Here is a 46,250-nt window from a genome sequence, read left to right as displayed (position 1 = left end):
GGAGCAATCCGGTTCACCGGCCTGGGACGGTATTCAGGAGCTGGACAGTGAAGAGCGCAGTAACTACCCCTTGTCGCTGGATGTCGATGATTTTGATGATGGATTTGCGCTGACTACCCAATGCAGCCAGCAAATTAATCCGGTGCGCATTAATGCCTATATGAAGACAGCGTTAAACGGGATTGTGGCCGCACTGCAATATGCGCCGGAGCAACCTATCCACGCTATCGATATCCTGCCACTGGCCGAACGTACTCAACTACTGGAAACATTTAACGATACCGTAGTCACCTATCCGCAAGACGCCTTAATTCACCAACTGTTTGAACAACAGGCAGCGCGCACACCGGATGCGCTTGCGTTGGTCTTTGGCGAGAGTGAACTGAGTTATGCAGAGCTAAACCGCCATGCTAACCAACTGGCTCACCAGCTGATCGCTTCTGGCGTGCGCCCTGATGATCGCATCGCTATTTGTGTTGATCGTAGTCTGGATTTGATTATCGGCCTGTACGCTATCCTTAAAGCGGGGGCCGGCTATGTGCCGCTCGACCCGGAATACCCCGCCGAACGCCTGGCGTATCAGCTGTCGGATAGCCAGCCGGTGTTATTGCTGACCCAACAACATTTGCAGGGACTGTTGCCAGTATCAGACATCCCCGTCTGCCTGCTGGATGATGAAAGCCATCGAAATCACGTGGCAAACCAGCCGGTTCATAATCCTGATATTCAGCTTCAACCGCACCATCTGGCCTACATCATCTATACTTCCGGCTCCACCGGACAGCCCAAAGGCGTGATGCTGGAGCACCGCAATGTGGTGAACTTTATCCATGCCCAGCACCAGACCAGCGAGCCACAATTAGGGGATCGTATCCTGCAATTTGCGACCATTGCTTTTGATACTTCGGTATCCGATATTTTCCCCACTCTCGCATCCGGTGCCACTCTGGTTCTGCGTCCTGCCCATATCCGTGTACCGGATACAGAATTTGTCGATCTGCTAAATGAGCAGAAAATCACTATCATGGATATGCCCACCGCCTTCTGGCATCACTGGGTACAGGAAATGATGGCGGGGCGCAGTGGTTTCGGCCAATACCTGCACACCGTTATCGTCGGTGGTGAAAAAGCGGAACTGCGCCATTTATTGAGTTGGCAGTCTATACCAGAAACGCAATCCTGCCGCTGGATTAACTCTTATGGCCCTACCGAAACGACGGTGATTGCCACCACCTTAACCCTCACTGATAACGGTCAAGATTCGCCTGAAATGACGGACGTTATCCCGATTGGTTATCCGCTGTCTAATAGCCGTATTTATATTCTTGATCCGCACGGCCGACCGGTGCCTATTGGCGTCAGTGGTGAGATCCATATCGGTGGCGCAGGGGTGGCGCGGGGTTATCTCAATCGCCCGGATTTAACCGCAGAGAAATTTGTGGCAGATCCGTTTAGTGAACAGCCCGATGCCCGTATGTATAAAACCGGCGATCTGGGCCGCTGGCTGCCCGATGGCGCGATTGAATATCTGGGACGCAATGATTTTCAGGTCAAGATCCGGGGCTTCCGCATTGAACCGGGGGAAATTGAAACTCGGCTGGCTCAATGTCAGGGAGTGCAGGAAGCCATTGTTTTGGTTAGGGAAATAAGCCATGATGATAAACGTCTTATCGCCTATGTTCAGCCTGAATCCGGTGCAAACTTGGTTCCCGGTGAACTGCGTCAGCAGCTTGCTCAACAACTTGCCGAGTTTATGCTACCCAGTGCATTTGTCATTCTTGACGCTTTCCCGCTTACCGCTAACGGCAAAATCGACCGTCAGGCATTCCCTGCTCCCGATCAATCTGCCATCATAGCGCGTAATTATGAGGCCCCTCAAGGTGAGGTTGAAATAACTCTGGCTCAGATTTGGCAGGATCTGCTTGGTTTAGAGCGTGTCAGCCGTCATGACCATTTCTTTGAGTTAGGAGGCCATTCACTGCTTATTTTGAAAGCCAGCGCCTTAGCAATAGAAAAACTAGGGCTTCAGCAGAATATGATGGCGAGCCTGATGTCGTTTACCACTATCAAAGAACAAGCCCGGGCCATTGAAGATCACGATAATATCCATGTTGGCTCTATGGTCAGCCTGTCACGGAACATCAAAGCAACACCGCTGTTCTTTGCGCCCGGTGCCGGAGGACATGTGCTCTATTTGCGGGAATTGGCAACAGCATTGGAAGGGACTTATTCCGTTTGGGGTATGCAATCACCTGAGTTAGATGGACGCAGCGATCCTCCATCATACCTTGAGGTGAACGGCCTTGAGGCAATGGCCAGCGTTATGATCGACTTTCTTAAGAAAGTTCAACCCAATGGCCCTTATTACTTAGCTGGGCACTCTTTCGGAGGCTGGCTCGCATTCGAAATGGCCCGCCAACTCGTCCAACAGGGTGAAAGCATTGGCTTACTGGCTTTAGTCGATAGTGAATCCCCGCCAGAGAGTTTAACCCAAAGGCGCGAATCAGAATGGTCCAATAGCCGCTGGCTGGCCGAGTTTGGCAATGTGCTTGCTGCATTGGCGGGGGCTGAGGAAAACTTTACCGAAGAACAATTCCAATTCATGACAGAAGAAGAGCAATTCGATAACTTGCGACTTCGTCTAATTGAAGAGGAACTCTTACCTCCTCAACTTGAATCTAAGGAAATCGCGGCCTATTTACATGTCTTCAAGACCCAATCTTTGGCGACTTATCAACCGCAGGAACGCTATTCAGGGAGACTCCACCTGTTTCTGGCTAGCGATAACCAAGAGTATGAAGAACAACATATCTCTGCCGAAAGCATTATTGATGGATGGAAAACGCTGGTAACCGGGGAAGTTATCTCCGAGACGTTATCTGGTGATCACATCACCATTATGCGTCAGCCTTTCGTTCAAGGGTTAGCATCGGCCATAACTGAATTACAAATTTAAATAGCATCATTTATCAATAGAAAAGAATATAAATTAAACAAATCCTTTTTTAAAGATAAGGTTCAATCATTAAATTTTATAAAACAAGGAGTATGTATTATAAATATACATACTCCTATTTTAAATTAGGATTTAATATCAACGAAATACCCTCATTTCCGTAACAAATAATTCTCAATGATAGTGAAAACTATTCTACTTGATGGTTACGCTTTAACCATAAGGAGAGCGCTTTCAAGGAATCCTGCGTGAATTCATCACAACGGGCCGTGATCTCTTCCGGCGTCAGCCAGTAAACAGCGGCAACTTCTGCTTCCTGCAATGCAAATGGCCCATGACTAACACAACTGAACAAACCACCCCATATACGACAAATGTCCTCTTCATAATAAAAAACACCATGTTCGGCAAAAGGAACACCGGCAATCCCCAGCTCTTCCTCTGCCTCCCGGCGGGCAGCCTCAAGCAACGTTTCTCCCGCCATAACAACCCCTCCCGCCGTGGCATCTAATTTTCCCGGATAAAAGTCTTTCGTTTCTGTACGATGCTGAATCAGAATTTTGCCCATACCATCATGCACGACAATATAAGTCGCACGATGCCTCAAGTTCTGCGCTCTCATCTGTTGGCGAGACGATTGTGCAATGACTTCATTGCCTTCATTAACGATGTCAATCCATTCAATATTTGCTGATTTTTCTTGCATCATTCTAAAAACCCTTTATCAATCAGTTGCCTGTTACTTTTTGCAGTAAGTTTATAACATTTATAAACAAACGATGGTAAGGTAACATCGTTACATTTTTCAGAAAGTTATTATCGCTGGAGGTTATATGATAGATCTATACTATGCTCCAACCCCAAATGGCTACAAAATCACCCTTTTTCTTGAAGAAGCCGGCATTCCTTACACTATCTACCCCATCAATATCAGCACTGGCGAACAGTTCAAACCTGAATTTCTCACCATTTCACCCAATAATAAGATCCCGGCTATTGTCGATCATCAACCCGCCGATGGGGGAGAGCCTGTCGCTATCTTTGAATCAGGGGCCATTTTACTTTATCTGGCAAATAAAACAGGCCGGCTATTAAGCAAAGAGTTGCGTGAACGTACCGAACAATTGCAATGGCTGTTTTGGCAAGTTGCCGGCTTTGGCCCAATGCTCGGTCAAAATCACCATTTCAACCGCTACGCGCCAGAAGTTGTCCCCTATGCCATTAATCGCTATGTGGAAGAATCAAAACGTTTATACAAGGTGTTAAACACCCAACTGGAAAAAACGGCTTATCTCGGCGGAGACGAATATAGTATCGCAGATATTGCCACTTATCCGTGGGCGAAATGTCATGAATACCAAAAAATCGACCTACAGGATTATCCGGCGGTTGCTCAATGGCTGGATAAGATAAGCCGGCGTCCTGCGACACAAGCAGCCTATAAGGAAGCTTAACTCCAGATATGTAATAAATTCATCTGATGGCGAGATTTTGCACCATAAAACTTGATAGTGGTAACAGATAGCAGCATATTTCGCTGCCGATTAAGTCATCCCTTGTTATAGTCCAATGTACAATGATCTTTTGTTACAGGGGGTGGCTATGCGTATCTTAATTACGGGGGGCACAGGGTTAATTGGTCATCGCTTGACCTGCCAGTTGATGTCGCTCTCCCATTCCATCACCATTTTGAGTCGTTCACCACAAAAGGTGTACTCTCTGTTTTCTGATCGCGTTGAATGTTGGACAACGTTAAATGACCAACACCATCTCAATGGCTTTGATGCTGTTATCAATCTTGCTGGCGAGTCTATTATCAATAAACGATGGACACCAAAACAAAAAGAGAAACTGTGTCAAAGCCGCTGGCAGATCACGGAACAATTGAGCAAGCTAATCAAGACCAGCGAATCTCCGCCATCTGTCTTTATTTCCGGTTCAGCCGTTGGCTATTATGGCGATCAGGGACAATCAGTCGTTACCGAAAACGATCCTCCTCACAATGAATTTGCCCATCAACTTTGTGAACGGTGGGAGCAGCTTGCCCTACAGGCTCAAAGTGATAAAACCCGTGTCTGTTTGCTGCGTACAGGCATTGTCTTGGCTCCCAAAGGGGGCGCTCTGCAAAAAATGTTGCCACTGTTCCGGTTAGGTTTAGGGGGAGCAATCGGCACTGGCAAGCAGTATATGCCGTGGATACACATTGACGACATGGTCAATGGTCTTTATTACCTGCTGGTATCACCTGATCTCTATGGTCCCTTTAATATGACATCTCCTTACCCTGTTCATAATGAGCTGTTTAGTGCCACACTCGCAACGGTATTACATCGTCCTGCTTTTATGCGCATTCCTGCCTTTGTGTTAAAAGTCATGATGGGAGAAGCCGCTGAGTTAGTCTTAGGGGGTCAACAAGCCATTCCCAAAAGACTGGAAGAAGCCGGATTTGGTTTCCGTTATTTTCAACTGGAAGAAGCCTTACAAGATGTAATAGAGGAAAAGGACAACGCTGGTGTAGCCTGAACAAAATATCAGGCAAGAAACGATATGCTGTTGTGGTCTCTTCACAACAGCATATTGACTCAACTTACATGCCATATCCAATGGGCTTAACGCCCTGCCAACGGCTAAACAGATCTTCTGGCAAGTCAATATCAAATTGATCAAGCACACGGTTAACCGTCTGGTCGATGATACCCTGAATATGTTCAGGACGATGATAAAATGCCGGAACAGGCGGCATGATCACCGCCCCGATTTCCGCTGCCTGCGTCATTAATCTCAGGTGCCCCAAGTGCAAGGGCGTTTCCCTCACCCCCAGCACTAGCTTGCGCTTCTCTTTCAAAACAACATCTGCGGCACGGGTAATTAAGCCGTCAGTGTAACTATGCACAATTCCTGATAGGGTTTTTATGGAGCAAGGCAAAATCACCATCCCCAATGTCTTAAAAGAGCCAGAGGAAATGGAGGCGGCAATATCACGATTGTCATGTACAACGTCGGCCAAAGTCTGTACATCCCGCAACGTATAGTCCGTCTCCAATGCCAGAGTCTGCCGGGCTGATGGACTGATCACTAAATGCGTTTCAATGCCTTCTATTGGCCGCAAAACTTGCAGCAACCTGACACCATAAATCGCACCACTCGCGCCGGTCAGCCCGACAATCAATTTTTTCATGTTTTCCTCTGAGATTCTGGCTATAACTGCATGATAATAACAATATTATCCTTCATTATATATTTCCAGATCCTCTATTTCGCTCTGGCCACGCACTTTCATGGCATCATCTTTGCGCAGGTTTTCCAGATAGTCGAGGTAACACTGGTCAATGTCTTTCGTGACATAGATACCATCGAATACGGAGCATTCGAATTTTTCAATATCCGGGTTTTCTTCCCGGACAGCCTGGACAAGATCGTGGAGGTTTTGGTATATCAGGGCATCGGCCCCAATGATCTGACGAATTTCATCCACTTCCCGGCCGTGAGCAATCAGTTCATTGGCATTCGGCATATCAATACCATAAACATTCGGGAAGCGGACTTCCGGGGCTGCCGAAGCAAAATAGACTTTCTTAGCGCCCGCTTCACGCGCCAGTTCAACAATCTGTTCAGACGTGGTTCCACGGACGATGGAATCATCCACCAGCAAAACATTTTTACCCCGGAATTCAGCGCGATTAGCATTCAGTTTACGACGGACGGATTTACGGCGCTCTTGCTGACCAGGCATGATAAAGGTACGCCCTACATAACGGTTTTTGACAAATCCCTGACGATAGGGTTTATCCAGAATATGGGCGATTTCCAGGGCGATATCACAAGAGGTTTCCGGTACGGGAATAACGACATCAATATGTAAATCTTCCCATTCACGGGCAATTTTTTCCCCTAATGTCCGTCCCATCCGCAACCGGGCGTTATAGACCGAAACCTTGTCAATAAAGGAATCCGGGCGAGCGAAATAGACAAATTCGAACAAACAAGGTGTTAATGACGGATTTTCTGCGCACTGGCGAGTAAACAGTTGCCCGTTTTCAGTGATATAAATCGCTTCCCCAGAAGCCACATCACGCAGGAACTCAAAACCCAATGTATCCAGCGCCACACTTTCCGATGCCACCATGTATTCATGGCGACCCTCTTCCAATGTTTTCTTTCCCAGCACCAGAGGACGAATGCCATGTGGATCACGAAAAGCCACCACCCCATGCCCGATAATCATGGCAACACAAGCATAAGCGCCACGGATTTTTTTGTGCATTTTTGCGACTGCCGAGAAAATATCATCAGGCGCTAAGGGGAAATCGGGAAATTGGGCTAATTCATTGGCAAAAATATTCAATAGAATTTCAGAATCTGAGGTGGTGTTGACATGACGGCGGGCATTTTCAAACAGCATTTTTTTCAATTCATGTGCGTTTGTCAGATTGCCGTTATGTGCCAACGTGATACCAAAAGGAGAATTCACATAAAAGGGCTGCGCTTCAGATGCACTGGAACTGCCCGCCGTAGGATAACGGACATGTCCAATGCCGACGGTTCCCTGTAAACGTAACATGTGCCGTGTTTCAAACACATCTTTGACCAAACCATTAGCCTTACGTAAACGAAACTCATTGTTACCATCAATAGTTGCAATACCTGCTGCATCTTGTCCACGGTGCTGAAGCACCGTCAATGCATCATAAATCGACTGGTTAACCGGTGTAAAACCGACGATACCGACAATACCGCACATGTAGCCTTTCCTCATCAGCCAAGCGGAGAGCGTTATCTCTCCGGCAGGAAACTCGACGCACTTTGTAGGTAGTCAAAAAACCACCTGATAATTTGACTAAACTGTGGGATCAGTTGTGATTGTTGCCAATCCTGGCTTTTGGGCAGTGGCGTGAAAGAGTCTGCAATAAACAGAATGGCAGACACCACCAAGACACCACGCAAGGCGCCAAAGCAGATCCCCAGGACCCGATCAGTGCCTGACAGGCCCGTTCGCTGAACAAGTGAACCAATGACATAGTTTACTACCGCGCCAACAATCAGTGTTGCAATAAATAAGATAGCAATCGCTATCCCATTGCGCACCAGTTCATCCTCAAGGCGGGTAAAATAAGCCGCCAAATAAGTATAGAAGTGGCTTGCAACAAAGAAAGCACAGCCCCACGTTATCAGGGAGAGCGCTTCGCGAACAAAACCCCGAATCAAGCTAACCAGTGCCGAGAAACCAATGATGGCAATGATCGTATAATCAATCCAGACCATATTTTAATCCAAAAACAGGCCCCCGACATTCAGGTCGGGCGCATTCTAACAGAAAACGAAAACGTTTGCGTAGTAGATTCATCACGCTACTGAAAATAATTTCCGGCAGGTAAACAAACCGCATTTGCTGTGCCAATCAGATTATGGCTTATAATTTTTGATCTGCCCTTGTAATCCCGTAAGTTCTCTTAATTCGGACAAAATAGATTCCAGTGCCTGCCTTGATGCATTCGGCCCTACATAGATCCGGGTTAACTGTCCCTGTGCCGGAGAAGAAGGCACTGTATATACCTGATGCCCGGAAAGACGCAGCCTTGCCACTATTTCGTCAACCTTACCCGCATTTTTTAACGCGCCAAGCTGAACAACATATGCCGTTGCCTGAGGGGCTTGCTCGGTTGGCTTCGGTTTAGGTTTAGTTTCTGGCTGGCTTTCAATACGAGGTTCTGGTTTAACCTGTGGTTTAGTTGCCGCTTTCGGTTGAGAAGATAACTCAGGTTGCCCCCCTGTTTTAGGATCTTGCGTGACAGGAGGTGCTGTTATTGGCTCTGAAGGCGATGGACGGGACAACATATCTATATCTGGCTCTTGCTCCTGTGATTGCATTGCTTCCGCAGCACCCTCAGGCGGTGTAGACGGCATGTTTTGTGTCAAGGGTGGGATCGCGTCAATATCCTCTTCATCACCCGGTTTTGGCACCAAAGGAATTGAAGCAAATTGATCTTCGTTATATTTCTTATCGCCATCAAAAATCATAGGCAGGACAATGACACCCAATGCAACGAGAACAATGGTGCCAACCAAGCGATTTTGGAATTTACTGGCCACTTTCCTTGCCCTCCTCCAGTGCTTCCATGACATGTGCAACAGTGTGGAAAGAGCCACAAACCACGATAATATCTTGCACTGATGCATCGTTCATTGCCTGCTGCCAGGCTGTTTTTACTTCGGGGAATGTCCGCGCCTGCACAAGATGTCCAGCCAGTACATCGGCTTCTGCTCCCCTCAGTTCATGCAATGATGCGCAATACCATTCATCAATTTGTTGAGAAAGACAGGCAAGTGTCCCTGCTATGTCTTTATCTCCCAACATGCCAACCACACCCCGGATCTTACTGTCTGGAGAACGAGTCCATTCTGCCAGTTTTTGCACCAGATAGCCCGCAGCATGTGGATTATGAGCCACATCCAAAATGACCAGCGGATTTTCCCTGACAATTTGGAAACGCCCCGGTAATTGCGCATTTCTTAGCCCTGCATGGATTGCTTGTTCATCAATGGCCCGGCTGACTTTGTCATCCTGCTGCAACAAGCAATCGATCACCCCCATTGCAGTTACAGCATTTGCTAACGGCAAATTCGGTAAAGGTAACTCATTGAATTGTTGCTTATCGCTTCGCCAGTTCCAGCTATTTTCATGCTGTGAGAAATGCCAGTCAACGCCACGGCGAAAGAGTTTAGCCCCCAATTCATCCGCAACTTCAGCAATTGAGTGAGGCATCTCAGGTTCACCCACCACCGCAAAATGTCCACGGCGGAAAATGCCCGCTTTTTCACGGCCAATGTGTTCACGATCGGCTCCCAACCAATCTGTATGATCCAGTGCAATACTGGTGATTGCGGCAATATCGGCATCAACAATATTGGTGGCATCCAAACGACCACCCAGCCCGACTTCCAAAATCACAACATCAAGAGCAGCTTCTTCAAAAAGCTGTAAGGCTGCCAATGTGCCATATTCAAAATAGGTTAATGAGATGTCGCCACGCTGCGCTTCAATCGCGGCAAATACACGGCAGAAATCTTGTTCTGCGGGTTCTTTCCCCTGAATACGTACCCTTTCGGTGTAGCGTACTAAATGCGGGGAACTGTACACGCCGACGTTAAGCCCGGCGGCCAGAAAAACAGATTCCAGGGCATGGCAGGTGGTTCCCTTGCCATTGGTGCCTGATACCGTGATAACTTTTGGAGCTGGTTTCAATAAACCTAACTGGCGGCCCAGTTTACCCACACGTTCAAGCCCCATATCAATGGCTTTGGTATGCAGGTTTTCCAGATAGGAAAGCCACGTCATGAGTGACGACGTGGCTTGAGGAATTTGTGAAATATCAGACATCTTCTTTATTAGGAGTGATGTTTATATCAGCTTCGACATCAGCAGAATCAACAACGATTGCTTCTACTGGCTCTGCTTTTGTGCCCGGATGAGGTTTGTGGGTCAACATGGCAAGCAGGCTGGCAACTTTATCGCGCATCTCTGGACGACGTACGATCATATCAATCGCACCTTTCTCCAGCAGGAATTCACTGCGCTGGAAACCTTCCGGCAATTTTTCACGCACTGTCTGCTCGATGACACGAGGACCAGCAAAGCCAACCAATGCCTTAGGTTCAGCGATATTGATATCACCCAGCATCCCCATACTTGCCGTTACCCCCCCCATTGTCGGGTGGGTCAACACACAGATATAAGGCAAACCACGATGTTGCATTTTTGCCAGCGCCGCACTGGTTTTTGCCATCTGCATCAGTGACATCAATGCTTCCTGCATACGAGCGCCACCACTGGTGGTAAAACAGACAAATGGACAGTTGTCTTCCAGCGCCTGTTCAACGGCACGCACAAAACGAGCACCAACCACAGAACCCATTGAACCGGCCATAAAATTGAACTCAAACGCACCAGCCACAACGGGCATATCATGCAGCTTACCTTTCATGACGATAATTGCATCTTTTTCTTGCGTCTGCTTCTGGGCAGCGACTAAGCGATCTTTGTATTTTTTGGTATCGCGGAATTTCAGGATATCTTTCGGTTCCAGTTCACTGCCTAATTCTGTGCCAGTGCCTTCATCCAAAAATGAATGCAATCGCTTACGGGCTGAAATGCGCATGTGGTGGCCACATTTTGGACACACTTCAAGGTTACGCTCTAATTCAGCACGATAAAGTACTTGACTGCAACTGTCGCATTTTGTCCAAACTCCTTCAGGGATACTTGCCTTACGAGTTTGTATGATTTTGCTTTTGTTTAGAATCTTTTCAATCCAGCTCATTAATGAACCTTTCCGTCTGAATCTGGCTGCTGCCAGCTTTTGTTTTACGTGCCATTAAACCACAATGCTATGGCAGTGTGGATAAAAAACTGCTCAAACCTGTTTACGGTTGTCGATTTATCTATCGTCTATTTATCTACTGCACTGCCTGTTGCTTTTTTCGATGCAGCGCGACGATGACGCCAAATTTCGATGATGCCTGGCAGAATAGAAATAAAAATAATGGCAACAATCAATAATTTCAGATTCTGCTGTATAACAGGCATATCACCAAAGAAATAACCGGCATAAGTGAATAATAGCACCCAGATAAATGCACCGATGACATTATAAGCAGCAAAGTGGCGGTAAGACATTTTCCCCATTCCTGCAACAAACGGGGCAAACGTTCTAATAATTGGCACAAACCGAGCCAAAATTATGGCTTTTCCGCCATGTTTTTCATAAAATTCATGGGTTTTATCTAAATAACTACGGCGAAAAATCTTTGAATTTGGGTTGGTAAATAATTTCTCACCAAAAACTCTGCCAATGGTATAGTTTATAGCGTCACCAATAATCGCGGCCGTCAGCATCAAAGCCACCATGATGTGTACATTCAGATCATTGGAATCTAATGCCGAGAGTGCGCCAGCCACGAACAGCAAGGAATCCCCGGGCAAAAATGGCGTGACCACTAAACCTGTTTCACAAAATATAATCAGAAATAGGATGCCATAAACCCAATCACCATAAAGGGCCACCAATTCAGCTAAATGGGCATCAATGTGTAAAATAAAATCGACAATGAATTTCGCAAAATCAACAAAATGAGTCAAAAACTCCATAATATTCCTCGTGATGACCGAACATCCCTGCCTCTATTCAAAAACGTCAAATTAAATGATTTGCCAGAAACAGGGGTCCCATGATGGGTTCAGGTAAACCAAAACGCTCAGGATAATCCACAGCGACTAAATATAAGCCTTCAGCCTTGGCAGTGGCGGCCGCTTTTGTCCTGTCTTTCAGTGCCAATAATTCAGCCATCCAGCCAATATCCTGATGACCACAACCAATCTCCAGCAAGCTGCCAACGATATTGCGTACCATGTGATGCACGAAAGCATTCGCCTTAATGTCCACGACAATATAGTGCCCGTGCCGACTCACGTTAATATGCATCATATTGCGCCACGGTGAATTGGATTGGCACTGCACTGCCCGGAAAGAGGTAAAATCATTTTCGCCCAACAAGCTTTGTGCCGCTTCATGCATTTTTTTCTCATCCAATGGATAATGAAAATGCGTGACGCCGTGCGCCAATACCGCCGGACGATAACGATGGTTGAAAATCACATAGCGATAACGACGAGCGGTAGCACTGAAACGGGCATGGAACTCATCATCCACCGTTTTAACCCAACGTACTGCAATATCCGGTGGCAAATGGGTATTGACCCCCATTGTCCAGGCTGCATCTTTACGTTGGGCTGAGGTTTCAAAATGCACAACCTGCCCAGTTGCGTGTACTCCCGCATCCGTTCTGCCCGCACAAAAAACTGAAATCGGCTCATTCGAGACTTTCGACAGGGCTTTTTCCAGGCACTCCTGCACACTTTTCACTTCTTGCTGACGCTGCCAACCATAATATCGACTGCCGTCATATTCAATCCCCAGTGCAATTTTTACTTTTTTTGCCTCTGGCACAGACTGACTCAGCTCTGTATCAGACATCAGTAAAATTGCTCCTGCATCAGTTTCTCGGCGATTTCAACCGCCATCAAGGCACCGCCGAAACGGATATTATCGGCAACTGACCAGAATTGCAGCATCTCTGGCAGACCATAATCATTGCGCAGACAACCTATGCTCAAACTATCGCTGCCCGAAGCATCCGTTACCGGCGTCGGGTAATCCCCCTCTTCTGAAACCCGAATTTCTTCAAAGCGTTCAAACTCACCACGAGCTTCTTCGATACCAATCGGACGCAGTGTTTCCACACTCACCATTTGCGCAATGCCATAAAAAACGGAGGATTGGACGCAACTGACAGAAACCGGCAATCCTTCATCCTGCAATACCTTGCGAACCTGATCGACAATACGGCACTCTTCACGCACCACACCTTCTGCATCTGGCAGCAAAGGCAGTAAATTGAAAGCCAGTTGTTTGCTGAAATAGCCTTCATCTGGTGGAATGCCATTCAATAAGCGGGCACTCTGACCTGCCAGTTCATCAATAGCGGCTTTACCATGAACAGAAACCGGCAATATGTTGGTCAAATGTAAACAGGCAATGCCTGCCGCATCGATTAATGGTTTGATGGCTGTCAGAACCTGACTCGTTGAGCTATCTGCCACCGCAATGATATTACGGTTACGATATTCAGCCAATGCGTACGGGTTAACGCCAGGAACAACCAGAGGCACATCGGGTTCTGCTGTAAATAAGCCGCTACTATCAATCACCAGACAGCCAGATTCTGTTGCTTTTTCAATATGTTGTGCCGTTATTTCCATCGTAGCGGCAAAAAAGGCGAGTTGTACCTGTGACCAGTCAAATTCTGCCACATCACGAACTGTGATGTTTTTTCCGTTAAAACGCTGGATCTTTCCAGCACTTTGCTCACTGGCAAGAAGATGCAGTTCACCAACCGGAAATTGACGTTCCTGTAATAACGCCAATATCGCTTCACCTACTGCGCCCGTTGCACCCAAAAGCGCAATACTCCAACCTTCTGACATGTTGGTTCTCTCCACTTCTCTTATTTTGCTAACAGACAGGAGCCCCTGCCTGTATTAAATGACTTTTGCATTAAATCCAATTTTGGACAGTAATTGAGCACTCTCTTCTGAGTCACAATGCACGGTCAGAGAAGACCATTCCCGCCGTTCTGGATAGTATTTGCGTAATCGATCAAAAGCACCTTGTTGATCCGCAACCTGACGTAAAGGTGCATCATCACGGCGCACATCATACACTAAATGCATCAAACGCTTGAGGAGACTTTGTGTCACATCCCCCCGTACTGTGACCTGACTGAAATCAGGTGCCGGCAACAGATCAGCCAACGCTGTCTTGCGAGGTTGCCCCAGAAACTCACAATAGGCCTCAAAAACCTGAGTTGTACCCCGTGCTTTGCCTTCCAGGGTATAACCAGCAATATGTGGAGTCGCAATATCCACTAAAGCTAACAGGGGTAGAGAAAGGTTAGGCTCTGGCTCCCAAACATCAAGCACTGTGCGTAACTTTTTGCCATTTTGCAGCGCGGAAAGTAACGCTTGATTATCAACCACCTCGCCACGGCTGGCATTAATTAAAATACGGTTATCCGGTAATGCAGAAAGTAATTCTGCATCAGCCAAATGATACGTCTGGTATGGGCCAGAGTGATTAAGTGGTGTATGGAAAGTCAGAATATCCGCTTCTTGCACCAATTTTTCTAACGGCCAAAACGCCCCTTCATCACCACGATCTGCCCGAGGAGGATCGCACAGTAACGTCTTCACGCCCAAAGCCGCCAGTCGATCAGCTAAACGCCCCCCGACATTACCAACACCGACAATACCTACAGTCTTGTCTTTCAGCTGAAATTGATCTCGTTCAGCCAATAGCATCAATGCCGAGAAGACATACTCAACCACGGCAATGGCGTTACATCCAGGGGCGGCGGAAAAACCAATCCCTGCCTGAGATAACCATTGCTGATCAACATGATCCATTCCCGCAGTGGCAGTTCCGACAAATTTCACCGAACTGCCTTGCAACAACGATTTATTGACTTTGGTGACAGATCGAACCATAAAGGCATCGGCATGTTCCAAAATTCCTTCAGGCACCGGGCGTCCTGGAATTGCCTGCACTTCACCTAATTGCTGGAAGAGCTGTTCAGCATAAGGCATATTTTCATCAACTAAGATTTTCACTTTTCTCATCCAATGGCTTAAATGGGCGTGATCCACTATTCTGCCATTTTATCTGCATAAAACCTATATTCACAGAAAACCTATATGCCCTTATACTCGATGAACTTCAGGTTGCAATCCGCAAGACGACGCGAGGCCTTACGAGGCCTTATATTTCCCCGCGCAGCGGGAAAATATAACACGCATCTTGAAGTTGGATTGGTATAGACTCACTAAACGATTTACTTACATGAATAATTTCACTCAATGAAGAACTTATTATTCCCCCTCGTCGCGGTGTTGATCTGGTCAGTCAATGCCGTTGTCAGCAAAGCGGCTGCCACCCTGATTGAACCTGCTGCAATTTCTTTCTACCGCTGGTTTATTGCCTTTCTGGCCCTGACGCCTTTTCTCTTATTGCCAGCCCTAAAGCAGCGGAAAATCGTTGTCCAATATTGGTGGAAGCTACTGATTTTGGGTTCTCTGGGTATGGTACTTAACCAAAGCCTGGCCTATTATACCGCTCACACCGTCAGCGCGACAATCATCGGCATTTTCACTTCCTTGATACCCTTATTAACCGTCATTATCAGTATCTTTGCCTTACGGGTTACCCCCACTGTTGGTATCACTCTCGGCACCGTGTTATCTCTGTTTGGCCTTGTGTGGCTGGTCAGCAAAGGGGAACCCGCTTCCTTATTGCAACATGGCCTGGGGATTGGGGAAGTGATGATGTTTATTGCCGCCGCTTCTTATGCCTTATATGGGGTTTTAACCAAACGCTGGGCAATTCCATTACCCAACTGGCAATCACTCTATGTACAAATTGGGTTTGGCGTTTTATTGCTTCTGCCTAATTTTATGATAACGGACAATGTTCAGTTAACAGCCGATAATCTTTCCCTTGTTCTGTTTGCTGGCATTCCCGCCTCCATTCTTGCGCCTTATTTGTGGATACAAGGTGTCACCCGCATTGGCGCAAATATGACGTCTATTTTTATGAACCTGGCACCTGTATTTACTGCCATCATTGCTATCGTGGCTCTTCATGAGGAAATACACAGTTACCACTTAATTGGGGGTGGCATTGTGTTAGCGGGTGTGATACTTGCGCAACAGTTACGCATCCCGCTCACACGCAGAAAGCCTGAACACAATTCTTACCAATAATCCCCCCAATACCTCACTGGGTAAAAGCTGGAGAGTGGCACTGTGATACTGGCAAATTTCTTTAACAATAGTCAGCCCTAATCCTGCCCCCTCCAGCCCGGCTGCGTTGTCCAAACGGTTAAATGCCATTAGCGATTGACGAATATCTTCTTGGGCGATACCCGACCCTGAATCATCGATTTCAAGGCAGACGTGTTTTTTATCTGGCATGATATTTACTCTTCCCGTCACCACTCCCATTTGCGGGGTATATTTGATGGCATTGTCCAGCAAGTTGGCGCACATTTCGGCTAACAACAGGGGATCGCCTCTGATCCCTAAGGCATCTTCCCCTTCGTAACCTAAGTCAATGTTTTTGCTTTCTGCTTGCTGTAAGCGAGAAAAGCAGACTTGTTGCAACAGCGCCACGATATTGACCGGCTGATAATTTTGTATTGCCTCTTTTTCATGCACTTTAAGTTGTGAAAGTTGCAGCAGACGATCAGTCAGCAAGATCATATTATCCAAACTCTTATCAATTGCCGTAAGTATGCTATCCCGCTGTTCTGAAGCCGGGTTGCCACGTGCTACCGCAACTTGTGTTTTCAATACCGCTAAAGGGGTTCTCAGCTGATGAGAAGCATCCGCACTGAATCGCTCCTGGCGTTCAACCATTAAACCCAACCGCCCAATATATCGGTTAAGCGATTGCAGTAATGGAACAAGTTCGGACCACGGTAAAATATTTGGTAATGGTGTTAGATCATTAGCAGAACGGAGGCTCATAATGCCTGAAAGCTTCCGCAACGGTTTCAGCAGGAGCCTGAGCAGAATGTAAGCAAGGAGTAATGTCAACAATACGACCGTCCCCTGATTAACCAGCGAAGACAACAGTAACTGTTGAGCCATATATTGGCGGGAAGATACAGTTTCCGCCACCAATATCAACGCCATCCCCATTATGTTGCCTTCATTGACGGGTTGGTATAACCCCACTACACGTATAGGCTGCCCCTGATATTCCGCATCATAAAAATAAGCCAGTGCCGTATACAAGGGTGAACGCTGGACGTTCTGCGGTATTCGCGGGAGGTCGTCATAACCGGAAATCGTTTTTCCTTTCGGCGATATGACCTGATAGTACAGGCGATCATTTGTATTGCGTTCGAAACTGTCCAAAACAACATAAGGTACATCAACGAGCAAATTTTGCTCTCTGACAGTCAAACGTTCAGCGACTGTTCTTGCTGAAGCAAGCAGTGTTCTGTCATAAGCCAGCATAGCCGCATTTTTCACACCGATATACTGGCTATAAACAGAAACACAACCCAGTAATAGTAAAGGGACGCCCAGAAACAGCAATAATTGGTGGAATAACGATCGCGGTACTTTCAGATACTTCATTATGTCAGCCGCTCCAATCGATATCCCAATCCACGTAATGTCCTGATTTCTACATCACTGTTGATTAATTTTTTCCGCAACCGATGAACATATAGCTCTATGCTTTGTGGATTTGCCTCATCCGATAGGGAAAACACTTGCTCAAACAGTTGCTGTTTAGAGACCGGACGCCCCCGACGATAAAATAGTGTTGTTAAAACAGACAATTCTCTGGGTGTCAGTGCCAGCAGTACATTGTTCAGTACAAAATACCCTTCGCCTTCATAAGTTAATGAACCAAATTTCTGTGCTTCTTGTGGTATAGCTGAACTACGACGTAACAATGCACGAATACGGGCTTCCAGTTCCTGAAAATCAAAAGGCTTAGTCAGGTAATCATCGGCACCGGAATTCAATCCTTTCACACGATCCGTAACCTCTGTTTTAGCAGTCAATAACAACACGGGTAAGTTTTGACCACGCTTACGCAGCCGTGATAACAGAGACAAACCATCTAATCTGGGTAAGGCCACATCCAGAATCAACAACGCATAATTTTCAGTCTGCAAAAGCTGATCTGCCACAATACCATCTTGCGCCAGATCCACCACAAACCCAGCATTATTCAATGCCTTCTGTAACCAATGTGATAATTCTGAGTGATCTTCAACCAATAATAGCCGCATTGAATAATACCTATTGTCAAAAATTAACCAGAGAAATAAAGCGGAGATATCACATAATTGCAATATTAAGATTTAGCAATTGCTTAGGGGTTAACAAAAAACATGAATGCAAACAATTAATTAACAAAATCATGTAAAACACTACGCAAATTAAGCGATTGAAATCACATCCAGACAACTTTTATTGTTAATGAAAGGTAATTGAAAGGTTTCATTTCTATAAATGAACATGCACCAGAAATTTGTCATTCATATCCTTTACTGGTGCTATGTGAGGAATAAAAATGAGAACTTTTAAAACATTATTAACCGCTGCAAGCCTGTTTATTTGTGCCTGCGCTTTTGCAACTCCTGCTCCCAATAGAACCGAATGTATTGCACCCGCCAAACCTGGCGGAGGCTTTGATTTAACCTGCAAACTCATCCAAATTTCACTGTTAGAAACTAAAACTATCGATTCTCCCATGCGGGTGACATTTATGCCCGGCGGTGTCGGCGCGGTTGCTTATAATGCCATTATTGCTCAACGGCCTGCGGAACCCGGTACTGTCGTTGCCTTTTCCGGCGGTTCCTTATTGAATCTTGCACAAGGCAAATTTGGTCGCTACAACGTCAATGATGTACACTGGCTAGCCAGTGTCGGCACAGACTACGGCATGATTGCTGTGCGCAATGACTCGCCTTACAAGACGCTGACAGATTTGCTGTCAGCGTTTAAAAAAGCGCCTGATAGTATTGTGTTTGGCGCAGGCGCTTCCATCGGTAGTCAAGACTGGATGAAAACCGCATTACTGGCCAAAAAGGTGGGGGTTGATCCCCGCAAAATGCGCTATGTCGCGTTTGAAGGTGGCGGTGAACCTATCACTGCCCTGTTGGGTAATCATATCCAAGTCGTATCCGGTGATCTCAGTGAAACATTACCTTATCTTAGTGGCGATAAAATTCGCATACTTGCTGTTTATGCCGATAAACGCTTAGACGGCGATCTAGCAAAAATTCCAACAGCAAAAGAACAGGGTTATGACCTTGTTTGGCCAATTATTCGCGGTTTTTATATGGGCCCCAAAGTTTCTGATGAACAATATCAATGGTGGGTAGATACCTTTAAAAAACTCCAACAAACTGACGAATTCAAAAAACAACGTGAACTGCGCGGGTTATTTGAATTTAATATGACGGGCAAAGAGCTGGATGACTATGTGAAAAAACAAGTTATTCAATACCATGAAATGGCCAAATCCTTTGGTTTAGCAAAATAACAGGGATAGCATCATGAGCGATCGTATCTTTGCTACTGTATGGCTGGTGCTATGTGGAATCGGGTTGGTGACTGGATGGGGTATCCATAGTGAATATAGCTATGAACCTCTGGGTCCTCGTCCATTTCCAATTGCTATTATTTCATTGATGGCACTCTGTGCTTTACTGTTGCTGTTTAAAAAACCTGACCCTGTTTACTGGCCGACACCACACGTGTTACGTCGCTTAGTTTTGTTGATTGCCACACTAACCATTTATGCATGGTCATTTGAGTGGTTAGGTTTTCCACTCGCAACCACGTTATTGACTATCAGTGTGGCACGACTCTTTAACGCCACGCTCCTTACAGCGATTTTTTCTGGTGTATTTCTCGGTATTTCGCTCTTTTTTGCCTTTGACCGTTTGTTAGAGGTCACCCTGCCCGTCGGCAGTTGGTTCAGCTAAGGAGACAACAATGGATACTTGGATATATCTGCTCCATGGTTTTGAAGTCGCATTAGTACCTAAAAACCTGGTCATTGCATTAATCGGCTGTTTTATCGGGACTGTTGTTGGGTTACTGCCTGGTCTTGGTCCCATAAATGGGGTGGCTATTTTGCTGCCATTGGCTTTTGCGTTAAAATTACCCGCTGAATCTGCGCTGATTTTATTGGCAACTGTCTACATTGGTTGTGAGTATGGCGGCCGTATCTCTTCAATATTACTAAATGTACCGGGAGATGCCGCTGCCATTATGACAACGCTTGATGGTTACCCTATGGCAAAACAGGGACGCGCGGGGGTTGCACTCTCTATCTCTGCTGTGAGTTCGTTTTGTGGCTCACTTTTGGCTATCATGGGTATCATTTTATTTGCTCCACTTTTAGCACAGTGGTCTTTAGCATTCGGGCCTGCTGAATACTTTGCACTCATGGTATTTGCCATTGCTTGCCTCGGCAGCATGATGAGTCAAAATCCCATAAAATCACTCCTTGCCGCCTTAATCGGTTTGGCCTTAGCAACCGTGGGCGTTGATGCTAATACCGGCGTTTATCGTTTCACCTTTAATAACGTGCACCTCTCCGATGGTATTCAATTTATTGTTGTCGTCATTGGGCTATTTTCCGTCAGTGAAATTTTATTGATGCTGGAGAGTACTTCTGCGGGGCAAAAAGTCATTCGCCAGACAGGGCGTTTGCTATTCAATCGGAAAGAAGCGGCAGCGTGTGCAGGACCAACCTTACGCTCATCAGTGATTGGCTTTTTTGTGGGAATATTACCCGGTGCAGGGGCGACAATCGCTAGTGCAATAACCTACATGACAGAAAAACGGATCAGTGGTAACAGTGATTCATTTGGTAAAGGTGATATCCGCGGTGTCGCTGCACCGGAGGCCGCCAATAACGCATCAGCCTGTGGTTCATTTATTCCTATGCTGACTCTCGGTGTCCCCGGTTCAGGTACAACCGCTGTGATGCTGGGCGCTTTGACACTTTATAACATCACTCCCGGTCCTACCATGTTCACCGAACAACCTGATATTGTCTGGGGGCTTATTGCTGCTTTGTTGATCGCCAATATTTTGTTACTGATCATGAACATCCCGATGATTGGGCTATTTACCCGTATGTTGAGTATCCCAATGTGGTTCTTGGTTCCTTCAATAGCCATCGTTTCCGCCGTGGGAGTATATGCCATCCACAGTACCACTTTTGACCTTATGTTGATGGTCGGGTTAGGTGTTTTCGGCTACATACTGCGAAAAATGAATTTCCCAATGTCACCACTGATTTTAGGTTTCGTCTTAGGCGAAATGCTGGAACAAAACCTACGACGGGCACTTTCAATCAGCAATGGAGATTTTGAGATCTTATGGAGTAGTACTATCACACAAGTTTTGCTGATTCTGGCGGTATTGGTCATTGTTATTCCGCCCATTCTGCGCATCATTAATAAACGCCGCAATAAAAATAGCCAATCCACATAATCAATGGATTGGCTGTAAATTTTTTATTACTTAAAAAATCAGTTTGAATACTTGCGCATCACCAGGGATGCATTTGTACCACCGAACCCGAAGCTATTGGACATCACTGTCCTTAGCTCGCGTTCGGTAGGTTCAGTAATAATATTCATGCCCTGTGCTTTTTCATCCAGGTCTTCAATATTAATGCTTGGTGCAATAATGCCATGCTCCAACATCAACAGGCTATAAATCGCTTCATGAGCACCTGCTGCACCCAATGAATGCCCTGTCATCGCTTTAGTGGCGGAAATGGCAGGTGTATTGTCGCCAAAAACCTCTCTAATGGCTTCCAACTCTTTCAAATCACCAACTGGTGTCGAAGTTCCGTGGGTATTGATGTAATCGATTCCACCTTCAACACCATCTAATGCTATCTTCATACAACGCACAGCGCCTTCTCCAGAAGGAGCGACCATATCTGCGCCATCTGAATTTGCCCCGTAACCGATAATTTCAGCATAAATATGCGCACCACGGGCTAAGGCGTGCTCTAATTCTTCAACAACCACAATACCGCCACCACCCGCGATCACGAAGCCATCGCGGTTCTGATCATAAGTACGGGAGGCTTGTTCCGGTGTTTCATTATATTTAGTGGAAAGTGCTCCCATTGCATCAAATTCACAAGCCATTTCCCAGCTTAATTCTTCACCACCGCCGGCAAAAATAATATCCTGCTTACCGAGTTGGATTAATTCAACGGCATGGCCGATACAGTGTGCAGAAGTTGAGCAGGCAGAACTGATGGAGTAGTTGACTCCCTTGATCTTAAACGGTGTTGCCAAACACGCTGATACACCGGAAGCCATTGCCCGTGTGACCATATAAGGCCCAACGCCACGCAATCCACGGGCACGCATACCATCTGAACCTGCGACTTGGTTATAGGGAGAGCCTCCTCCTGAACCGACAACTAATCCAGTACGCAGGTTAGAAACTTGTTCATCGGACAGGCCGGAATCTTTAATTGCCTCATCCATTGCCAGATAAGCATAAATCGATGCGTCACTCATGAAACGTAAAGTTTTGCGGTCAATCAAACCAGCAGTATCCAGTTTTACATTTCCCCAAACATGGCTGCGCATGCCCATTTCTTTAAATTTTTCTGAGAAAGTTATCCCGGAACGGCCCTCTTTCAGAGATTCCAACACCTCTTTCTGGTTATTACCAATACTGGAAACAATACCCAGACCGGTGATTACTGCACGTTTCATTACTTACCTCATCAATATGTTTACCTGCGGGATTTATTCACCTGCACTTTAGCTTACACTTGTAAGCTGAACAAGTCCGATCAGGTTAAAAATTCAAAGAAAAATTGATCTTGACTCAACGTTAAAGCTTTGTCATGGGTGGTGCAACTAAACGAAGACCGTTAAAATCCACCTATTATTGTTATCAACAGTACAGGCATTATTGTGAAAAGCAGCGCTATCAGCAACGCAACCCTAAGCTGGAATGAACAGGGCACCCCCATTTCAGAGCAGTTTGATGATGTTTATTTTTCAAATCAAGATGGCTTGGAAGAAACATTATATGTATTTTTGAAAGGTAATCATTTTCCTCAACGTTTTAATACACACTCCCGTCCAGAATGTGTTATTGCAGAAACGGGATTCGGTACTGGATTGAATTTCCTGACACTTTGGCGAGCTTTCTCCCATTTTAAACAACAATATCCTGAATCTGTATTAAAACGGCTGCATTATATCAGTTTTGAAAAATACCCATTAAAACCATCTGACCTGAAAACAGCACACCGGCGTTGGCCAGAATTTAAGGCATTTTCTGCGCAATTATGCCAACAATGGCCCTTAGCACTGGCGGGCTGCCATAGATTAATTCTGGATAATGGCGCTATCACCCTGGATCTTTGGTTTGGGGATGTAAATGATCTATTACCGAAAATAAGTTCAGGCCTGACAGAGAAAGTGGATGCCTGGTTTTTAGATGGTTTTGCGCCAGCAAAAAATCCACAAATGTGGAGTGAACAGTTGTTCGCTGCAATGGCAAAATTTTGTCGTCCTGAGGGTACGTTTGCCACCTTTACCTCCGCTGGCATAGTCCGCCGAGGATTGCAAGCCGCAGGCTTTAATGTCACTAAGGTTAAAGGTTTTGGGCGTAAAAGAGAGATGTTGACCGGTACGCTATCTTCATCAGGTGGCCCACTTCGCTTACCTTATGAACCCTGGTTTTCTCGCAAAGCCGCTACCTGTACCGATGATATTGCCATCATTGGTGGGGGTATTGCCAGCGCACTTACTGCACTTGCCCTAGTGCGCCGTGGTGCCAAAGTCACACTATATTGCCAGGATGCACAACCGGCCCAAAATGCATCCGGCAATCAACAAGGAGCCATTTATCCCTTACTGAATGGTAATGCCGATCCATTAGAACGCTTCTTTACATCAGCATTTACTTTTGCCCGCCGTCAGTACGATCAATTAATTGACGAAAATGTATCGTTTGACCATCAATGGTGTGGTGTCAGCCAACTAGCTTATGATGAAAAAAGCGCGAAGAAAATTAGCAAAATGCTACGGACAACGTGGCCAGAAGAAATAGCCCTCGGTATGAACCGTAACCAATTAAGCCATGCCAGTGGAATAGATGTTAATTATGATGGCATTCACTATCCACAAGGAGGTTGGTTATACCCCGCACAACTGACTCAAGCAGTAATTAAACTGGCTGAACAACGTGGAATGCAGGTTTATGTTAATCATAAAATAACTCAGCTCATTCAGAGTGAAAATGGCTGGCAATTGCAGATTGAACATAAGGAAAACCTGCAATGCAAGGATCACAACGTTGTCATTATTGCCAATGGTCACTGTCTGCCACAATTTGAACAGACTAAAAAACTCCCTGTAACCGCTGTTCGCGGTCAAGTTAGCCATATTCCAACTACAGATAGCCTGAGCCAATTGAAAAGTGTACTGTGTTACGATGGCTACATGACGCCTGTTAATCCTAATAACCAATATCACTGTATCGGTGCCAGTTATCAACGTAATCAGTTGGATACACTGTATTCTTCTATCGAGCAACAAGAAAACCGAGATCGTTTATTAAAATGTTTCCCGGATGTTGATTGGCCACAGGAAGTTGACATTTCAGAAGAGAAGTCTCGCCAGGGTATCCGCTGTGTCATTCGAGATCATATGCCAATGGTCGGGAATGTTCCTGCTTTCAGTGAACTTATGGATAAATATGCAAATTTATCTCTGCAAATAAACACTAATAAAATGATTGAAGAATCTCCTTGTTACCCAGACTTATTTATTCTTGGTGCGTTGGGTTCACGGGGATTATGTTCCGCTCCGTTAAGTGCAGAATTATTAGCTAGCCAAATTTTCGGTGAACCTCTGCCGCTTGATGACGAGACATTAGCGGCTTCACACCCAAATCGCTTTTGGGTTAGGAAGCTATTACGCGGCAAAGCAGTAAGAACAGAAAAACCTTGAAGCCGTTTATTCTGTTGCATCAGGCATGGAAAAATTATGTCTGATGCAAGCTCCGGTTCGGGCAACTATTTATTGGGTAGCTCCTCATTTAAAGTTGATATTTTTTGATGTATATACCAATCCAACTTCAAGATGCGCGTTATATTTACTATAAAACGATCAATAAAGATTTAATTATCACTCTTTACTCTCATTATTGATGATGCACTACAAATATTTTTGTAATTGAAGATGGAGAGTTACTCAATTCAAGCAAAAAATAAAGGGCTATATGCATAGCCCTAAATAAAGTTATTTCTATATCAAGTAATTAGTCTTTTGCACCATCCAGCAGTTTTTGCCAAGTTGCCAAAACCAAAACCTGATCAGGGGGAGTCAGTTCTCCCACTTTAATGGCTTTGTGGATGCTTTCTTCAACACGTTGATGGAGCTGTTCAATCGTATTCGCGCCTTCTTCCTCTAATTCAGCAACAGCTAATGTCAGGTGCCCGCGGAGGTAACCACCAGCAAATAAGTCGTCATCACTGGCATGTTCAACCTTATCATCAATTTGCGCCAGAATACGTGTTTCAAACTCTGCGAGCATCATTTTTTCCTCAAAATCAATTTCAGTTAGCAAAGAGATCTTCCGGGTAAGGAAAATGCTCTGCTTTTAATGGTGGCGTATTGTAAAACGATTGCAGACCCTGAATAAAGCGTGCAGCTCGTGCTGGTATCCCATTTTCAAGGTATTGCATGACTTGCGCATGCACTTTTCGCTGAAAAGTAAGGCGATCCGGCTCAAAATCGCCTTCAAGGTTGTCACAACTGACATTAAAGGGAAATCCCGCCGCTACACAGAATAACCACTCCAGCGACTGTGGTTTAATCTCCACTTTTTCAAACTCTCCCTGAGTTTGAGCATCACGCCCATCAGGGCAATACCAATAACCAAAATCGATCAGTTTGCGACGCTCTTCACCCGCAATGCACCAATGAGAAATTTCATGTAATCCACTGGCGTAAAAACCGTGGGCAAACACTATCCGGTTATAGTTAACTTCATCATCTACAGGCCGATAAATCGGCTCACCATCACCTTTTATCAGACGGGTGTTATAGTCATTGCTAAAGCAATTATCAAAAATTTCAATCAGTTGTTGATAATGATGTGCGGTCATGTATTAATGCCAGATCCTAAATCAAAAATAAAATGCCAGCCAAGAACGGATGGTATCTCCGTGCTGATCATAAAGAAGTTTGATGCTCATCAAAAAGGAAATTGTCACCAACAGCGGGCGAATGAGTTTCTTCCCTTTGCTCAACACCAAACTCGCCCCTAATCGCGCGCCGATTATCTGGCCTACCAACATCACAACGCCCGCCAGCCATAAGATCTGTCCACCAAGCACAAAGAATCCCAAGGCTCCGATGTTAGATGCCAAGTTCAGTACCTTGGCATGGGCCGTCGCTTTCGCCAAATTGTAGCCACAAAGCATGACATAAGAGAGTGCGAAAAACGATCCCGTTCCCGGCCCAAACACGCCATCGTAGAAGCCAATACCACATCCGGCAAGGCAACCAAATGCCATTGGGCCAAGACGATGTTGCCTATCTTCTGCTCCAATATTTGGTACTAAGAGGAAATAAAGGCCGATAATAATCACTAATGCCGGCAATAAATAACGCAGAAAATCCGGTGACACAAATTGAACCAGCAAAGCTCCCAACATCGCGCCAATTATCGTCATGAAGATAGCAAAACGCTGGGAACGCAAATCCACTACACCACGGCGGATAAAATAAAGGCTGGCCGAGAAAGAGCTGCCTATAGCCTGTAACTTACTTGTTGCCAGTGCCTGGACAGGAGAAACCCCCATCGATAGCAACGCAGGAATGGTTAATAATCCACCGCCTCCTGCAATAGAATCGATAAACCCCGCCACCATCGCAACCAAAAAGAGAAAACCGTAAATTTCCGGTCCCAATAATGACCATTCCATTATGCATTTCACCAGAAAACTGCTTGCCTATTCTCATGATACCTTTCAGCACCAACCGAAGTGGATATCAGGCGCCTCTTCCCGAATTACCAGCGCGGAAGCGATGGTATCACATCAGCACACTGTGCCCGCTGGCGCAGTAAGTGATCCATCAGCACAATCGCCATCATGGCTTCTGCGATAGGTACGGCACGAATACCAACACAAGGATCGTGGCGGCCACGAGTTACCATATCCACTTCCTCTCCCTGACGATTGATAGTCCTGCCTGGCACCATAATGCTGGATGTCGGTTTCAACGCGATATGTGCAATAATTGGCTGACTACTGCTAATTCCGCCTAAAATGCCGCCAGCATGATTACTGGTAAACCCCTGCGTCGTCATTTCATCGCGGTTTTCGCTGCCACGTAAATTGATCACACCGAAACCATCACCAATTTCAACACCTTTGACCGCGTTAATGCTCATCAAAGCATGAGCGATGTCTGCATCCAAACGGTCAAAAACCGGCTCTCCCAATCCGGCCGGTACGTTTTCAGCAATTACACTGACTTTCGCACCGATAGAATTCCCCTCTTTTTTCAATGTGCGGAGTAATTCATCAAGCTGAGTTAGCTTACTTGCATCCGGACAGAAAAAAGGGTTCTGTTCAACCTGCTCCCAATCTTTCAGTTCACAATGAATATCGCCCATCTGAGTGAGGCAAGCACGAATAAGAATGCCGTGTTTTTCCAACAGATATTTTTTAGCAATTGCCCCTGCTGCAACGCGCATGGCGGTTTCACGGGCAGATGAACGCCCCCCGCCACGGTAATCACGCAACCCGTATTTCTGTTCGTAGGTATAGTCAGCATGGCCCGGACGGAAAACATCGTTAATTGCACTGTAATCTTGTGAACGCTGATCGGTGTTCTCAATCATCAGACCAATGCTGGTGCCTGTTGTCACGCCGTTAAAAACACCGGAAAGAATGCGAACTTGATCGGGTTCACGACGTTGTGTCGTATAACGGGACGTTCCCGGACGACGCCTGTCCAGGTCGATTTGTAAGTCAGCTTCTGTGATAGCAATGCCCGGTGGAACACCATCGACAATGCATCCCAGTGCGATCCCGTGAGATTCACCAAATGTGGTGACACGAAAAAACTGCCCAATACTATTTCCTGCCATTCCTACCCTGCCATCATTATTTGCGTTACCAATGAGATCGAATAACAATAACTCACCCAATGATTAAAACCTATCTTATTTCAGTAATTTTATTTGCCTTTTATCCTTACTTTTTCGAGCAACAATATTGCCAGCTACGACTCGAAATCCACTGGATATATACGCGATAAACGTCAAGTTATAATCCGCAAGACGACGCGGAGCCTTATATTTCCCCGCTGCGCGGGGACATATAACACGCATCCTGAAGTTGGACTGGTATAGATACAATTTATATGAAATAGCCGTTTTAACCATTAGATGAATGAAAAAAATATCAGTCTTTGAATGGCTGGAAATATTCGTGATATTCAACAAGCTGCTGACGAGTCAGTACGAAAACACCATCACCATAATCATGTTCGAATGTCAGCCATTTGAAGGGTACTTCCGGGTATTGCTCAATCAGGTGTACCATACTGTTACCTACTTCACATACCAGTATTCCCTCTTCTGAAAGGAAATCCGGGGCAGTTGCCAGAATACGACGAACCAAATCCAACCCGTCAATACCTGCTGCCAAGGCTAATTCAGGTTCATGATCGTATTCCTGAGGAAAATCACTCATATCTTCTTCATCGACATAAGGAGGATTAGTCACAATGATGTCGTATTTCATCGATGGTATATCATGAAATAGATTTGAACGAATCGGGATGACACGGTGAGAAAGCTTATGATTCTCTATATTTATTTCTGCAACTTCCAAAGCATCGGGAGAAATATCAACAGCATCAACTTCGGCTTCTGGGAAGGCATGGGCACAAGCAATTGCAATACAACCGCTTCCTGTACAAAGATCCAAAATTGTCGATGGCTGACGTGAGATAAATCCTTCAAAATGGTTTTCAATCACATCTCTAATCAGTGAACGTGGAATCAAAACTCGCTCATCGACATAAAATTCATGACCACAGAACCAAGCGCGATTTATCAAATAAGCAACAGGAACACGTTCATTAATACGACGCAAGACAAGTTCCACGATGCGTTGGCGCTCTGTTGATGTCAGGCGGGAAGCCATCATTGAATCAGGAACATCCATAGGCAAACGCAATGAAGGGAGAACTAATTGCAGAGCCTCATCCCACGGATTACATGCCGTATGTCCACAATAGATATCCGATTCGCTAAAACGGCTGGTAGACCAACGCAACATATCTAAAATGGTACGCAGCTCTGCAACAGCCTCATCGACTAAAATCTTATCCAAAAAACACCTCCAAACAACAAAAAAGATATATCAACTCGTTAGTTTGCCACGTTCCCGGACACAAATCAGCTTTCTGAATAGATGAATTATCTTAGGAATTGAAAAGGAGAGTGATAATACGAAACCACCCTACACAGGCAGGGTGGCATGTTTAGGTTATCTGGTGATTATTTATTCTTTTTCACCCATAGGTAATAGCTTATGGTCAATAATGCTATCCATACTATCCCAACGTACAAGGCGATGCGGGTATTGGGGAAATAACCTAATACCGCAATAACAAAGGCCATAAAAGCAATAGTCAAAGCCGGTGCGACAGGCCAGAAAGGCACGGGGAATTTGAGCTGTCTGGCCTCTTCTGCCGGCATTTTTCGACGCATGATATATTGTGACAGCAAAATCATCAGCCATACCCAGACGGTTGCAAATGTTGCAATAGACGCAATGATGATAAAAATTTTTTCCGGCAATAAATAATTTAAAAGCACGCCCACCAGCAAGATCCCTGACATCACCAGCACTGTTACCCACGGTACACCGTTTTTAGTCAGTTGAGTAAACGAGGCAGGTGCCTGTTTTTCTTGTGCCATGCCATACATCATCCGTCCTGCGCCAAAAATATCACTGTTAATCGCGGAAATGGCGGCGGTAATGACGACAACATTTAAAATATTGGCGGCGGAATCAATGCCCAGACTGGAAAATATCTGGACAAACGGGCTGCCATTTTGTCCCACTTGATTCCACGGATAAATGCACATCAAAACAAACAGCGTAAGGACATAGAACAGTAAGATACGCAACGGAACCGCATTAATTGCACGCGGAATGGATTTTTCCGGGTTTTTAGCTTCACTGGCAGTAATGCCGATGACTTCAATACCACCAAAAGCAAACATAACGACGGTGAGCGAAGCAATGACTCCCGCGAGGCCGTTTGGCATAAATCCGCCATGATCCCATAAGTTCGACAGGCCTGTGGCATGCTTAGACGCCTGACCAAACCCATACATCATGATGGCAAAACCGCCGACGATCATAGCGATAATTGCAACAACCTTGATGATAGACAGCCAAAATTCCATTTCACCAAATACTTTGACATTACACAGGTTGATGGCACCAATAAAAAAGACAATGCCAAGTACCCAAATCCACTGGTCAACATGGGGAAACCAGAGCTTCATGTAGATACCAAATGCGGTGACATCAGCAAGACAAACAACCAGCATTTCAAAGACATAAGTCCATCCGGTCAGAAAACCCGCCAATGGCCCTAAGTAATGGGTGGCATAGTAAGAGAAAGAGCCTGGTGCAGAGCGATGAACCGCCATTTCCCCCAAAGCCCGCATGACCATAAAAACGGCGGCCCCCCCCATTGCATAAGCCAGCAATACCGCTGGCCCTGCGGCTTTAATGGCACCTGCCGAACCATAGAAAAGACCTGTACCAATTGCCGAACCCAGTGCCATAAATCGAATGTGGCGAACGCTCAACCCTCGCTTGAGTTGTGAGATGCTTTGCATGATTTATCCTTGTGTCTTTTATTATTAGATTGGAAAAGATAAATACTACGATAAGGCCGGATAAAATCCGGCCTTATACGATGTGTTTTTACTTAATTTTCTAAGATACTTCCGGCAGGCAACAAGGCAGAAAGTTGCTGCTCGGCCAACAACTGGATTGCTACATCAATATCCGGGGCGAAAAAGCGGTCTTTATCATAATGTGCAACTTTATCGCGGAGAATATGGCGGGCTTTTTCCAATATCTGACTACTTTCCAAACCATGACGAAAATCTATGCCCTGGCAAGCCGTCAACCATTCTATCGCTAAAATACCACGCACATTATCTGCCATTTCCCATAAGCGACGGCCTGCGGCAGGTGCCATTGAAACGTGATCTTCTTGATTGGCAGACGTTGGCAGACTATCGACACTCGAAGGATGTGCCAGTGCCTTGTTCTCACTTGCCAGCGCCGCCGCCGTCACCTGCGCAATCATGAAACCGGAGTTAACTCCGCTGTTTTCGACCAAGAATGGCGGTAACTGCGACATATTGCTGTCCATCAGCAAAGCAATGCGGCGTTCTGACAATGAACCGATTTCTGCCAAAGCAATAGCCAGATTATCCGCTGCCATAGCAACCGGTTCAGCATGGAAATTACCACCAGAAATCACCTCATCTTCTTCGGTAAAGACCAGGGGATTATCAGAAACGGCATTGGCTTCAACCATAATGACATCAGCCGCATGGCGGATTTGGGTTAAACAGGCGCCCATCACCTGTGGCTGGCAACGCAACGAATAAGGATCCTGAACTTTCGGGCAGTTTTGATGAGAGGCAGAAATCTCACTTTGTTCTTCCAATACCAGACGGTAAAGGGCGGCCACATCAATCTGACCTTTCTGTCCACGGACTTCATGAATACGAGCATCAAAAGGTTTACGGGAGCCAAGAGCAGCTTCAACAGACAAGGTGCCACAAACAATCGCTGATGCGAGTAAATCGTCGGCGGCAAATAGCCCTTTTAAGGCAAAGGCGGTCGAAACTTGTGTACCGTTGAGCAGTGCCAATCCTTCTTTTGCGACAAGACACATCGGCTCAAGCCCTGCTTTTTCCAGCGCCACTTTTGCCGGGAGCCATTCGCCACGATAACGGGCCTGCCCTTCTCCCAACAATAACAAGCTCATATGCGCTAATGGTGCCAGATCACCGGACGCCCCTACTGAACCTTTGCCTGGAATACAGGGATACACTTCAGCGTTGACCAGGGCAATCAATCCCTGAATCACAGCCGGACGAATGCCGGAATAACCACGGGCAAGGCTATTAATTTTCAACACCATAATCAATCGGACAATTTCATCCGGCAGAGGCTCACCCACGCCCGCCGCATGTGACAACACGATAGAACGCTGCAACTCTTCTAAATCCTGCTCTGCAATACGGGTATTCGCCAGCAAGCCAAAACCGGTATTGATACCATACGCGGTTTTATTTTCACTGATAATGCGATTCACACAAGCGACACTGCTCTCAATGGCCGGAACGCACTGTTCGTCCAGACGAATCTGAACAGGGTGCTGATAAACATGACGTAGTTCTTCAAGTGTCATTTTTCCCGGATGAATAGTAATGTTTTTCATTTTAACAACGCTCCTTATTTTGCATCAGCCACTGGCAGGTTTAACATTGGCAGGTTTAGTCCCTGTTCTTTCGCACACTGGATAGCCAATTCATAGCCCGCATCCGCATGGCGCATAACGCCGGTTGCCGGATCATTGTGTAAGACGCGGGCAATGCGTGCAGCCGCTTCATCCGTTCCATCACAAACAATGACCATGCCGGAATGCTGAGAGAATCCCATACCAACGCCACCGCCATGATGCAAGGAAACCCACGTCGCACCACTGGCTGTATTCAGTAAGGCATTCAGCAATGGCCAGTCAGACACTGCGTCAGAACCATCTTGCATGGCTTCAGTTTCACGATTAGGGCTGGCGACCGAGCCGGAATCCAGATGGTCACGACCAATGACGATTGGTGCAGAAAGCTCCCCACGGCGAACCATTTCATTGAATGCCAAGCCTAATTTGGCGCGATCGCCCAATCCCACCCAACAAATACGGGCAGGCAAGCCCTGAAAACTGATGCGCGCTCTCGCCATATCTAGCCAGCGGTGTAAATGGTCATCATTCGGCAGCAGCTCTTTTACCTTGGCATCGGTTTTATAAATATCCTCAGGATCACCGGAAAGTGCCGCCCAACGGAAAGGTCCGATACCGCGACAGAACAGAGGGCGAATGTAAGCAGGAACAAATCCGGGAAAATCAAAGGCGTTTTCAACACCCGATTCTTTCGCCATTTGGCGGATATTATTGCCATAATCGAAGGTAGGCACACCTTGTTTCTGGAAAGCCAGCATGGCTTCAACATGTGCGGCCATTGACGCTTTTGCCGCCCGGATAACCACTTCTGGCTCACTTTCAGCACGACGACAATATTCGTCCCATGTCCAACCAGCTGGCAAATAACCATGTAATGGATCATGGGAGCTGGTTTGGTCTGTCACCATATCAGGACGTACACCACGGCGTACTAACTCAGGTAAGATTTCTGAAGCATTACCACATAATGCGATTGAGATTGCTTTACCTTCCCGGGTATAACGCTCAATACGCGCCAAAGCATCATCCAGATCAACGGCCTGTTCATCCACATATTTGGTACGCAAACGAAAATCAAGGCGGCTTTGTTGGCACTCTATGGTTAATGAAGAGGCACCAGCCAATGTTGCAGCCAGTGGCTGTGCTCCTCCCATCCCCCCCAGGCCTGCCGTCAATATCCAGCGGCCGGTCAAGTTGCCGTTGTAGTGTTGGCGGCCTGCTTCGACAAACGTTTCGTAAGTTCCCTGTACAATGCCCTGACTTCCAATGTAAATCCAGCTACCGGCGGTCATCTGACCATACATAGCCAGCCCTTTGGCATCCAGTTCGTTAAAATGTTCCCATGTTGCCCAATGGGGCACCAAATTCGAGTTGGCAATTAATACACGCGGAGCATTTTCATGTGTTTTAAACACCCCCACCGGTTTACCTGATTGCACCAACAGGGTTTCGTCATTGTCCAGATTTTTTAAGGTTTCAACGATTTTTTCATAGCATTCCCAGTTTCTGGCGGCACGGCCAATGCCACCATAAACCACCAATTCGCAGGGATTTTCCGCCACATCGGGATCAAGATTATTCATGAGCATACGAAGTGGTGCTTCGGTTAGCCAGCTTTTTGCTGTGAGTTGTGGCCCTCTGGGAGAGCGGATGGTTACGTTGCTGAATTTATTATTTTGCGTCGTCACGGTTTTTTTTCCTATTTCATTTTTGTGAATTTTGTTAATTTTATAGTTGTATATACATGTATATTCAATAGGCAAAAATGTGACACAGATAAAGTTGATGATGCGGAGCACAACACTATTCGTGATAAAAATCAATAAGATGATATTGATTTATTTCGTAATAAACGGGGAGATATTTTTACTGGTTTTGTGTTTAATATCACATTGATTTTACATTATTGTCACAATGATTAATGAAAAACCTCTCCCTCCCAATAAGGAAAAAGAGGTTTTTGTGGCGTGATTTTTTATAACTTACAGGAAGACTATGAATTAAATCGCCCTTTTAATTTATATCGATGACCAGGAAACAATAATCTGGCACTGGAAACAATAAACGCTTTCGACCAGGTTCGGCGGCTAATTAATAAACAAGGTGTGCTTGCTTCAATTTGTAATAACCGACAAGAAAGGGCATCTCCCGCCACAGCTTCAACAATATGCTCCCCTTCGGTTAATGGCGCTACCTGAGATAAATAATCATGGGCGGTTTGTTGCCGAAAATCTTGCCTCAAATATTCCGGTGCCGCCTGAACATTGACATAGCGATCTTCAATTTGCACAGGTATCTCATTTTCATAATGCAAAATGATGGAATGGTAGAGAGGTGCCCCTGCTGCAATACTGAACTCCACAGCCTGAGTGATATTGGCGGTCACTTCAGCGAGTTTCAGCACCTTGCAACTATGTCGGTTAGAGCGGGAAGCAATTTCATCTGCAATACTGTGAATTTCAAATAACGCAGATTGTCCTTTTGGCTCAGAGACAAACGATCCCACCCCCTGCAAACGAAATAGGAAACCTTCTGCCGTTAACTCCCTCAATGCCCGATTAGCCGTCATACGACTACAGCTAAATTGTTTGACTAATTCCGCTTCCGAAGGAACCCGATCATGCGGTTTCCATTTCCCTGTATAGATCTTTTCAATAATCGCTTGTTTGACTTTTGCATACAGGGGCACCGGTTTGGCATAGATATCTGGTAAGTCGTCTGTCACTGTCCCTTCCTTCTCACTTTTTACGCTCCCCACCCGTTAGTTATTCCACCAGTGCACCAACTGCCAGGCAAGGCGAGCCGCCGCTTTCCCCCCCATTCCCTGAATATCATACAAAGGGTTAAGCTCCACTAAATCCACGGCCTGCAATTTTTTGCTCTGACAGATGAGTTGAACCAATGGCAATAAACGCTCCAGCGGAACTCCCAATGCCGCAGGCGCAGAAACGGCCGGCATTTGCCAAATTGGCAGCACATCCAAGTCGATAGTCATATAAATGATATCAACCTGATTAATGATATCTTGTAATTGCTGCTGTACCTTATCCAACATGGATTCAACACAGTGGGTATCCCAAATAATCGTGACATCAAGATGATTAGCTTCATCCAGTAATGCCTGGGTATTTGATGCCAGGCTGGCGCCAACACAACTGTAATTAAATGGACGCTGGTGTTGCTGGCAGTAATGCGCAAGTTGCCGAAATGGAGTGCCTGATGTAGGCTGCGGTGAATGGCGCAGATCCAAATGGGCATCAAAATTGATGATACCAACTCGCTGCTCCGGGAACGCACGGTAAATTCCCATCCCATGTGCAAAAGCCGTTTCATGCCCACCACCAAAAATCAGCGTTTTCATATTATGCTGCTGGCATTCATAGACAGCATCACTGAGCGCCTGCTGGGCTTCACTCAGTTCGCCTGAATCAGCGCGAATATTTCCCAAATCCACTAACCTATCATGGCCGTCATAGCTCGCCAGATTTGTCAGCGATTGGCGCAGATATTCTGCTCCCAGTTTTGCTCCCGGACGCCCCTGATTCAGTTTAACACCTTCATCGCATTCAAAACCCAATAGCGCAATGTGATGGGGAAATCCGGCTGGGGAGAAACTGGCGGGCTGTTTTATTGTCTGGAATATCCGTAAGGCATTATTGGCTTCTGCAAGATCATTACGCCCCTGCCAACTATTTTCTGATGTTGGATGCCATAAATTCATATTTTTCCCTCACCACCATTAATTAAAGCCATTTAAGTCATCACGATGCGTCATTTCACCATGATAAATACGATAAACCAACGGGTTATGTCCCAGTTCATATAAGATATCCACCGGATCCCGGGCATCCCAAACGACAAAGTCTGCCGTAAAACCCGCAGCTAATTGACCGTGACTACCCGCTCGTCCCAGTGCCTGAGCTGCATGAATAGTCACGCCTTGCCATACTTCTTCCGGTGTCAAACCAAATTGTACGCAAGCCATATTCATCATCAGACGCAAAGAGGCAAAAGGACTCGTGCCGGGATTAAAATCTGTCGAAATAGCCATTGGAACGCCATATTGGCGCAATAATGCAATCGGGGGACGTTGAGTTTCTCTCAGGAAGTAAAATGCCCCCGGCAGTAACACAGCCACGGTTCCACTACGACTGAGAGCCTCAATTCCTTTTTCATCCAAATGCTCAATGTGATCCACTGATAAACCTTGATATTCAGCAACCAGTTCACTTCCGCCCAAATTGGAAAGTTGCTCAACATGACCTTTTACGGGGATATTCAGGCGCTTTGCGGTTGCAAAAAGGCGTTTGGTCTGTTCCAGATTGAAACCAACCGTTTCACAAAATACATCTACAGCTTCGAATAACTGTTTTTGCCAAAGAGTAGGCAGGATGGAGCCACACACTAAATCAATATAGGCATCAGGATCATGTTTATATTCAGGTGGGACGGCATGGGCAGAAAGTAATGTCGGGCTAATTTCGATGGGATTTTTCTGTGCCAATGCCCGCACGACATTTAACTGTTTCTCTTCATTTATCAGATCCAGCCCATAACCGGATTTCATCTCAATCGTTGTCACGCCTTCGGCCATCAGTGCATTGAGACGTTTCTGGGAGACACTTTCCAACTGTTGAGCTGAACTGTTGCGGGTGGCATTCACTGTCGAATTAATCCCTCCCCCTTTGGCACTAATTTCTTCATAAGAAACCCCATTCAAGCGCTGTTCCCACTCAGAGGCTCTATTACCGCCAAAAACTAAGTGAGTGTGGCAATCGATTAAGCCAGGGGTGATCAGGCGCTGCTCTGCGTCAATGACCTTACATTGGTTGGCGGGTACGCTATCTGTCGGCACAACCGCTAAGATTTTTTCGCCCCGCACAATAAGGTCATGCTGCTCTAACATGCCATAATTGCTTTCACCAGCCATGTGATCCATTGTGGCAAGTTTGGCATTGCGCCATATGACATCAGTGTCTCTTAGTTCAATCGACATTGTACTATCCTGTTATTTTTGTTGTTTGTATCAGAACTCATGTTGTATATACATTTATTTTATAACCAGACATCATTGTCAAATTATTTTGTGAACATGTTGTTACTTTAAATGATAACTATCAGGAAAAATCACAAAAAATCAGGTACACTTGCCAAAAGTTGTGAGTAAATGAACGTGTAATGAAGAAAAAATATCAATTAAACACAGAAGACATCAGCCTATTCAGGACGTCTGTCACGGGAACCCGGCGCATTGCACAAGATACGGTTTCCCATCCCCCGAAGAGAAAAAAAATTAACCGTATTGCCCCTGAACGCTTGAAGCAAGAGCAAGCTGATGCCAGTTATTATTTTTCCGATGAATTCCAGCCAAATTTGGATATGGAAGGCCCGACCCGCTACATTCGGGAAGGTGCCAGCCATTATGAATTAAAGAAATTGCGACGTGGCGATTATTCCCCTGAACTGTTCCTAGATTTACATGGGCTGACTCAGTTACAGGCCAAACAAGAAATGGGGGCATTAATTGCTGCCTGCCGTCGAGAGCATGTCTATTGTGCCTGCGTTATGCATGGACATGGTAAACATATTCTCAAACAACAAGCCCCGCTATGGCTTGCCCAACATCCTGATATTATTGCCTTCCATCAAGCTCCCAAAACGTGGGGAGGGAACGCTGCGTTACTCATTTTGGTAGAGATGGATGAATTTACGCAGCGCTAACTTGTTTTTCTATTTAATTAAATTGCCTAAAAATTAAGGTGTCTGGTCAGGATTTCGCCGCTAATTGTGCAGGGGATGTTTGCCATAACAGACACCCTTTTTCCGTTTGGTGATCCAACTCGACACAAGCAATGCTGGATGTCGCAAACATCGGCGGAGTTTGCCCCGGACAAAGCTCAGACACCAAATAGCCGACCAACGGTAAATGAGAAACTATCAATACAGATTTATACCCTTGTGTTGACAAAACGTGCAAGTAGCTGGCAACCAACATTACATCTCCCGATGGCGTTAACTCAGCCAGTATTTCTTCCTTGTCGGGAAGCACCAGGTTTTCTCGTACCGCCTTCAATGTTTGTTCTGCCCGGATATAAGGACTGACCAGAACACAGTCGATGTCAGGCGATTGTTGCGAAAGCCCATGAGCCATTTGCTGTGATTCTTGATATCCTCTGGAGGTCAATTCCCGCGCTGCATCACTGATGGCATTCAAAGCAGCATCACCATGACGCATAATAAAAACGTACATAATCCACCGTTAAGTTAATTGTGAATCTGCCTCAAAATAACCCACACTTTAGCTTTTCAAACCATGAATAAACAATTAATTATTTCCTATAAAAAATCGGCCCTTAATGACAAGAGCCGACCTGACTGTTTTAACCAATGAAATTCAAGCTATACGTGAAATTTCTTTTTCTGTTCTGCCATCCGAATTAAACCCTCACAGGGCGTAAATCTTTCGCCATATTGCGTCTCCAGACGACGTAAAATTTCTACAACTTTGTCACTGCCAAACTTATCAATATAACGGAATGGCCCGCCCAGGAACGGTGGGAACCCAATGCCAAATACAGCACCAATATCACCATCACGTGGACTTCTGATAATCCCCTCATCCAAACAACGCACGGCTTCATTGAGCATGAGCATCACACAACGCTGGGCAATGTCAGCAGGCAACATCTTTATCGCGGGTTTGATCTTTAATAAGGAATAAATCGAAGCATCCACTTCTTTGGATTTTTTTCTACTCGTATATAAATAGAAACCGCGGCCATTCTTCCTGCCCTTTCGGTCATCTTGCAAAATTGCAGCCAAAATCTCTGGTGCCGCAAATCGACTGCCCAATTCTTCTACTAAAACAGGGATGATTTTAGTACCCACATCGATGCCAACTTCATCCAGCAGATTGATGGGACCAATAGGAAAACCAAAATTCAGCAAAGCATTATCGATATGTTCAACCGGCTCACCTTCCAATAAACAATAACCTGCCTCATTAATGTAAGGTGTTAGAATTCGGTTCACATAAAAACCCGCTTTATCCCCGACTACAATCGCTGTTTTTCCCTGTTTCTTGGCTAACGCTACGGTCGTTGCGATCGTTTTTTCACTCGTTCCCTCATGTGGAATAACTTCCACCAGCGGCATTTTGTCTACCGGACTGAAATAGTGAAGACCGATCACCTGCGCTGGCCGAGTCGCCGCTTCAGCGATCTTATGAATTGGCAATGAAGAAGTGTTAGACGCAAAAATGGTTTCGGGTTTTGTATTCTCTTCAATCTCTGCAACCATTTTGCGTTTCAGGACTAAATCTTCAAATACCGCTTCAACCACAATATCAGCTTGCTTAAACCCACTGTAATCGGTCGTTCCTGTCAATAGAGACATCTGACGAGAACGCTCACTTGATTGCAAACGACGCTGTTTTACCCGCTTAGAAAGGAGATCCCAGGTATATTTCAAGGCCTGATTAATGCCTCTTTCATTAATATCTTTAATGCGAGCAGGCAAATTCCCTCGCGTCACGGTCACATTGGCAATACCGCCCCCCATCAGGCCGCCCCCCAAAATCCCCACATGTCTGATTTCGGCGGGCGGTTCTGAAGAGCCAGTTTCATTCTTCAACGTTGTAGAAGCAAAAAACAGACTCCGCAATGCTTCTGATTCTTGTGTCATCGCCAGTTCACCAAACGCCCTGGCTTCAAGCTGAAAACCTTTCTCAGAGCCTTTTTCCAGGCCGGCACGAATCACATTGATGATTTTTTCTGGTGCGGGATAATGGCCACGAGTTTTTTCGCGCGTTTTTTTATGAACCATCTGGAATAACAACGGCCTGCCTAATGCACTTGCCAGTATGCGCTGTGACCATGCCAATGGCTTACGTTTCACGATGCCTTTTTTAACATACTGCACAGCAACATCCAGCAAGATATCTAAAGGAACTGCGTCATCCACAACGCCCAGCCGTTGCGCCTGTTTTGCCTTGAGCTGACGGCCGGTCAATATGATGTCTAACGCAGCACTGACACCAATCAAACGAGGCAATCTTTGCGTTCCGCCTGAACCGGGTAATAACCCAAGCTGAACTTCCGGCAAACCAAGACGGGTTTTCTCATCCAAAGAACAGATTCGCGTATGACAAGCCAATGCCAACTCCAGCCCACCACCTAAACATGCGCCATGGATCGCGGCCACAATCGGTAAAGGATAACTGGCAATCTGCGCAAACAGTTTTTGACCTTTTTCAGCCAATGCTGTCGCTTCTTCCTGAGATTGGCAGTGAGCTATCATGCTAATATCAGCACCAGCAATGAAGGTATCTGCCTTGCCGGATACAATAACCAGCCCTTTCAAGCTTGAAACTTGTTGCGCTTTTTCAAACATGATCAGGAACTGTTCAACAAATTCAGCTTTCAGTGTGTTGACTTTCTCTCCGGGTACATCAATGGTGATAATTCCCACCTTGTCGTCCCTGACAGAAAAACGGAATACTGATTGCTCCGGTTGCATTGCTGCTGACATAACCGTTTCTTTTTCAGCCTGAGCCATTATTCTACCTCCAATACCATTGCTGCACCCAAACCACCAGCGGCACAAGCTGTTGTTAACCCAAGACCACCACCACGGCGATGCAATTCATTCAACGTCTGGGTAACCATTCTGGCGCCTGTCGCCGCGAAGGGATGCCCATAAGCAATTGATCCACCCAATACATTGAATTTATCCATATCCACTTCACCTATTGCCTGAGAACGCCCTAACTTTTCACGGGCAAATTTCTCACTGGCAAACATGTTTAAATTCGTTAATGTTTGGGCAGCAAATGCTTCATGCATGTCGATAAGAGTAAGCTCATTCAGGGTGATACCCGCACGATCCAGTGCCAGCGGGGTTGCATAGGACGGTCCCAGTAACATGTCCTGCCAAACATCAATGGCAGAAAATGCATAACTGCGTAAATACCCCAATGGAACCATACCGAGTTCTTTGGCAACCGATTCACGCATTAACATTACTGCCGCTGCACCATCAGTCAATGGTGTACTGTTTGCTGCGGTAACTGTGCCATATTTACGATCAAAAGCCGGGCGCAATTTGGCATAAGAAGCTAAGGTGGAGTTTTTTCTGATATTGTTATCTTCTGCCAATGTCTTACTGTATGGCGGGAAATATGCCGATATTATTTCCTTTTGCAAACGCCCTTGCTCCCAGGCTTTAGCAGCTAATACGTGGGAGCGATGCGCAAGTGCATCCTGATCTTCGCGACTGATATGATACGTTTTTGCCATCTGTTCAGCGGTATCCCCCATTCTCAACCCTGTAGAATATTCAGCAACGGCTGGGGATACAGGCAATAAATCACGGAGTTTCAATCGGCTGAGTAATTTTAATCGTTGAGAGAGGCTCTTGGCTTTGTTCATGTCAACTAACGTGTGCGCCAGTGACTTAGTCACTCCGATGGGCAAAACGGATGAAGAATCCGCACCTCCGGCGATCCCTATATTGACTGTCCCTGCCATAATACTTTCAGCCACATTTGCAATTGCCTGAAAACTCGTCGCACAGGCGCGGGAAACACTATAGGCATCAGTATTTACACTTAAGCCTGCCCCCAGAACAATCTCCCTTGCAATATTTGGTGCTTCCGGCATTTGAACCACCTGTCCAAAAACCAATTGGTCGATCTTCTCAGGCGACAAACCGCTCCTAATGACCAGCTCGCTTACAACAGCCTTTCCTAAGTCAACAGCCGGAATACCGTGGTAGAAAGTTGCCTGTTTCGCAAAAGGAATGCGCAACCCGCTGACAATAGCGACACGTTCCTTTTGCGGTATTACTTTTGTTGAAGAACGACCCATAGCAACTCCTAATCATTATTATTAACTAAATCAATTGATTAAAAATATTTACTCACCCCATAAGAGGTCAGACCTGATGATGCATTGTTAACGCAATGTTGGAAAATAGCAAATAGGAATAAACGAAAAATGAGAACAAACTCAACTTTAAACTATTTATAATTTATACAACTTAAACGAAGAATGTGCGACAGGAGTACAAAGAGAAGGCAATGATTTACAATCGATTACAAGTGATTTTCTCACTGATTGGCATGACAAAACAATGAGAAAACCATTGTTCAGAGTGAATTAACGCAAGCCTAACTGAAAGATGAGGGCTTCCGCTTGGCAGCTAAAGGTAAAGTCCACAGATAATTGCATTCCACCGTCAACCGCTTCGATACTATGGCGTATAACACAGGGATCAGATTCCACTGATTTTGCCTTTTTGATCAACATATTAAGCATGACTTCGGCGTCTTGTTCACTCGCAAAAATACACTGATAAGAAGCGGTGCAGTCTTCATTATCAATAACAGTTCCCACATCAACACAGCAGCAAGCTGCCGTCTCTTCGGCATTACAGCGGTTAATCGCATCAGACATTTAAAGTTACTCCGGCTAAAAAACTTGCTGATAATTCTACGTTTTCCTGACTACCGATAACCAGCACTTACGCTGTTTAAAGCCATTTATCTCACTGTTTATTGATCTGACCACGTCAACAGAAACCCGTTTACACTTCATTAACGTAAGTTGTCTGTTTTTTGTTAAGTAAGTCCCAATTTAAGAATCATTTTAGTTGTATTTAGAAAACATTCTTGCAACATATTCTATTATCAAGCCTATACTTCGTGCACTGGTCTGATTTGTCATTATTGTCATTGTTGTCATTGCGACAAATCGACTCTACAATCCCGCGCTCTCAGCTACTTGAGTGGCATGTTAATAATAATTAGACAATGAGGTTTGGTTATGGACCAGAAAAACCTATTTACACGTTCAGCATTAGCAATGGCGGTTGCCATTCTCTCATCCAACGCTGGTGCTGCTGGTTTTCAATTGAATGAATATTCATCATCAGGACTAGGCCGTGCATTTTCTGGGGCAGGTGCTGTTGCAGACAACGCTTCCGTAGGCAGCCGTAACCCTGCGGCCATGACCTTATTTGATCGCCCGTCATTTTCTGGTGGTTTGGTGTATGTCAACCCAGATGTTGATATTACCGGGAAGTCACCTGTTACGCGTCAGAGCACAAATGCTAAAAACATCGCACCACATGCATGGATCCCAAACCTGCATTTTATCGCTCCAATTAATGATCAGTGGTATATTGGCGCCTCTGCGACTTCTAACTTTGGCTTGTCTACCAACTTCAGTAATAATTATTCTGCTGGTCCCATTGGTGGAAAAACATCGCTCAAGACTGTGAACTTTAATCTGAGTGGCGCTTACAAATTTAATAATCAATTCAGCTTTGGCTTAGGTGTTAATGCTATTTATGCCGATGCTGAAATCGTTCGTCATATGGGCGAAGTCGGGCCAGCATTAACAGGAATGATTCACAAAATTAACCCAAAATCTAAGGCTAGCATCCCTTCAACTACTGAAGGTGCCCGTTTGGAAGGCAAAGATTGGGGTTATGGTTGGAATGCAGGCCTTTTGTACCAATTTGATGAAAATAATCGTTATAGCTTAACTTACCGTTCTAAAGTTAAAGTGAAGTTTAAAAAAGGCGATTACAGCAATGAACTGCCTAATATTCCTGCTAACCCGGCGCTCGGATTTCCTGGCATAAATGGCCTTGGGGGTAATACCATCAAAGGAACATTGGATCTGAATTTACCGGATATGTGGGAATTCTCAGGCTATAACCGCGTTGCACCACAATGGGCAATTCACTATAGCTTCCTGTATACAGGCTGGAGCGAATTTAAAGAATTACGTGGTAAAAATAAAGATTCCGGCAATACCTTATTCCACAAACACGAAGGTTTCCGCGATGCTTACCGTATCTCACTAGGTACAACTTACTACTATGACGATAACTGGACATTCCGTACCGGTATCGCTTTTGATGAAAGCCCTGTACCCGCCAAAAATCGTTCTATCTCCATTCCGGATCAAGATCGTTTTTGGTTTAGCTTAGGAACCACTTATGCATTCAATAAAGATGCTTCTGTAGATGTTGGTGTTTCCTATATGCGTGGTAAAAAAGTACATGTTAGCGAAAAATTGCAAGAGGGCGCCCCTGCTCCTTTCAATTCATCATATGAATTCGATTCCAAAGGAACCGCATGGTTGTATGGTATAAACTTTAACTATACGTTCTAACTACATACCGTAACCCCAAAAAGGATAGCGCCCGCTATCCTTTTTTGATTATAAGTCCGAATTAATCTATAGAATCCAATTCATCTTGAATACTTGCCGCATTAGGATTTTTTTCCGGCGCCAATATGCCGCCATTGGCCATGAAATCGTGGCGTTGGAAGTAAGCATCGCGCATCATCAAATAAGGATCTGAAGAGTTCTTTAACAGGCCATCAGAATCCAGCAAGCGAGCACGGGTTTCTATACCTTGGAAAACCCACTTGCCTACCGACATCCAACCCGTGAAATAACTCAATATGGGATAAGTCATATCCGCCAAGTTACCGCCTTCATCACGCAATGTAAAACTACCGTAACCGGGCAGAACAGTATATGGACCATACCCCACGTTATAGTATCCCAATGTGCTACCAAAACGCACCGGATCTTCTTTTGCCAGTTTGGGGTTTGCCATGGAAGCAACATCAATAAGCCCTCCCATTCCCAACAAGGTGTTCAAAAAGAAACGGTTGAAGTGTTTTGCACCTTCATGAACATCACCACGCAAGAAACTGTTCACCATACTGGCTGGCTCTTCGAGGTTGCTCATAAAATTACCAATGCCATTTCGTGCAGGCATCGGCACATAATTACGCCAGGCTACAGCAACAGGACGCAGTACATATGGGTCGAGAACATCATAATTAAAGTTGAACATAACACGGTTAAACCCTTCCAGCGGATCAGAACGCCCCTGCTCTATCGTATTTGATGAACTGGCACATCCCACAAGTAAGACGGCTGTAAGAGCAACCCCGCTCAGACGATACTTCATATTGTTCTCCATATAATTATTTTTAGATATCAATTATCGTGCTGTATACCAGCTATTGCACCCAATATGTAAAATATACTGCCAATCTTTCATTAATGGTAATCAAAAAGAGTGGTGATTATATAGGCAAACAGTTCGTTATGCCTTATCTCTGACAAGAAAAACAGGTATACTGCGCTCCGCTGTCCCCTTAGTTAAACGGATATAACAAGCCCCTCCTAAGGGCTAGTTGCAGGTTCGATTCCTGCAGGGGACGCCAAACGAACCTCTCTCAACGTCTACTAAAGTCTCTCAATCCCAGATAAATAAAGCCTTACAGCCTATTCAGAATCTTTTTCAAACGTGACTATTTTTCCTGTATCCTATCGGAATGAGAAAAGCCTATATTAGTGATATCAGTCGAGACGTTTTTCAGGAAATTGAACCCTTGTTGCTCAGCAGTCGAAAACGCACACGTCCCCGAAAAGTCGATGTGTATGACGTGTTTTGCGCACTGCTATACCTACTCAAGAGTGGTTGCCAGTGGGATATGCTCCCCAGTGATTTTCCCAGTAAGAGTACCGTGTAC

Annotated in this window: 41 protein-coding genes and 1 tRNA gene; 12 read left to right on the top strand and 30 right to left on the bottom strand. The window is 45.6% G+C overall.

Annotated elements, in window-relative coordinates; translation table 11 throughout:
* Nucleotides 1-2,956 (top strand): amino acid adenylation domain-containing protein (locus ABLA76_RS03690; RefSeq protein ID WP_348986907.1); only part of this gene is annotated, 2,956 nt, incomplete at its 5' end.
* Between the two features lie 190 nt (nucleotides 2,957-3,146).
* On the opposite strand, the gene yfcD is transcribed toward ABLA76_RS03690, so the two are convergent.
* A complete protein-coding gene (yfcD, locus tag ABLA76_RS03685; protein ID WP_348986906.1) occupies nucleotides 3,147-3,665 on the bottom strand; it encodes an NUDIX hydrolase YfcD in 519 nt (172 codons plus the stop codon).
* 124 nt (nucleotides 3,666-3,789) lie between these two features.
* Here yfcD and ABLA76_RS03680 point away from each other — a divergent pair, with 124 nt between their 5' ends.
* On the top strand, nucleotides 3,790-4,410 hold the full coding sequence (locus tag ABLA76_RS03680) for a glutathione binding-like protein (protein ID WP_047767086.1): 621 nt from the start codon (nucleotides 3,790-3,792) through the stop codon (nucleotides 4,408-4,410).
* A 148-nt stretch (nucleotides 4,411-4,558) separates the two neighbouring features.
* On the top strand, nucleotides 4,559-5,479 hold the full coding sequence (locus ABLA76_RS03675) for a TIGR01777 family oxidoreductase (RefSeq protein ID WP_348986905.1): 921 nt from the start codon (nucleotides 4,559-4,561) through the stop codon (nucleotides 5,477-5,479).
* A 64-nt stretch (nucleotides 5,480-5,543) separates the two neighbouring features.
* Here the strand turns inward: ABLA76_RS03675 and ABLA76_RS03670 are convergent, their stop codons facing one another.
* The 10 genes from ABLA76_RS03670 to pdxB all read right to left on the bottom strand — a co-directional run bounded on the left by ABLA76_RS03670 (nucleotide 5,544) and on the right by pdxB (nucleotide 15,179).
* Nucleotides 5,544-6,134, bottom strand: a complete 591-nt coding sequence (locus tag ABLA76_RS03670) for a UbiX family flavin prenyltransferase (protein WP_047767082.1) — start codon at nucleotides 6,132-6,134, stop codon at nucleotides 5,544-5,546.
* Nucleotides 6,135-6,179: 45 nt separating this feature from the next.
* Complete coding sequence (gene purF, locus ABLA76_RS03665) at nucleotides 6,180-7,697, bottom strand: amidophosphoribosyltransferase (protein ID WP_348986904.1); 1,518 nt, start codon at nucleotides 7,695-7,697, stop codon at nucleotides 6,180-6,182.
* A gap of 32 nt (nucleotides 7,698-7,729) precedes the next feature.
* A complete protein-coding gene (cvpA, locus tag ABLA76_RS03660; RefSeq protein ID WP_348986903.1) occupies nucleotides 7,730-8,218 on the bottom strand; it encodes a colicin V production protein in 489 nt (162 codons plus the stop codon).
* Between the two features lie 141 nt (nucleotides 8,219-8,359).
* Nucleotides 8,360-9,046, bottom strand: coding sequence for a cell division protein DedD (dedD, locus tag ABLA76_RS03655; RefSeq protein WP_348986902.1), 687 nt, complete (start codon nucleotides 9,044-9,046; stop codon nucleotides 8,360-8,362).
* On the bottom strand, nucleotides 9,036-10,334 hold the full coding sequence (gene folC, locus ABLA76_RS03650; protein WP_348986901.1) for a bifunctional tetrahydrofolate synthase/dihydrofolate synthase: 1,299 nt from the start codon (nucleotides 10,332-10,334) through the stop codon (nucleotides 9,036-9,038). Before folC ends, dedD begins: the two co-directional genes overlap by 11 nt.
* A complete protein-coding gene (gene accD / locus ABLA76_RS03645) occupies nucleotides 10,327-11,274 on the bottom strand; it encodes an acetyl-CoA carboxylase, carboxyltransferase subunit beta (RefSeq protein ID WP_348986900.1) in 948 nt (315 codons plus the stop codon). The genes folC and accD overlap by 8 nt, the downstream gene beginning before the upstream one ends.
* 128 nt (nucleotides 11,275-11,402) lie before the next feature.
* Complete coding sequence (locus ABLA76_RS03640) at nucleotides 11,403-12,101, bottom strand: DedA family protein (protein WP_285810002.1); 699 nt, start codon at nucleotides 12,099-12,101, stop codon at nucleotides 11,403-11,405.
* Nucleotides 12,102-12,147: 46 nt separating this feature from the next.
* The gene (gene truA, locus ABLA76_RS03635) at nucleotides 12,148-12,987 is read right to left on the bottom strand and encodes a tRNA pseudouridine(38-40) synthase TruA (protein WP_348986899.1); all 840 of its coding nucleotides are present in this window, start codon (nucleotides 12,985-12,987) and stop codon (nucleotides 12,148-12,150) included.
* Nucleotides 12,987-13,997: an aspartate-semialdehyde dehydrogenase gene (locus tag ABLA76_RS03630; RefSeq protein ID WP_348986898.1), complete on the bottom strand. Its 1,011-nt coding sequence runs from the start codon at nucleotides 13,995-13,997 to the stop codon at nucleotides 12,987-12,989. The genes truA and ABLA76_RS03630 overlap by 1 nt, the downstream gene beginning before the upstream one ends.
* Before the next feature lie 54 nt (nucleotides 13,998-14,051).
* Nucleotides 14,052-15,179, bottom strand: a complete 1,128-nt coding sequence (gene pdxB / locus ABLA76_RS03625) for a 4-phosphoerythronate dehydrogenase PdxB (protein WP_348986897.1) — start codon at nucleotides 15,177-15,179, stop codon at nucleotides 14,052-14,054.
* Between the two features lie 246 nt (nucleotides 15,180-15,425).
* Between pdxB and ABLA76_RS03620 the strand changes: the two genes are divergently transcribed.
* Nucleotides 15,426-16,328, top strand: coding sequence for an EamA family transporter (locus ABLA76_RS03620; RefSeq protein ID WP_348986896.1), 903 nt, complete (start codon nucleotides 15,426-15,428; stop codon nucleotides 16,326-16,328).
* On the opposite strand, the gene ABLA76_RS03615 is transcribed toward ABLA76_RS03620, so the two are convergent.
* Together ABLA76_RS03615 and tctD are read right to left on the bottom strand one after the other, a co-directional pair.
* Nucleotides 16,278-17,711 carry a sensor histidine kinase gene (locus tag ABLA76_RS03615; RefSeq protein ID WP_348986895.1) on the bottom strand — a complete coding sequence of 478 codons (1,434 nt, stop codon included), beginning with the start codon at nucleotides 17,709-17,711 and terminating at the stop codon, nucleotides 16,278-16,280. The two genes, ABLA76_RS03620 and ABLA76_RS03615, sit on opposite strands and share 51 nt — an antisense overlap.
* Complete coding sequence (gene tctD, locus ABLA76_RS03610; protein ID WP_348986894.1) at nucleotides 17,711-18,376, bottom strand: transcriptional regulator TctD; 666 nt, start codon at nucleotides 18,374-18,376, stop codon at nucleotides 17,711-17,713. Before tctD ends, ABLA76_RS03615 begins: the two co-directional genes overlap by 1 nt.
* 278 nt (nucleotides 18,377-18,654) lie before the next feature.
* Between tctD and ABLA76_RS03605 the strand changes: the two genes are divergently transcribed.
* The 3 genes from ABLA76_RS03605 to ABLA76_RS03595 are packed head-to-tail and all read left to right on the top strand — an operon-like array spanning nucleotide 18,655 to nucleotide 21,602.
* On the top strand, nucleotides 18,655-19,635 hold the full coding sequence (locus ABLA76_RS03605; protein WP_348986909.1) for a tripartite tricarboxylate transporter substrate binding protein: 981 nt from the start codon (nucleotides 18,655-18,657) through the stop codon (nucleotides 19,633-19,635).
* A 13-nt stretch (nucleotides 19,636-19,648) separates the two neighbouring features.
* On the top strand, nucleotides 19,649-20,080 hold the full coding sequence (locus ABLA76_RS03600) for a tripartite tricarboxylate transporter TctB family protein (RefSeq protein WP_348986893.1): 432 nt from the start codon (nucleotides 19,649-19,651) through the stop codon (nucleotides 20,078-20,080).
* A 10-nt stretch (nucleotides 20,081-20,090) separates the two neighbouring features.
* The gene (locus ABLA76_RS03595; RefSeq protein WP_348986892.1) at nucleotides 20,091-21,602 is read left to right on the top strand and encodes a tripartite tricarboxylate transporter permease; all 1,512 of its coding nucleotides are present in this window, start codon (nucleotides 20,091-20,093) and stop codon (nucleotides 21,600-21,602) included.
* A 38-nt stretch (nucleotides 21,603-21,640) separates the two neighbouring features.
* On the opposite strand, the gene fabB is transcribed toward ABLA76_RS03595, so the two are convergent.
* Nucleotides 21,641-22,855, bottom strand: coding sequence for a beta-ketoacyl-ACP synthase I (fabB, locus tag ABLA76_RS03590; RefSeq protein WP_348986891.1), 1,215 nt, complete (start codon nucleotides 22,853-22,855; stop codon nucleotides 21,641-21,643).
* Between the two features lie 204 nt (nucleotides 22,856-23,059).
* Here fabB and mnmC point away from each other — a divergent pair, with 204 nt between their 5' ends.
* Nucleotides 23,060-25,108 (top strand): bifunctional tRNA (5-methylaminomethyl-2-thiouridine)(34)-methyltransferase MnmD/FAD-dependent 5-carboxymethylaminomethyl-2-thiouridine(34) oxidoreductase MnmC, encoded by a 2,049-nt coding sequence (mnmC, locus tag ABLA76_RS03585; protein ID WP_348986890.1) that lies wholly within the window; start codon nucleotides 23,060-23,062, stop codon nucleotides 25,106-25,108.
* Between the two features lie 310 nt (nucleotides 25,109-25,418).
* Here mnmC and ABLA76_RS03580 read toward each other — a convergent pair whose 3' ends face one another.
* The 11 genes from ABLA76_RS03580 to hutI form a co-directional block, all read right to left on the bottom strand.
* Entirely contained in the window at nucleotides 25,419-25,694 is a 276-nt protein-coding gene (locus ABLA76_RS03580) for a YfcL family protein (RefSeq protein ID WP_348986908.1), read from the bottom strand.
* 22 nt (nucleotides 25,695-25,716) lie between these two features.
* Nucleotides 25,717-26,268, bottom strand: a complete 552-nt coding sequence (locus ABLA76_RS03575; RefSeq protein WP_348986889.1) for an elongation factor P hydroxylase — start codon at nucleotides 26,266-26,268, stop codon at nucleotides 25,717-25,719.
* 21 nt (nucleotides 26,269-26,289) lie between these two features.
* Nucleotides 26,290-27,090: a sulfite exporter TauE/SafE family protein gene (locus tag ABLA76_RS03570; RefSeq protein ID WP_348986888.1), complete on the bottom strand. Its 801-nt coding sequence runs from the start codon at nucleotides 27,088-27,090 to the stop codon at nucleotides 26,290-26,292.
* A gap of 86 nt (nucleotides 27,091-27,176) precedes the next feature.
* Entirely contained in the window at nucleotides 27,177-28,262 is a 1,086-nt protein-coding gene (gene aroC, locus ABLA76_RS03565) for a chorismate synthase (RefSeq protein WP_047767133.1), read from the bottom strand.
* 316 nt (nucleotides 28,263-28,578) lie between these two features.
* Complete coding sequence (gene prmB, locus ABLA76_RS03560) at nucleotides 28,579-29,514, bottom strand: 50S ribosomal protein L3 N(5)-glutamine methyltransferase (protein ID WP_348986887.1); 936 nt, start codon at nucleotides 29,512-29,514, stop codon at nucleotides 28,579-28,581.
* 167 nt (nucleotides 29,515-29,681) lie between these two features.
* Complete coding sequence (locus ABLA76_RS03555) at nucleotides 29,682-31,040, bottom strand: amino acid permease (RefSeq protein ID WP_348986886.1); 1,359 nt, start codon at nucleotides 31,038-31,040, stop codon at nucleotides 29,682-29,684.
* 92 nt (nucleotides 31,041-31,132) lie between these two features.
* Entirely contained in the window at nucleotides 31,133-32,665 is a 1,533-nt protein-coding gene (gene hutH / locus ABLA76_RS03550; protein ID WP_047767039.1) for a histidine ammonia-lyase, read from the bottom strand.
* Nucleotides 32,666-32,679: 14 nt separating this feature from the next.
* On the bottom strand, nucleotides 32,680-34,374 hold the full coding sequence (hutU, locus tag ABLA76_RS03545; RefSeq protein ID WP_348986885.1) for a urocanate hydratase: 1,695 nt from the start codon (nucleotides 34,372-34,374) through the stop codon (nucleotides 32,680-32,682).
* Nucleotides 34,375-34,679: 305 nt separating this feature from the next.
* Nucleotides 34,680-35,411, bottom strand: coding sequence for a histidine utilization repressor (hutC, locus tag ABLA76_RS03540; protein ID WP_348986884.1), 732 nt, complete (start codon nucleotides 35,409-35,411; stop codon nucleotides 34,680-34,682).
* A 36-nt stretch (nucleotides 35,412-35,447) separates the two neighbouring features.
* Nucleotides 35,448-36,407 carry a formimidoylglutamase gene (gene hutG, locus ABLA76_RS03535; protein ID WP_348986883.1) on the bottom strand — a complete coding sequence of 320 codons (960 nt, stop codon included), beginning with the start codon at nucleotides 36,405-36,407 and terminating at the stop codon, nucleotides 35,448-35,450.
* A gap of 18 nt (nucleotides 36,408-36,425) precedes the next feature.
* The gene (gene hutI / locus ABLA76_RS03530; RefSeq protein ID WP_348986882.1) at nucleotides 36,426-37,682 is read right to left on the bottom strand and encodes an imidazolonepropionase; all 1,257 of its coding nucleotides are present in this window, start codon (nucleotides 37,680-37,682) and stop codon (nucleotides 36,426-36,428) included.
* Between the two features lie 182 nt (nucleotides 37,683-37,864).
* On the opposite strand from hutI, the gene smrB reads away from it, so the two are divergent.
* Nucleotides 37,865-38,407 (top strand): endonuclease SmrB, encoded by a 543-nt coding sequence (gene smrB, locus ABLA76_RS03525; protein ID WP_348986881.1) that lies wholly within the window; start codon nucleotides 37,865-37,867, stop codon nucleotides 38,405-38,407.
* Between the two features lie 46 nt (nucleotides 38,408-38,453).
* Here smrB and sixA read toward each other — a convergent pair whose 3' ends face one another.
* The 4 genes from sixA to ABLA76_RS03505 form a co-directional block, all read right to left on the bottom strand.
* Nucleotides 38,454-38,936, bottom strand: a complete 483-nt coding sequence (sixA, locus tag ABLA76_RS03520; protein ID WP_348986880.1) for a phosphohistidine phosphatase SixA — start codon at nucleotides 38,934-38,936, stop codon at nucleotides 38,454-38,456.
* Between the two features lie 149 nt (nucleotides 38,937-39,085).
* Nucleotides 39,086-41,242: a fatty acid oxidation complex subunit alpha FadJ gene (fadJ, locus tag ABLA76_RS03515; RefSeq protein ID WP_348986879.1), complete on the bottom strand. Its 2,157-nt coding sequence runs from the start codon at nucleotides 41,240-41,242 to the stop codon at nucleotides 39,086-39,088.
* A complete protein-coding gene (fadI, locus tag ABLA76_RS03510; RefSeq protein WP_348986878.1) occupies nucleotides 41,242-42,552 on the bottom strand; it encodes an acetyl-CoA C-acyltransferase FadI in 1,311 nt (436 codons plus the stop codon). Before fadI ends, fadJ begins: the two co-directional genes overlap by 1 nt.
* 291 nt (nucleotides 42,553-42,843) lie before the next feature.
* Nucleotides 42,844-43,140, bottom strand: coding sequence for a YfcZ/YiiS family protein (locus tag ABLA76_RS03505; protein ID WP_348986877.1), 297 nt, complete (start codon nucleotides 43,138-43,140; stop codon nucleotides 42,844-42,846).
* 369 nt (nucleotides 43,141-43,509) lie between these two features.
* Here ABLA76_RS03505 and fadL point away from each other — a divergent pair, with 369 nt between their 5' ends.
* Complete coding sequence (gene fadL / locus ABLA76_RS03500; RefSeq protein WP_348986876.1) at nucleotides 43,510-44,868, top strand: long-chain fatty acid transporter FadL; 1,359 nt, start codon at nucleotides 43,510-43,512, stop codon at nucleotides 44,866-44,868.
* Between the two features lie 61 nt (nucleotides 44,869-44,929).
* On the opposite strand, the gene mlaA is transcribed toward fadL, so the two are convergent.
* On the bottom strand, nucleotides 44,930-45,682 hold the full coding sequence (gene mlaA, locus ABLA76_RS03495) for a phospholipid-binding lipoprotein MlaA (RefSeq protein ID WP_348986875.1): 753 nt from the start codon (nucleotides 45,680-45,682) through the stop codon (nucleotides 44,930-44,932).
* A 184-nt stretch (nucleotides 45,683-45,866) separates the two neighbouring features.
* Here mlaA and ABLA76_RS03490 point away from each other — a divergent pair.
* Both ABLA76_RS03490 and ABLA76_RS03485 read left to right on the top strand, forming a co-directional pair.
* Nucleotides 45,867-45,941, top strand: a tRNA-Arg gene (locus ABLA76_RS03490).
* 111 nt (nucleotides 45,942-46,052) lie between these two features.
* Nucleotides 46,053-46,250 (top strand): transposase (locus ABLA76_RS03485; RefSeq protein WP_348986874.1); only part of this gene is annotated, 198 nt, incomplete at its 3' end.

It is taken from the genome of Xenorhabdus sp. SGI240 (assembly GCF_040081915.1).
In the GTDB taxonomy this organism is placed as follows: domain Bacteria; phylum Pseudomonadota; class Gammaproteobacteria; order Enterobacterales; family Enterobacteriaceae; genus Xenorhabdus; species Xenorhabdus bakwenae.
Note: the sequence above shows the minus strand (reverse complement) of the source record. Positions and strands in the feature narration are given on the sequence as shown.

Bases quoted from the DNA above. Each gene is read 5' to 3' on its own strand.
- yfcD (WP_348986906.1), bottom strand. From the start codon at position 3,665: ATGATGCAAGAAAAATCAGCAAATATTGAATGGATTGACATCGTTAAT.
- ABLA76_RS03680 (WP_047767086.1), top strand. From the start codon at position 3,790: ATGATAGATCTATACTATGCTCCAACCCCAAATGGCTACAAAATCACC.
- ABLA76_RS03675 (WP_348986905.1), top strand. From the start codon at position 4,559: ATGCGTATCTTAATTACGGGGGGCACAGGGTTAATTGGTCATCGCTTG.
- ABLA76_RS03670 (WP_047767082.1), bottom strand. From the start codon at position 6,134: ATGAAAAAATTGATTGTCGGGCTGACCGGCGCGAGTGGTGCGATTTAT.
- purF (WP_348986904.1), bottom strand. From the start codon at position 7,697: ATGTGCGGTATTGTCGGTATCGTCGGTTTTACACCGGTTAACCAGTCG.
- cvpA (WP_348986903.1), bottom strand. From the start codon at position 8,218: ATGGTCTGGATTGATTATACGATCATTGCCATCATTGGTTTCTCGGCA.
- folC (WP_348986901.1), bottom strand. From the start codon at position 10,334: ATGTCTGATATTTCACAAATTCCTCAAGCCACGTCGTCACTCATGACG.
- accD (WP_348986900.1), bottom strand. From the start codon at position 11,274: ATGAGCTGGATTGAAAAGATTCTAAACAAAAGCAAAATCATACAAACT.
- ABLA76_RS03640 (WP_285810002.1), bottom strand. From the start codon at position 12,101: ATGGAGTTTTTGACTCATTTTGTTGATTTTGCGAAATTCATTGTCGAT.
- truA (WP_348986899.1), bottom strand. From the start codon at position 12,987: ATGTCTGATACAGAGCTGAGTCAGTCTGTGCCAGAGGCAAAAAAAGTA.
- ABLA76_RS03630 (WP_348986898.1), bottom strand. From the start codon at position 13,997: ATGTCAGAAGGTTGGAGTATTGCGCTTTTGGGTGCAACGGGCGCAGTA.
- ABLA76_RS03620 (WP_348986896.1), top strand. From the start codon at position 15,426: ATGAAGAACTTATTATTCCCCCTCGTCGCGGTGTTGATCTGGTCAGTC.
- ABLA76_RS03615 (WP_348986895.1), bottom strand. From the start codon at position 17,711: ATGAAGTATCTGAAAGTACCGCGATCGTTATTCCACCAATTATTGCTG.
- tctD (WP_348986894.1), bottom strand. From the start codon at position 18,376: ATGCGGCTATTATTGGTTGAAGATCACTCAGAATTATCACATTGGTTA.
- ABLA76_RS03600 (WP_348986893.1), top strand. From the start codon at position 19,649: ATGAGCGATCGTATCTTTGCTACTGTATGGCTGGTGCTATGTGGAATC.
- ABLA76_RS03595 (WP_348986892.1), top strand. From the start codon at position 20,091: ATGGATACTTGGATATATCTGCTCCATGGTTTTGAAGTCGCATTAGTA.
- fabB (WP_348986891.1), bottom strand. From the start codon at position 22,855: ATGAAACGTGCAGTAATCACCGGTCTGGGTATTGTTTCCAGTATTGGT.
- ABLA76_RS03580 (WP_348986908.1), bottom strand. From the start codon at position 25,694: ATGCTCGCAGAGTTTGAAACACGTATTCTGGCGCAAATTGATGATAAG.
- ABLA76_RS03575 (WP_348986889.1), bottom strand. From the start codon at position 26,268: ATGACCGCACATCATTATCAACAACTGATTGAAATTTTTGATAATTGC.
- ABLA76_RS03570 (WP_348986888.1), bottom strand. From the start codon at position 27,090: ATGGAATGGTCATTATTGGGACCGGAAATTTACGGTTTTCTCTTTTTG.
- aroC (WP_047767133.1), bottom strand. From the start codon at position 28,262: ATGGCAGGAAATAGTATTGGGCAGTTTTTTCGTGTCACCACATTTGGT.
- ABLA76_RS03555 (WP_348986886.1), bottom strand. From the start codon at position 31,040: ATGCAAAGCATCTCACAACTCAAGCGAGGGTTGAGCGTTCGCCACATT.
- hutH (WP_047767039.1), bottom strand. From the start codon at position 32,665: ATGAAAAACATTACTATTCATCCGGGAAAAATGACACTTGAAGAACTA.
- hutG (WP_348986883.1), bottom strand. From the start codon at position 36,407: ATGAATTTATGGCATCCAACATCAGAAAATAGTTGGCAGGGGCGTAAT.
- hutI (WP_348986882.1), bottom strand. From the start codon at position 37,682: ATGTCGATTGAACTAAGAGACACTGATGTCATATGGCGCAATGCCAAA.
- smrB (WP_348986881.1), top strand. From the start codon at position 37,865: ATGAAGAAAAAATATCAATTAAACACAGAAGACATCAGCCTATTCAGG.
- sixA (WP_348986880.1), bottom strand. From the start codon at position 38,936: ATGTACGTTTTTATTATGCGTCATGGTGATGCTGCTTTGAATGCCATC.
- fadJ (WP_348986879.1), bottom strand. From the start codon at position 41,242: ATGGCTCAGGCTGAAAAAGAAACGGTTATGTCAGCAGCAATGCAACCG.
- fadI (WP_348986878.1), bottom strand. From the start codon at position 42,552: ATGGGTCGTTCTTCAACAAAAGTAATACCGCAAAAGGAACGTGTCGCT.
- ABLA76_RS03505 (WP_348986877.1), bottom strand. From the start codon at position 43,140: ATGTCTGATGCGATTAACCGCTGTAATGCCGAAGAGACGGCAGCTTGC.
- fadL (WP_348986876.1), top strand. From the start codon at position 43,510: ATGGACCAGAAAAACCTATTTACACGTTCAGCATTAGCAATGGCGGTT.
- mlaA (WP_348986875.1), bottom strand. From the start codon at position 45,682: ATGAAGTATCGTCTGAGCGGGGTTGCTCTTACAGCCGTCTTACTTGTG.